The sequence below is a fragment of the Lacinutrix sp. genome (assembly GCF_029238095.1).
Taxonomy (GTDB): Bacteria; Bacteroidota; Bacteroidia; order Flavobacteriales; family Flavobacteriaceae; genus Lacinutrix.
The window spans coordinates 57536-115206 of sequence record NZ_JAQWGS010000024.1; the positions used below are offsets into that span (position 1 = coordinate 57536).

Here is a 57671-nt window from a genome sequence, read left to right on the forward strand (position 1 = left end):
TAATTTCTGGAATAGTAAATAGAGATAGACTTAAAACACCATTTAAATACTCTAAAGCTTGAGTAATGGTATCTGCTCTAAAAAACACCCAAGCTAAAGTTACTAAAGTAAATGTAAAAAGCGTTTTAACTATATTAAGACCTAAGGCTTTATATTTATTGTTTTTTATTGCTGTTTTTTTATTCGAAAAATAATATGGAATAAAAAATATAGCATGAACAATTCCCCAAATAATGAACGTCCAGTTTGCACCATGCCAGAAGCCACTAACTACAAATACAATAAATATATTTCTTAAGGTAATTAGCTTGCTTTTTCTGTTTCCTCCTAAAGGAATATAAAGGTAATCTCGAAACCAAGTAGTTAATGAAATATGCCATCGAGACCAAAAGACTTTTATGTTTTTTGAAAAATAAGGAAACGCGAAATTTTGTTTTAAATTAAAACCAAATAGTCTAGCTGTACCAATTACTATATCTGAATAGCCAGAAAAATCACCATAAATTTGGAAAGAAAATAAAATAGCTCCAAGAAACAAGGTGCTTCCAGAATAATCATCTGCATTATTAAATATAACATCTACATATTTTGCACATTGATCTGCGATCACTACTTTTTTAAATAATCCCAAAGTATTTGGCGTAAACCATCTCTTCCATTAGTAAAAGTAAATTGTTTTTTAGTAGAAAATTGAGGTAATAAATGTGCTGCTCTTTCTATAGGTCCAGCAACAAGTTGCGGAAAAAAAAGCTTACAAATGCAGCAAAGTTTATTAAGTTATTTGTTGGCTCTATTTTTTTTCTGTATACATCTATGGTATAACTTAATGTTTGAAAGGTGTAAAAACTAATACCAACTGGAAGTATTATATTTAATGAATTTACAGAAATAGTTTGTCCAAAAAAGCTAAACGCTGTGGTAAAGCTATCTATAAAAAAGTTGTAATATTTAAAAAAGCAAAGCAATCCTAAATTTAAGAGAATACTAGAGTAGAGTAGTTGTTTTCTGTGGTTTTGAGCATTAGTTTTAGATAACGCTTTTCCTATAAAATAATCGGCAAGTGTGCTTATTAAAATTAAACTTAAAAAGCGCCAATCCCAAAAACTATAAAATACATAACTAGATATGAGTAATACTATGTTTTGAGATTTAAGCTTGTTTTTAAAAACAAACCAATAGAGTATAAATACTATGGGTAAAAACAAAGCAAAATCTAATGAATTAAATTACATAGTAATTTAAGTTTGTTAAAGTTATGCTCAATAATTAATTGGTTTCATGCTTTTTTAGTTCTAAAGCAATAGTCTTTTTTATAGTTTCAATATTTGTGTTATAATCGAACCACAAGGTGTCTTTATTGCGTTTAAACCAGGTAAGTTGGCGCTTTGCAAACCTGCGTGAATTCTTTTTTATTTCTTCAATAGCAAAATCAAGAGTCCATTGTTTGTTTAAATAATTAAATAACTCTTTATAGCCAACAGTGTTTAAGGCATTAAGATGTTGTTGCTCTATAAGCGTTTTTACTTCTTCAAGTTGTCCTTTGGCCATCATTATATCTACACGCTTATTAATACGGTTATATATTATGTCTCTATCTGCAGTTAAGCCTATAGTTACAGTTTTAAAGTTGCGTTTGTTTTTGTTTTTATTTAAAAATGAAGAATAAGGTTTATTGCTTCCAATACAAATTTCTAAAGCACGTATTACACGCTGTGGATTATCGATTGCAATAGTGTTATAAGACGTGATATCTAGTGTTTTAAGCTGAAGCTGAAGCGCTTCTAGTCCGTTATCAACTAATTCTTTATTTAAGCGCTGTCTGATGCTTTTATCAACTTCAGGAAAATAATCTAATCCTTTTGTTACCGCATCTACATACAATCCAGATCCACCAACCATAATAACCACTTCATGATTTTTAAATAAAGTATTTAATGTTGCAATGGCCTCTTTTTCGAAAGCACCAACGTTATAGTTGTCTTTAATAGATTTATGATGAACAAAATGATGTTTAGCTTGAGATAGCTCATCTAGAGTAGGAGCAGCAGTGCCAATTTGCATTTCTTTGTAAAACTGTCTAGAATCTGCAGAGAGTATTTCGGTTTTAAAATGTTGAGCAAGTTTTATACTTAAACTTGTTTTTCCTATTGCTGTTGGTCCAACAATAGCGATAAGATATTTGTTTTTAAAACTCAAAGTATTGATTTAATCAATGTGTAAATTGTGCCCACAATTATAGCAATATTCGGCTTCATCTTTGTGTCTAGTAGCTAAACAGTTTCTACACGATTGTGAGTTAAGATGTATTTTTTCTGGCTCAGCATTATTGTTCTTTTCTTCGTTATTTACTTTTCTGGTAAATTCTGCCGAAACTATACCTGTTGGAACTGCAATTATACCATAACCCATAATCATGATAATAGTTGCAATAAACTGGCCTAATGGTGTTTCTGGCGCAATATCTCCAAAGCCAACTGTAGTTAATGTTACAATACACCAATACACGCTTTTTGGTATGTTTGTAAAACCATGTTCTTCACCTTCTACTAAATACATTAAGGTTCCAAAAATTATGGATGCAATAATTACAGCAAATAAGAACACAGATATTTTTGCACGACTTGCCTTTATTGCAGAAGCTAACTGGTTTGAAGCACCTAAATACCTAGCTAATTTTAAAACTCTAAAAATTCTTAGTAAACGTAATGCTCTTAAAGCAACAAGCGCGTGGCCACCAACAAAAAAGAATGACAAATACATTGGGATTGTAGACAGAAAATCTATAACACCATAGAAGCTAAAAATATATTTTGTTGGTTTTTTTACTGTTATTACTCTTGCAATGTATTCTATAGAAAAAAGGATGGTAACAGTCCATTCTCCAATATATAATGCATTGTGGTATTTAGAATCTATCCAACTTACACTTTCTAGCATTACTAACGCTATACTAGCGAGTATAAATATAAGTAACACAACATCAAAAATTTTTCCAGCAGGAGTATCTGCTTCATAGATAATCTCATAGAGTTTATCTTTCCAATTTTGTTTTTTTAAAGTGTTCATATTTCAAAAATACTAAATTATAACGACCTATTTTTTCTTTAAAATAATAAGTGAGTTTTTTTGTAAATCTATAATAGTACTAAAATACGCTTTTAAATAAGGATAATAATTTTGGTTATAAATTGCGTCTTTAAAATTAAATTTAAAATAGATAATAATTTCAGAATCGCTTTGGCTTACATTCATTAACAATGTTCCTGTGCCATTTGGTAATTGATGCTTTTTTATTTCTGGGAGTTCTGTTACTTCATAGATATTAGCATCGTAAGCTAACTTATAAATGTAAGTGTAAGAATCCTTATAACCAAAATCTATAGGATAAGTGCGTTCTTGAAGTTTTAATGGGTTGTCGTCGAAAAAAGTAGTAATAAACGGATTTACATAAATAGAGCTACCAATAACTTCAGAGTCGATTTCAAATTCTATTGTCTCCAAAAATTCGCTGCTATTTTTTTGTGTGGTATTTACATCATGATTTAAAACAGTAAATGTTGTGTTATTATTTTGGTAATCTGTAATGTAACCAGACTTGTTTTTAAAATAGACTTCTTTTAAATCGTTAGACTGGTAGCCTGTAGTTTTGTGCTCTAAATTACCTTTAACTATGTCATCTTCAATTTTAGTTTCTACAATGTAACTTGCAGCTGCATTTTCTTCAACTTTAATATCTACCCAATAACTGCCTTCCTTTAAATCGAGAAGTCTTCCGTATTGGTTTAAACATCGATATGGCAGTTGCCCAAAAGATAAATAGGGACTTGTGGCATCTAGAAAATATTCTTTTCCATCAATTGTTGATTGAAGTATAATGTAATTAAATTCTGAAATTACCGGAAATATTTTTGTGGGTAATCCATTACCTCTTGTAGACATTAATACAGGAAGGACTTGAATGTTATTTTCATTTAATAAATTAAATAATAGTAAGTTAATTTCTGAAGATCGTCCTACTTTATTTTTTACCAATTTTTTTAAATCTACCTCACCAAATATGTTGTTTTCACCATTCCACTTATAATTATTCTGCACATACTCTAAAATTACTTGTGCTTTTTTAAGTTGGTCTTTTTCTTTGGTTATTTCTGTAGAGAGTAAATCCTTAACTAAAGAGCCTTTATTTAATTGTCTACCTATACTTTTTTCGGTTTTAAACTCTTTATCAACTGTTTTCCAAGATTTAGTAATATTGTCTACTCCACCATCAAAACCTTTATACACTTTGAGCTCGTATTCTACTTTAGAAATGTAGTTTTCTCTTGTAGTCATATACCTTTCGTCTATAAATGCAGGAATGTCTTTCATAACGTAAACCGACTTAAAACAGTCTGATTTTGCACCTGTAGATGTACTTAAACAGTCATGCTCTATATCTGAAGTATTTACAGAAAGTGGTATTTCTCCAACAAGTTTAATGTTATACTCGTAATTAGCAGGAATACTTGCATGATATTCGCTGTAAAGTGTTGGTATATCTGATTGAAAATACCAAGACTTATAATTAAACATAAAAGGTGTGTCTAAAGTATAGCTGTATTTAATAACAGAACCTTCTTTTATGTCAGGCATTGTAAACTTAACTAAAGTATAGTTATTGTTATAATTTTCGGTAAAAACCTGGCTTTTATCTAGTTTCTGTATATCTACAGTACCATTAGCATTCATATTAGATGTTGTGCCTACTATATCTGTAATCTTTTCTTTTCTATCACTATTGTTATATAACAAAACAGAAATATCTGCTTTACTAAAACCATCTCTGTTTAAAATTTTGATTTTACGTTTTATTTCGGTTTTTAATCTAAAATCATCTGGGTCTACATAAGAGTTTCCATACTCGTAAATTACTAAAGCATTTGCTGTAGAGTCTTTACTATATGTATTAATGGTTAAATCATCGTTAGTTACGTTGTAACCAGAAGCATTAAATTTTGCCTGAGAAAAACTAATAAATGTAATTAGTAAAAAGGTTAGTGTGGTTGCGATTTTTTTCATTTAAAATTTAAGAATTTTAAGGCGTTTGTTTTTGCGTAAATAGCTTTGTATTATATGCTGTGTATGTCTATTATTTTCCATAGGAGTTATAATAGATTTTAATATTTTAATATTATTTAATTGGTAGTTTAAGTCGAAAAAGCCATAGCCAGCAAACACACCATTTTCTATTAAAATGGCACTACGTTCTTCAATTTCACGACCTCTATCTATTACAATCATGTTTTGGTTTTTATAGCTGTATTTTTCTATAAAATCGGTTACTCTTTTATTGTAAAGTGTTGTATTTTCTTCGTTAACACAGGCGCCTTCACATTCTTTTAATTCATATTTAAAACAACTGTTAAGGGTTTTTTCTAAACCTGAAAGTTTTAAACATAAAGTATACGTTTCTGCTGCGCGATGTAAAAAATCTTTAGCACTTTGTCTATTGGTAAAAGTAGTAATGGCTTTTTTACGACCATCTGAAATATCTATGGTTAAGTTTATATAACCGTTGGTGTCTGTAGTGCTATATAAAGCATGAGAAAATAATGTTTTTCTTAACGCACGATTAAAAATAGGTTTGTTTTGTTTTATCTCGTGGCTTTCTTTTAATAAAGCAATGAGTTCGCTTCCTGTGGCTTCAAAAGTTACTGTGGCTACGTGTAATTGAATTTTTTTAGATTTTCTATCTGTTCCAGTAAAATGCTGGTTAATTCGTTTTTTAATATTTTTACTTTTTCCTATGTAAATAATTTTACCTTCTTTATTGTGTATGTAATACACTCCAGTAACCGATGGCATATTTGCAATAATTTCAATTAGTTTTGGCTCTAATTGTAATTTTGGTTCTTTGCGTAAAAATTTTTGAATAATGGTTTTTTCTACATCTTTATTTAATAACAATTTAAAGAGTTTTACAGTTGCCAGTGCATCTCCAGAGGCACGATGTCTGTCTGTAACAGGAATACCTAAAGAGCGTACTAATTTCCCAAGACTGTAGGATGGTAAATCTGGAATCAACGTTTTTGCTAACTCCACGGTACATAATGTTTCCCGATCAAAATCGAAACCTAAGCGTTTAAATTCTGTCGTTAATATTCTATTATCAAATTTGGCATTGTGTGCTACAAGTATGCAGCCTTCAGTAATTTCTACTACACGTTTAGCAACCTCGAAGAATTTAGGAGCATTACGTAGCATTTTACTATTTATACCAGTTAGGTTTACAACAAATGGTTGGATATCTCTTTCCGGATTTACTAAGCTAATAAATTGGTCTACAACTTCATGACCATCAAATTTATAAATAGCAATCTCTGTTATGCCTTCTTCATTATACTTACCACCAGTGGTTTCTATGTCTAATATTGCGTAAATAAATATAAAGTTAAAAGTTAATAGTTAAAAACTAAAAGTTACTTACTCTAAGATTTCATTGTGTTAATTGTAGAAACTAACATTTTTATTAATTCCTTATTAGCAAAAATAAGTGTTTTACTAGTTTCTGAATCTAAATAATTTGAGTCTTTTAATAAAGATATCCAATATTCTGTTTCGTTAGCTTCTTTAAGAGCAATGCTCATTTTACTTATAAATTCTTTATTTGATTGAGCAAACTCTGCTTCTCTAATATTAGCACCAATAGAAGTGCCACTTCTTAGTAGTTGTCTTGATAAAGTATATTCTTTATGCTTAGAAGAAATAGATTTATACACTGAAATAATTTTTAAAGCAAAATCATAACTTTTAGTTTTTAAAATTGATTCTTTCATGAGTATAATTATTAACTTTTAGTTTTTAACTATTAGTTACGATAGCCAAAGATACTACTTCCTACACGAACCATTGTACTACCACAAGCAATTGCTAATTGGTAATCTCCACTCATTCCCATACTAATAGTTTGTAGTTTACAATTTTCTGTTTTTAGTGTTATTAAAGTATCGAAAGTAGCTTTTAAAAGTTTGAATTCTTTTTCAATTTGTTCAGTATTATCGGTAAACGTTGCCATTCCCATAACGCCAGTTACTTTTATGTTTTTTAATGCTGAAAAGTCCTGAGATAGTAATATGTTTTTAGCTTCTTCAGGACGCATTCCAAATTTAGACTCTTCTTCAGCAATTTTAATTTGAAGCAAACAGTCTATAACTCTGTTGTGTTTTAATGCTTGCTTATTTATTTCTTTAAGTAATTTAAAACTCTCCACACCATGAATTAAGCCTACAAAAGGTGCCATGTATTTTACCTTGTTGCGTTGTACATGTCCAATCATGTGCCACTCAATATCCTTTGGCATTTGCTCGTGCTTTCCTGCCATTTCTTGGATTTTATTTTCTCCAAAAATGCGTTGTCCAGCATTATAGGCTTCCATTAAATCGCTCACTGGTTTAGTTTTAGAAACTGCAACTAGTGTTACATGTTCTGGGAGTGTGTTTTTTATGTTGTTTAGGTTTTGTTTTATGCTCATTAATTAAATCTATTGTTATTTATTTTAAATAGTCCTCAATCATTTCTAAAAAAATGAAATGGATTAAATATTTTTTTCATGTTTCACATCTCTCTAAATTTAGACTCTTCTACTCCATCAATTTTTGGAATACAGAGAACGACTACTAATGACTAACTACTTAAAACGCCTGTTATTTAAAACTCATAAATAGTGACACCACTTCTTAATTTAGGCTCAATGTATGTGCTTTTAGGTGGCATTTTAAGTCCATCGTCTGCAATGTGTTTCATTTGTTCTATTGTAGCAGGAACCATACCAAAACCAACTGTAAACTCTCCATTATCTATTTTGCTTTTAAGATTTATGATGTCTTTTTTTCCACTTAGGTAATCTATGCGTTTATCGCTTCGTAAATCTGTAATTCCTAAAATAGGTTTTAAAATGGTTTGATAGAGTAGTTGTGCATCGAGTTCCTCTAAAGAGGTTTTAAACTTATAATTTGTTTTACGTAAATACATAGAATAAAATTCGCCATCTAAATACATACTAAAATGATGCACTTTCGATGGTTTGTATGGCATAATTCCTCTATTTTCTATGCGATATAAAGTATCTAATTGTATTAAAAATTCTTCTTTGGTTAAACCGTTTAAGTCTTTAACTAATCGGTTAAATTCATGTATGCGTAATTCAGACTCAGGGATTAGAAAACTCATAAAAAAATTATAAGTTTCATCTCCTTTATGCCTTTTATTTTCAGCTTTTAAATCTTTACAAAGTAAAAGTGAGGAAGATGATCTGTGATGACCATCTGCAATATAAAGCGTTTCCATTGCTTCAAAAGCCTCTGTAATAGTATTTATATGTGCTTCGCTATCTATTTGCCAAAGGTAATGCGTATCGCGATAGGTTGTTGTGAATTCGAATTCTGCACGTTGTTCTTGTATTTCTGCCATAATAGATGAAATGGCTTTACTATCAGGATAGGTGAGGAGCACAGGTTCTGCATTAAAACCTACCTTTTTTAAGTAGTCTTTAAAAACAATTTCTCTGCTGGCAATGGTATCTTCATGTTTTTTTATAACATCGTTTTGGTAATCTTCAACACTTGCAGCAGCTACAATGCCATTAAAAGTTTGTTGGTCGCGATCTACAATTTTATAAATGTAAAACGAAGGCTTTTTATCTTGAACAAATACACCATCTTCTTTAAATTCTGAATAGCGATTTTTAACCAACTGATAGCGTCCTGCTCCAGAAATTTCCTTGTCATATTTATAACCAGGATTGACAATGTGTAAAAATGAAAACGGATTGTAATCTAAACGTGCTTCGCGTTCTGCTTGCGTATAACTTTGGTAGGAACGTGAGGCTACAAGGCTAACTTTGTCTCGTGTTGGTTTTACTGCGCGAAAAGGTTTTATTACTGCCATGTATTTAGTTTTCAGTTTTAGTTTAGGAGTAGAACTATGTAAAACAGATTCTGCTACAGTAAACTACGACTAGGATTATTTACTTCAAAAACTGCTTCGCAACATGTTCTGCTTTTCTGCTTTCAGAATAATTATAAAATCCTTCACCAGATTTCACACCTAGTTTTCCTGCGCGAACCATGTTTACTAATAGAGGACAAGGTGCATACTTTGGGTTTTTAAAGCCGTCGTACATAACGTTTAAAATAGACAAACATACGTCAAGGCCAATAAAATCTGCTAATTGTAATGGACCCATTGGATGTGCCATACCAAGTTTCATAACGGTATCAATCTCTTCAACTCCTGCAACACCATTGTATAATGTTTCAATAGATTCGTTAAGCATTGGCATTAAAATTCTATTGGCTACAAATCCAGGATAATCGTTAACTTCTGTAGGTATTTTGCCTAAGGTTTTAGATAACTCCATAATGGTATTGGTCACTTCATCGCTAGTATTATAACCACGTATAATCTCTACCAGTTTCATAATTGGTACAGGATTCATAAAATGCATTCCAATTACCATTTCTGGACGAGAAGTAACAGCACCAATTTGTGTTATAGAAATAGAAGAGGTATTTGTTGCCAAAATAGTATCATCTGGACAAGCTTCGTCTAATTGTTTGAAAATTTTTAATTTTAAATCGATGTTTTCTGTTGCAGCTTCTACAACTAAACTTGCATATTCTACACCTTCTGTTATGCTTGTATATGTTGTTATGTTGCTTAAGGTTTCTGCTTTATCTGCTTCTGTAATTTTTTCTTTAGCGACCATTCTATCTAAATTCTTAGAAATAGTTGCTATTCCTTTTTTTAAAGAGGCTTCACTAATGTCTATTAATTGTACTTTAAAACCTGATTGTGCAAAGGTGTGAGCGATACCATTTCCCATAGTTCCTGCTCCAATTACTGCTACGTTTTTCATAAATTATTTATTTTTTTATTTCCGCAAAGGCGTTAATATATCTTATTTTATGGTCTTACAATGCTTTGAGATTTTCATTCGAGTAAGACTGAAAAGTGATGACTGCTTGCTTACCGCTTACTAAATTTTAAAACTGATCAATTATCATTGTTGCTACACGCAAGGCTTCTGTACCATCGTGTAAGGTTACTATTGGTTTTGTATTGGTATTAATAGCATCTGCAAAAGTTTCAAGCTCATCTAAAATAGCGTTATTGTTAGCTACTTCAGGATTATCAAAATAAATTTGCTTTTTTATACCTTCTGCGTTTTGAAGAATCATATCGAAATCTCCTGGTATTTCTGGAGCGTCTTTCATTTTTACAACTTCACATTTCTTTTCTAAAAAATCTACAGAAATGTAGGCGTCTTTTTGAAAAAACCTTGTTTTACGCATATTTTTTAATGAAATTCTACTTGCTGTTAAGTTTGCAACACAGCCGTTTACAAATTCTATTCTTGCGTTCGCAATGTCTGGTGTATCACTAATAACAGAGACTCCACTTGCAGACACACTTTTAACTTTAGATTGTACTACGCTTAAAATAACATCAATATCATGAATCATTAAATCTAAAACCACAGGAACGTCTGTTCCTCTTGGATTAAATTCTGCAAGACGATGTGCCTCAATAAACATTGGGTTGTTTAATTGGTGTTTTATGGCTTTAAAAGCAGGATTAAAACGTTCTACATGTCCAACTTGACCTTTAACACCATGTTCTGCTACCAAAGTTCTTAACGTTTCGGCTTCTTCAACTGTATTGGTTATAGGTTTTTCTATAAAAATGTGCTTGCCTTTTGCAATGGCTTGCCTGGCACAATCGTAGTGAGAGAGTGTTGGTGTAACAATATCTACCATATCTACTGCGTCTATTAAAGCTTCAATAGAATTAAAGTATTTGTAACCAAATTCTGCTTCTACTTTTTTACCATTTTCTTCACTAGAATCATAAAAACCTATAAGGTTATATTTTTCAGACTGATTTAGTAATCTTAAATGAATTTTTCCAAGGTGTCCAGCACCTAAAACTCCAGCGTTTAGCATTCTTTTTACGTTTTTTTCAAAAATAAGATTTTTAATTTTTTAATTTACGTTCTTATTCATCTTTTTACCAATTTCGTTTTTTTTGTTTATTTTAAAGTTATGCCAAGTTTTTCGGCGACTTTAAGTGTCAAATCATATAAAGGATCAATGTAGGCTAATTCGTTTCCATCTAGCGTAAAAATTTGAGTGTATTTTTCTTGTTTTGCAATTTCAGAAACTGCTTGGCCAACCTTACTAAAAAGTGGTCGCATGAGCTCTTCTTGTTTTAATTGAACTAGTTCAGCGGCATTTTGTCTAAATTTCTGAATATCAGTTTCTAAATTAAAAATGTCTTGCTGCTTTTTCTTTCTAGCTTCATCATCCATTGTAGCAAAAACTTTATTAGCTGCCTCAACTTCTTTTTCGTAGGCTTCTAATTTTAATTTTAAATCATTCTGTAATTGTTTTTCATAGTCTTCAATTCCAGTTTTTACTTTTCCAATTTCAGGTAATTTAGTAACTATAACGTTAATATTAACTGTACCTACCTTTGTTTGAGCTGTTACTGTATATGAGCTAAAAAGGATTACTAATGAGTAAAATAAGTATTTAATTTTCATAATTTTTATTGTTTTATTTTTTTAAAGTTGAAACTATTTTCAGTTTTAGTTAAAGCAATGTTTATGCCATTAACACAAAACTTAAAAAGGTGTTAATTGGTTTCTTAAACATTTTTTCAAAAATAGGTGTTTTGTACTAGAAATAATAATATAAATGGGAGGTTTCAATTAGAAGATTTTAGTATTTTTATGGCATTAAACTTTGCTTAATTTTGCACGATACATATAAACATAAAGGCTTAAGACAACAACTAGTTACTTTACTTAAAAACAAAGGTATTACAAACGATGCCGTTTTAAATGCCATAGGAAAAATACCAAGGCATTTGTTTATGGATTCTGGTTTTTTAGATCACGCGTATCAAGACAAAGCATTTCCTATTGCTGCAGACCAAACCATTTCTCAACCCTATACTGTTGCTTTTCAAACGGAATTAATGGAGGTTAATAGAGGCGATAAAGTTCTAGAAATTGGAACTGGAAGTGGTTACCAAACTGCAGTATTATGTGAATTAGGAGCAAAAATTTACACCATTGAAAGGCAGCAGGAATTGTTTAAAATAACTAGTAAGTTTTTGCCTAAATTAGGTTACAGAGCAAAGAAATTTATTTTTGGAGACGGTTATAAAGGCTGGGTTGAGCAAGCACCATATAAAAGTATTATTGTAACTGCTGGAGCACCTTTTGTTCCTAAGCCATTATTGGCACAATTAGAAATTGGTGGTCGTTTGGTAATTCCTGTTGGTGAAAACGTTCAAATAATGACGCTTTTTGTTAGAACAGGTTTGAAAGCATTTGAGAAAACCGAATTTGGTGAATTTAGATTTGTACCGCTTTTGGAGGATAAGAATTAAAATTATTATGAAATCTTTTTACTATTTGTTTCTGTTTTTTAGTTGTTATAGCTTTTCTCAAAGTTATATAGAATACCATACAGGAAATACAGCAGATTTAACTGTAACACCAAGTTCTGGAGTTTGTTTAATGGGTGGAGCCAGCGAAAGCGATGAAGCTATGGTTTGGTTTTTAAATAAAGCAAATGGAGGAGATGTTGTGGTTTTAAGAGCTTCTGGAAGCGATGGTTATAACAATTATTTTTATACAGATTTAGGAGTCACAATAAATTCTGTGCGCACTTTTGTAATTAATACAGAAGCTGGTGCTACAAACGCTTATGTTTTAGATAAAATAGAAAAGGCCGAAGCCATTTGGTTTGCTGGTGGAGACCAATACGATTACGTTAGCTTTTTTAAAGACAATGCAGTAGAAGCTGCATTAAATAATTTTATTAATGTAAAACAAGGCGTTATTGGTGGGACAAGTGCTGGTATGGCTATTTTGGGTAGCTCATATTTTGATGCAGAGAATGGTACAGTTACTAACGCACAAGCATTAAGTAATCCTTATCATAATAGAGTGTCTTTAGGTTATAACGATTTTTTAAATGTTCCTTTTCTAGAAAATGTAATTACAGATACGCATTACGATGATCCAGATAGACGATCCAGACATACTGTTTTTTTAGCACGTTTTGCAACAGATAACAACGCACGTTCTTTTGGGATTGCGTGTAACGAATATACAGCTGTTTGTATAGGTAATGATGGTAAATCCTATGTGTATGGTGATTACCCAAATTACGAAGAGCATGCTTTTTTTCTACAAACCAATTGCAATTTAGCAGACTATTTACCTGAGAATTGTACAACTGGTAACCCTTTACATTGGAATAAAAGCGGTGAAGCTGTTAAAGTGTATAAAGTACCAGGAATGACCACTGGCGAAAACTATTTTGATTTAAGCGATTGGACTTCAGGAAGTGGAGGAAGTTGGCAAAATTGGTATGTAAATAATGGAAGTTTTACAACGAGCGCTTCTGTTAATCTAGATTGTAGCGCTCTTTCTGTTTTTGAAAACGAACTAGAAACCATAAAACTATTTCCAAATCCTTTTAATAATACAATTACTATTGCACAAAACAAACCAATTATAAAAATTGAATGTTTTGATACTTTAGGAAGAATTATACCATTAAACTCTAATGAAGAAACTATAAATACCAATGCATTAGCATCAGGTATTTATTTCTTTAAAGTTTCTAAAGAAAAGTCTTTTAGGATTTTTAAAATGGTAAAAGAGTAGTGCGTTTTTATACGTTTCGTTTATAGGTTTTGCATAAGATTAGTTGCGTGGTTAATTAACGAAGTTAGCAAATAATCACAGATAGAAAGTCCGTGAGGACTTTGGTAATTATACTGTTACTAGCAATTAATTTTATATTGGTATAGTTTTTATGGTTTTTTTAGTTTTTAAAAAAAGAATAAAAATATATTGTTTATCAATAAATATTTATTAATATTGCGTAATAATATTTAATTAAACAACATCTCATGGAATTTAAAATCATAACTAATCAAATTTTGAAAGTGTTACAATTTCTTTCTTGGATTATTTTTATTGGTCTTTGTATTGAAGCTGGTGCAATTGCTATAAATACTTTTATTTCGCTCTTTATTAGTCCTAATGGCATAAATTACTTTTGGGAAGGTTCGGATTATCTATCAAGTCTTTATGATTATGATTATGGACATTTCTTAGCTATAACCTTGACGATGACTATTGTCGCTGTATTAAAGGCGGTTATGTTTTATTTTATTCTAAAGCTCTTCTGGGATAAGAAACTAAATATATTCAAACCTTTCAGTTTGGATTTAAGACGTTTCATATTAAACTTATCCTATTTTGCTTTAGTCATTGGTTTATTTTCCTATTCTGGTTTTAAATATTCTTTATGGCTAACTAAACAAGGTTTTGAAAAAGCCGATATACAAATATTGCATATAGCAGGTGCGGATGTTTGGCTTTTTATGGCTGTTATTCTTTTTGTAATTGTTCAGATTGTAAAAAGAGGTATAGAAATACAGAACGAAAACGAATTAACCATTTAGATTATGTCAATTATAGTAAATTTAGATGTTATGATGGCTAAAAGAAAAATGTCATTGAATGCACTTTCAGATAAGGTAGGTCTTACTCTATCAAATCTTTCCATCTTGAAGACAGGTAAGGCGAAAGCTATAAGATTTACAACTTTGGAGGCTATTTGTGAAGTTCTTGAATGCCAACCTGGTGACATATTGGAATATTCGAAAGATAAATAGTAATAAAAATGTTTAATGTTTAGTTCCGATTTTTTTTCAGCTTGTACATAATTCAATAATGAAACGCGTTTCATTATTTTATCAGACGTTAATCGAAGTTAGTTTTTTTTCAAAAAAGTCAAGTTTATAATTTTTGCTTTACTGAAGCAAGTTTAGTACAAACGAAAGAATAAGTTAAAAGCTAATACCAAATAGTACAACATCGTTTATAAAGCCACTTTGGTAAGAACGCACATAATCTACACGTAAAAAACGAAACTTACCAAAACCAATATTGTCTACACCAATAGAATATTCGCTATACGGTTTGTTGTCCTGTGTAATAGCTGCGTTGGCACCTAAAATAAGATTAAAATTTAGCTTATTTAATACAGGTATTTTATTTAATATATAACCATTAAATCTATGCTCTGCATGAAACTCAGCATAATTATTATTAGTACTTAGAGCATAATAAGGCAAGTTTTTAAAAGCATTTAAATACGAGCCATCTAGTTTTACATTGGTTTGGTTGCCATTAAAATGGTGGTAATCCATAAAAGCAATATCGTCTGCTCCAGAAAAAAGACCTCCAAGCATATTATATTCAAATTCACCTTTATTTCCAATAGCTACACGTTGTCTTAAACGTGCTTCGAACTGGTCGAAATTATAATTAGAGTTAGTTGCTGCAAAGCCTTTTTCGTAACCAACAGAAAGCGTTGGATATTTTCTGCTAGGAATATTATACTTGCCATCTGGATAGCTTAAATAATCTTGAGCGAAATTAATAGTTGTACTAACGTTTAACTTGGCAATATTGTGCGTTATAAATGGAGTAGATGTAAAATTGGTTTCGTTTAAAGGATTGTTACTTGTGTATTGGTCTCCATTTTCGTTAACCATAACATAATCGGTATTATTAAACAAGGCTTTTCTGCGTTCAAATCCTATATTTGAATTTAGTCTAAAACCATTAAATAACTCTTGAAAGTAACGTGCTTGTATGTAGCTTTTTTCGTAGAGTTTCATATAATTATCTTCAAAAAACAAAGTACTTACTAAATTCTCTGTACTAGAAATAGGGTTAGAACTGTTAAACTGTTCGGCTTTTACTCCTCCAGAAAGCGAAATAAAACGATTGTTAATATTATTAAATTTATAGTTTACAGCTACTGTACCTCTTAATCGATCGTCTGCTTCACCATAGTTTAGGTTTCCAGAAATGTTAAAAAACCTGTTATAGTCGTCAATTTCTTTTGTGTAACGCATACCTAAACTACCATTCCAGCCTTGTACAGTATTAAATGTAATTTTCTCTAAAGGAGAGTCTATACTAAAACGATAATTTTTATGCGAATTCTGGTAGCTGTAGCCACCTAAAATGTCGCCTAATTTAAAGGTGTTGTTTTTTTTGTCTATTGAATCTAAATAGGGTTTAGATTCTTTAACCAATTGAATACTGTCTTTTCTAACATAATCTGTAGATTCTTCGACAGTAAGAGGAACAGGACGTTTTTGATTCCAGAAAATAGAATCTTTTTTATTCGAATTTTCTTCGAAAGAGAGAATTTCTCGTGTAAAGTTTTTAGCAGTAAATTCTGGTGTAAAGTCGTAATCACTATACACAGCTGTAAATCTACCTTCTCCTTTGATTCCAAAAACACCATATTTAAAATCGATAGTTTGAGAGATTAAAGCCCAAATATTATCTGTTTCAGAAAATGAAAAGGTTTGTTTTAATGCAAGTAAGTCTACAGGAGCAATTCCTGTACGCTTACCACTAATAGTAACATCTGTTGCATAAATTAGCCATTGGTCTTCAACAATATAAATGTATCCAGAAAAGGCAGCATCATTATCTCGTTTTGGTGTGATTAGTATTTTATTGATGAGGTTATTATTGTCGTCGTAAAAAATGCCTTCTAATTTATATTTGTAGTAGTTAAAAGCATAGTCTGCAATAGGAGAAATTACAGTATTTCCAAGGTCGAAAGTGTTGTTGTAAAAGTTGTAATTTACATCTGTAGCATTGTTAAAGCTAAAACCAGTAGCATCACCACTTACTTTTGACGCTAAAATTTTCTCTTTTAAACGTCTTTGTTTTTTGTATTCAATTTTTGAGATCGTTTCAGATAAGTAAATAATACCAGTTCGAGTAGAATCTAAACCACCACCAAGATCACCAACCTCTTGACCAAATACTTTTTTTGGAGCGTCTTTAATTTTTATTAGTCCACGAGAATAGAAATTAGCTTTGTATTCGCTTAATTTCTCTAGTACTTGTTTTCGTTTTGCAATAGTATTTCTAATAATTTGGTTTGCAGGATTTTCTTCAGAATTAATAACCACTTCACTTAAAGAAATATTTTCTTCAACAAGTTTAGCATCTAGTACATATGGAAAAGCTGTTATTGAAACCTTTTTTTTAAGTGTTTTAAACCCTAAATATTGAAACACTATCGTGTAATCTCCTGTTTTCTCCAGGTCTAAAGTATAATTGCCTTCTTCGTTTGTTGTGGTGCCAACATAAGTATTGTTAAGATAGACACTAACAAAAGGAAGCGTTTCTCCATTATCTGAAGTAACATTACCAGTAATTTGTGCAAATGTAAAGTTTACAATAAAAGATGAAAAGCAGAGTAGTAGAAATTTATTCATTGGATAGTGTTAGTTGCTTATTCTATAGACGTTATTTTTTATAAAAAGGTTGCCTGTAGAATACTCAAACATAAAAAAATAAATTGTTATTTTTTTAGTTTTAACGCAACTTTAATTAATAATTAGCTTTTTTGTAGTTGCTGTCTTTTCTGTTTTAATGGTAACAAGATAGAGGCCTTTGGCAATATTGTTTAAAGCTATTTTGTTGTTACTGCTTTTTAAATTGCGCTCTAAAATTTTTTGTCCCATAATGTTGTGGATTTCTAAATCAGCAGCAATGGTGTTTTTTAAATTTATATTTAAAATACCATGAGTAGGATTAGGATACATAATAAAGTTTGAAAAACTATGATGCGCTGTACTAAGTGTATTGTTTAATTCTAGTATTGCGGCTTGCATATTGGGTAAAGGACCTATGGAAACTCCAGCACCTTGAGCAATTCCTGTATTTACCATTAACATTCTTAACTCTTGAGCAGATAGATGGTTTCCAGTTTGTTCAAAATAATAGGACTGCAAAACAGCAGTAAAACCTCCAACAAGAGCTGTTGCTGAGCTTGTTCCTCCAAAACAAGAGTTATAAGTTTGGTTAAAATCGTTACCAAAAACAATATCACAACCATTTACTCCTGTTGTGTATACATTTTGTCCCCAAGAATGAACATTTACTCGAGATCCATATGTTGTATACCATAATGGTAAATGCATAGTGTTTGCACTTCCAGCTCCAACAATAATGGCACTACTGTCTCCTCTTGCATTGTAATTATTAAAGGATGTTGCATCTAAATTTACACCACCATTTCCAGCAGCAGCTACAACTATTATTCCAGCGTCTGTTGCGGCTTTTGTTAAGTCCCAAATAGCTTGTTCGTATTCTGCTAAAACAAAATTACCGTTTGGTCCATAGGTTTGCATTTCAAAGATTATAATATCACCACTGGCAGAATTATCTATAGCATTAGAAGTTGCTAAAACGCGATTATAACCATATTCTTCTGTCCATTCTGGATATAGAATATACTCATTTGCGCCATGTGCTAAACCGCTTATTCCATAAGCGCCTTTGTTTGCAAAAACAATACCTGCAACACTAGTGCCATGCTCTGTATAAGCTAAAGTGGCTCCAGAATTTATTGTTGTATTTAAAGCAAAAGCAGCGTTGGTATGGTCTAAATCTTCATGATTAGTATTCATTCCATATTCAACAGCTCTAATGTTAATTCCTGTTCCATTTATCCCATTATCCAAAGCATATCTTACATGCATTCAAGGATTAGATTCAATATAGCCTTGATTGTTTTCTAAATCTGTTGTTATAGGTGCAATATCATGAGGAGGTTTTATAGGCGTAAGATTGGCTTGATAAGCATAAACTAAATTTGGTAGTTTTTGCAAGCCTTCTAAAAGCTTTTTTGCAGTTTCATGATCTAAAACAGCTTCAATTCTAAACGTGTTTTTTAATGTATGATTGCTTTGAGATTGTTTTGCAAGTTTTTCTATTTTTTGATTAGAAATACTGTAAGCATTATAAATTTTAAAAGGATAGCGATTATTTAGATTATTGATGGCTTCAATGTCTAATATGTTTTTTGGTGTCTCAAAATGTAATGCAGGACTTAATTTTATATAAAATCTATTTAAAACAGTATTTGTTTGAGAAAAAGAACAATGAGTTATTACAAGCAGGAGTAATACTAGTATGTTTTTTTGCAGAATAGCATATTATGTTTAATTAAAGTCTTTCTTAATGCGTGCTAAGTTACGTTTATTGTCTCTATCTTTTATGGTTTCACGTTTATCGTAGAGTTTTTTCCCTTTTGCTAATGCAATAATTAGCTTTGCATAGCCATTTTCATTAATAAATAGACGTAATGGTATTATTGTTAAACCAGAATTATTAACTTCTTTTTCAAGTTTTTTTAATTCTTTTCGGTTTAATAGTAATTTTCGTTCTGCTTTTGGCGCATGATTGTAAATGTTACCAAAGCGATATTCTTGAATAGTCATGTTAATAACAAACAATTCATTTTGCTCATTAAATTCGCAAAAACTTTCTGTAATAGATGCTTTGCTATCTCGAATAGATTTAATTTCTGTGCCTGTTAAAACTATTCCAGCAGTGTATTTATCTAATATTTCGTATTGAAATTTAGCTTTTTTATTGAGTATGTTTATGGTTTTTTGCATCTATTCGCAAAGCTAAAAAAATAGAATCAATCTAGCATTTTTAGTTCATGTTTTATTTTACTATCTGTAATGGTTACAACATACATACGATTGTAGATGCTTTCATCTATTTCTTCATATGCATTTGCGTTAATAATGCTATTTACAAAACCAGGAATGGTATTACTATGGCCAACAACAAATACGTTTTTACCTTTGGTTTCTTTTAAAAAGGTTTTGTAATTTATAGTTGTAGGATTGTAAATTATAGTTTCAAGATTTTGAGCTTTAGCTGTTGGATATGCAGTATTAATTGTGCGTGTGTAGTCTGTTGAATACACAGCGTCTAGTGTTTTGTTATTAAAAAAAGCAGCCAAGTTTTGAGCACGTTTTTCTCCAGATGCTAATAATTTAGGATTATCTACTGGAATAGTGTCTTTTTCTGCATGTCTTACTAAGTAGTAAGTAGTTGTTTCTTTTATTGTTTTGTTTTCGTTTTTTGATTGGCCACATGAGACAGTAAAAACGACAAGAACGTAAAGTATTATTTTTTTCATTTAAAATAAATTTAAGCAAGCTCTAAGGCAATTTCTATCATGTCTTTAAATGTTGTTTCTCTTTCTTCGCTAGTTGTTGTTTCACCTGTAACAAGAGAATCTGAAATGGTAAGAATCGTTAATGCTTTAGCATTGTGTTTTGCTGAAACTGTATATAAACCAGCAGTTTCCATTTCAACACAAAGGACACCAAATTTACTCCATTTTTTATAAGATTCGAAATCATCTGCATAAAACTCATCGCTAGTAAACACATTTCCAGCTTTTATAGCAATGCTTTTTGCTTTTGCTGCTTCAACTGCTTTTATAAATAATTCAAAGTCTGCAGTAGGAGCGTAGTCTGCTCCTCCAAAACGAAGCTCATTAACTCCAGAATTAGACGAAGCTGCCATAGCAAGTACTACATCTCTTATTTTTATGTTTTTTTGGTAAGAACCAGAACTACCAACACGAATTAAATTTTTTACACCAAATAGTGTAATTAATTCGTGCGCATAAATTGAAATACTTGGAACTCCCATTCCTGTTCCCATTACAGAAACTCGTTTGCCTTGGTAGATTCCTGTATAACCTAGCATACCTCTAACTTTATTAAAGCAAACTGGGTTTTCAAAAAAAGTTTCGGCAATCCATTTTGCACGTAAAGGATCTCCTGGTAATAAAATAGTTTCTGCTATATCGCCTTTTTTGGCTCCAATATGTATGCTCATTTGTTAAGTTTAAAGTTTATAAGTTATACTCTAAATATTAATAATTATTTCCTTCGGAAGAATCTCCAGTTACAATAGCAATTCCGTTAGATGTTCCTATTCTTTCTACACCAATATTAATATAGTCTAAAGCTGTTTTTGTATTTCGTATTCCACCTGATGCTTTTATTTTGGTTTTTCCACTTGCAATCACACTTTTCATAAGTTTCACATGATTAATCGTTGCTCCACCAGAACCAAAGCCTGTAGATGTTTTTATAAAGTCTGCTCCAGAATTTATAGCCAACTCACTCGCTTTAATAATTTCAAGATCATCTAAATAGCAGGTTTCTAAAATAACTTTAAGTGTTTGGTTAGGCATAGTTTTTTTTACGGCCTCAATATCCTTACAAACAGCTACAAAATCTTTAGTTTTAAGTAAACCAATATTTAAAACCATATCTATTTCATCTGCACCATCTTTAAGTGCTTGTTTTGTTTCTTCTACTTTTGCTTTAGTACTCATGGCACCAAGTGGAAATCCAATAACACTACAAACTTTAATATCTGTATTCTTTAATTGTTCTTTTGCTAAAGAAACAAAGCACGAATTTACACAAACAGAAAAGAAATGATGTGCTTTAGCTTCTTCACAAAGTTGTATAATATCGTTTTTTGTAGCTGTAGCTTTTAATAATGTATGGTCTATATATTTGTTTAGTTTCATAAATACAAAGTTACAGTTTTCATGATAGTTTTAATAGTATTTTTCTACCAGATATTTGTAGTCTACTACATAGAAAAAGTAATAGATTATTTTTCTGCATAAACTATAAAAAAAAAGCGACATTCAACTTTACGTTTTATGTCGCTTTTTCAAACTAACTAACTAACTAACCATTATTTTAAACCGAGGTGATTTCTCATTTAGTATACAGTAACATTATTTTGTGATTTTTAAAACTCTTCGGTTACTAAATCACCTTGGTTTCTAAATACTAATTGTTTATTGAAAGCATCTAATAATATAATGCTATCTGTTGTTACATTTCCAGAAAGAATTTCTTTACTCAAAGCATTTAAAACTTCTTTTTGTATCACGCGTTTAACAGGTCTTGCGCCATATTCAGGATTGTACCCTTTATCGCCTAAATACGCTACTGCTTCTGGTGTTGCATCAAATGTTATACCTTGCTTCGCAATCATTTTAGTAACATTTTTTAGTTGTAGACTTACAATTTCTATAATGTTTTCTTTAGTTAAAGGTGTAAATAAAACAGTATCATCAATTCGGTTTAAAAACTCTGGTCTTACCGTTTGTTTAAGTAAGCCTAATACATCTATTTTAGCCGCTTCCATTGCGGTTTCAATATCTTTGGTTGCTACAAAACGTTCCTGAATTAAGTGACTTCCTATGTTAGAGGTCATGATAATTATAGTGTTTTTAAAATCTGCAGTTCTCCCTTTATTATCTGTTAAATGACCTTCGTCTAATACTTGCAATAAAATATTAAAAGTATCTGGATGTGCTTTTTCAATTTCGTCTAATAATACAACAGAATATGGTTTACGTCTAACAGCTTCAGTTAATTGTCCTCCTTCATCGTAACCTACATATCCTGGAGGAGCACCAATTAGTCTGCTTACAGCATGACGTTCTTGATATTCACTCATGTCTATTCTTGTCATAGCACTTTCGTCGTCAAAAAGATACTCAGCTAGAGCTTTTGCTAATTCGGTTTTACCAACACCTGTGGTTCCTAAAAACAAGAAGGTTCCTATAGGTTTATGAGGATTTTGCAATCCGGCTCTAGAACGACGTACAGCATCACTAACTGCAACAATAGCTTCTTCTTGTCCAACAACACGCTTGTGTAATTGGGCTTCTAGTTTTAACAATTTTTCACGTTCGCTTTGCAACATTTTAGTAACTGGAATACCTGTCCATTTTGCAACAACTTCTGCAATATCATCATAAGTTACTTCCTCTTTAATTAATGAAGTTTCCGACTGTGCTTTTAGATCTGATTGTAGCTTCTCTAAAGCCTCTTGTGCTTCTTTAATTTTACCGTAACGCAACTCTGCCACTTTTCCGTAATCGCCATCGCGTTCGGCTTTTTCAGCTTCTAGTTTAAAGTTTTCAATAGCTTGTTTAGTGTTTTGTATGTTATCTACAACCTCTTTTTCGCTTTTCCACTTCGCATTAATCTCGTTTCGTTCTTCTTTTAAATTGGCTAAATCGCTACGTAGAGACTTTAGTTTTACTTCATCTTTTTCCCTTTTTATAGCTTCAATTTCAATTTCTAGCTGCATGACCTTTCTGTCTAAAACATCTAACTCTTCTGGTTTAGAATTGATTTCCATACGTAATTTTGATGCCGCTTCATCCATTAAATCAATGGCTTTATCTGGTAAAAAACGATTGGTAATATAACGTTGTGATAATTCTACAGCACCAATAATAGCTTCGTCTTTAATACGTACTTTATGGTGTGTTTCGTATTTTTCTTTAATACCTCTAAGAATAGATATCGCGCTTTCTGTGTCTGGTTCGTTAACCATAACTTTTTGGAAACGACGTTCTAAGGCTTTGTCTTTTTCAAAGTATTTTTGGTATTCGTCTAGAGTTGTGGCACCAAAAGCACGTAACTCTCCACGCGCTAAAGCAGGTTTTAATATATTTGCTGCATCCATAGCGCCTTGTCCACCACCTGCACCAACAAGCGTATGGATTTCGTCTATAAACAAAACAATATCTCCTTCGCTATTGGTCACCTCTTTTATGACTGCTTTTAAACGTTCTTCAAACTCACCTTTAAATTTTGCTCCAGCAATAAGCGCTCCCATGTCTAGTGCAAATATTTGCTTATCTACTAAATTTTCTGGGATGTCTCCATCTACAATTCTATGCGCTAAGCCTTCTGCAATTGCAGTTTTACCTGTTCCAGGTTCTCCAACTAATATTGGATTGTTTTTTGTTCTTCGTGATAAAATTTGAAGAATTCTACGTATTTCTTCATCTCGCCCAATTACTGGATCTAATTTTCCGTCTTTTGCTAATTGGTTTAAGTTTTTAGCATATTTATTAAGCGCATTATAGGTTTCTTCTTGACTCTGAGAAGTAATACGATCTCCTTGTCTTAATTCGTCTATTGAAGCTTTTAATCCTTTTTCTGTAACGCCTTGGTCTTTTAATACCTGAGCTATTTTGCTTTTAGATTTAAAAATGGCTAAAATTAAATGTTCGATAGAAACATATTCATCGTTCATCTCTTTAGCAATAATTGAAGCTTCGTTTAATGTTTTTGATGCGTCTCGAGAAATGCCTAATTCGCCTCCAGAAACCTTTGAAAAACTTTCTATTTGTTTGTCTAAAATTTGTTTTAGTATTGGGAGATTTACATTCATTTTTTTTAAAATGAAAGGCAACACATTTTCATCAACCTCAAAAATAGCTTTAAAAATATGTTCGTTTTCTATTTGAACGTTTCCTAAGCCTTGTGCTAGCTGCTGAGCTTGCTGTATGGCTTCTTGTGATTTTATTGTATAATTATTTGGGTTCATATAGTATTTTTTGTTTTCCAATAAAGCGGAATAATTGTTTTTTATTTTCAATTTCAGTGTGTATAAATCAATTATCTTACCATTAACAAATACGAGACAAAATGTCTGTTAGGTATTGATTTTAAATGACTTTTAGTCAGTTTAGTCCTTAGGTGTTATAAATATTTACCTCAATTGTATTGTTTGGTTTTTGTATAGGTATTAATTTAGAATAAAATCCTTTGATAGGATATCTTTGTTATTTAAAAAAAATACTATGAAAAATTATTACTTTCTTATTTCCATTGTTTTTTTGCTTGTTTTAAATCCTTCCTTTTCTCAGGAGATGCCAATAGATTTTTCTGATTCTTCAGATAATTTTACTGCCTTCTCTGGAAGTGGTTTTGCTTTTAATATAGATCCAAACGATAATACCAATCCAGTTGGTCAATTTTTTAACGATGGCGTAAATGCTTGGCAAGGCTTTACAATTGATTTGTTAAGCCCAGTTGATTTAGATTTTCAGAATACAATTTCTTTATCATTTTATGGATTTGATCCTAATACTCATACTATACTTTTAAAATTAGAAAATGGAGCTAATGCAGATGTACAAGTGACACAAAATGTACCCTCTGGAGGCGGTTGGACAAATAATATAACTTTTAATTTTGCTAATGCAGTATTAAGTTCTGATGGTACAACGCCTATTAATGCTACAGGCACTTATAATAGGTTAACCATTTTTATTGATGGAGGTGTGACCACACCAGGAACTTATTTAATTGATAATGTTGATGATGGTTCTATAGTAACTAATACTGATCCTGTTTATGATAATCTTGTTTGGTCAGACGAGTTTGACGGAACTGGACCAATTGATAGCAGTAAATGGTACCAACAAACACAATTAATTGCAGGCGATAGTTGGGCAAATGGAGAACAACAGCATTATACAAACCGTATCGATAACTCGTTTAGAGATAATGGAAGCCTAAAAATTATTGCAAAAGGAGAAACATTTACTGACCAAGGTGTTACAAAACAATATACATCTGCTAGATTAAACTCTAAGTTTTCTTTTCAATATGGACGTGTAGAGGTAAGAGCTAAACTACCATCTATAGCTGGAACTTGGCCAGCTATTTGGTTATTGGGTAAAAATATTAATGAAAATGGTGGTTATTGGGATAATGAAGGTTTTGGAACCACCACTTGGCCAGCTTGCGGCGAAATAGATATTATGGAACCTAATATTGCTAAGACTCAAATTTTAGCAACCTGGCATTGGGATAATGGAAGTGGTTATATGTATGATAGTAGTAGTATTGCAACTTCTAATACAGACACGTCTCAAAACTTTCATATTTACGAATTAATCTGGAGTCCGCAGAATATGAAAATTTACATGGATGGTATTTTAATAAATCAATTAGATTCTATAGATCCGTTTAATCAAGAATTTTATATTTTATTGAATGTTGCAATGGGTGGGAATTTAGGTGGTGCAATTCAACCTGGTTTTAACCAAGATACTATGGAAATTGACTATGTAAGAGTGTATCAAGAAACTCCATTATCAACAGAAGAATTTACTAAAAATCCTATGATAAGTTTTTATCCTAATCCAGTAAGTACTGATTTAAATATCTCAATTAACGATTCAAACGACCAAAAAGGACAATTGCAAATAATGGATGTTAGTGGTCGTATTATTAATAAAGCGTCATTTAAAGTCAGTGCTAATAAGTTTATTCATAACACCAATGGATTGCAATCTGGTTTGTATTTTATGAAACTTTTGCTTGATAACGGAAAAGAACATACTTTTAAGTTTATAAAGAATTAATTTTGTAAGATTTAATGTATTATTCGACAATTATAACATGGGATTTTTAAAAAATATATTAGGTGGTTCTTCTGAGCCAAAAGCTAAAAAATCACTTCCTTGGAAGCCTCTAACGGATTTAAGTCAGTTAAATGAAATAGAAGCATTGTCTAAAGGCAAAACACAAGTTGTCTTTAAACATTCTACAAGATGTGGAATAAGCAGTATGGTACTTAACCAATTTACTGATGCTTTTGATGTTAATGCAAATTTAGATTTGTATTACTTAGATTTATTGAATTTTAGAGACGTTTCTAACGAGGCTGGTTACAAGTTTCAAGTATTGCACCAATCTCCTCAGCTTTTAGTTATTAAAAATGGAGTAGCAGTTGCTCATGCAAGTCATGGTGCTATTAATGAAATGGATTTGGCTCGGTTTGTGTAGCAATAGAGTATAAACAAATAATAATTGTAAAAAAAAAGCGACCATAAGGTCGCTTTTTTTAACTTTTAAAACTATAGCTTACAATAATGTTTTTTAGTTTCAGTTTTAAGTCTTCTGCTGTATCGAATACCATTTGCTCATTGCTTGGAAAATGTAACCTTTGGTTTTTTAGAATCTGTATATCTTCATTAGTTAAAGCTCTTCTATCTCCTCTTACAGTTGCATATAGGTTGTCGAATATAAATTCGCTATCTATTGGGAAGCTTTCTAAAACGTGATTTTGTTTTAAATCGGTATAAACAACCCTTGCAATAACTTGGGTTGATTTAAACTGGTTAAACTCATAAAACCTTGCTTTAGCTGTTATAATTTTATCTTGTTTTATATCGTTTCCAAGACTATCTTTTACTACATTCCCTTGTGCGTCTAATACATATTCCCAGCCATCAACTATATTCTTTTTTCTAATAATTTGCCTTTCGGTAATATGCTCAGGAGAAACGATTATTCGTGTTAATTGTAATGCCATTGCATAATCATATTCAATCTCTTGATTTGCATCTGCATGGTAAACTGTCCAAAAATCGTTTAATCCATAAGTATCAAAATTTAATAATTCGTTATGCAAACGTATTGGTATAATTTGATGCGTTTGATTTTCAATGTCAACAATTACGTAATCTGTTCCTTGATGATGAGCTATATCTATTAACTGTCTTACATCTTTAAAATTTGGGTTTATATTTTCAATATAATTTAATATTTTAAAAGCATTTCTATTATCTATTTTATTTTCACTTTGCATTAAGGTAATTGCAGAGTCGTATTTATAGTTGGAAACCTTTGCTCTATATTCTACAATTTCATTTGTATAATCTTTAAAATTTAAAGTTAAAAGCTTTCCATTTACATGTAATGGCATTACTGCTTTTATTGCACGTTGTCTATCTTCTAGATCTAGATAGGTATTAAATATATTTTGATACAATTCTGGGTTTCCCTCTTTTTTTAGATGATTAATAGTGTTGTGGTTTTCTTCAACTATTTTATAATAGGCATCTTGGAGCATTACAATGTAATCTTGCTTACGCTTTTTGTCTTTATTATGCTCTAATTTTTTAAGTGCATTACTAATAGCCTGATCATAGTTGCCAGAGTGTAGTTGTTTCTCAATTTGTTTTCTTCCAACACAAGATGTTAGTATTAGAAGAAGGACTGTAAATAGTGTAAAGTTTTTCATCTTCTTCTGTTTTAATGGTTTATACTGTAAGTATAAAAACAATTAACATGCCAAAAAAGAAAAAGCCTTTAAACTGTATGTGTTTAAAGGCTTTTTAGATTTTATTTTTTCTGGATTAATTACTAGATAGTTTTATTATTTGTTCCTTGTAAATAGGTTTTCCATCTTCTGTAATACCATTTATAATAAGCTTAACATTATCATAATCTCTTCGATTTATCTTTAAAAAATTATCTGCATTAGGTTCTATATTAAAATTAGGAACCCAATCTATAGTGCTAAAATTATCTATGGTTCTTTGGCTTGAAAATACAAGATCCGGAATTTCGTATTTTTCTTTAGGTTTAATAAAACCAAAAGTTGTATCAAACGCTTTTACATTTTTGTTTTTTGCAACTATTTTTTCTCCGTTATTTCCATTTTTAGACACAACGTGCAATACTCCATTTGGAAAATTTGAACCATAGCCAGCACCATTAATGTTGAGCACTACATAATCAATCTCATCTGCATAAATAAAACCGAGTATCGATAAGTCTTGTAATATGGCTCCATCCCAAACAATAGCTAATGGAGGATTTATTTGATCATTTATACTTCTTGGACCTCTAGTGTTTACAAGTTGTGGAGTACCATCTGACGTGTATACGACATTAGTACTAGGTAAAGTTTGCAAAAATGTTAAAAATAATGTGTTATTAAACCCTGTGTCTTCTGGTTTAACAACTCTTGAAGCTGAAAGTCCTAAAATACCACTATTTTTTAATTGTTGTTTTAATGCTAATTCTTTTTTCTCTTTGTAAACCTCAAGGCTAACTTCTTCTAATTGCTGTGCGCCATAAAATTCCGGAAGTCTAAGATTATCATTGCTTTTAGATATTTTGTTTAAGCTATCTGTTTTTTTTAAATCTTCTTTTAAATTAATATCTATATTTAGAGTAGGATTAGCTCTGTAATCTATATATGTATTATATACATAGAAGCTTGCTTTTTCAATTTTTCCTTTCTCATTAATAAGTGATAGGCTATATTTTGTAGGATGATTTAATAGTAATTTATCGAACTGAAATTTTCTATCGCTATCAATTTCGGTTAAAGCTGTAATTTTATTATCAGGAGAAGATAGCATGATTTTATATTTCGATAAATCTTTCTCATTTGTTGTCACTTTTCCATTTAAAGTAATGCCTCCTTCGCTAGCGTATGGTATACTTTTATCTGTTAATGTATTATAAACAAAGAGATTGTTTTTTGCTTCTAATTGAGTGATAGCATCTAAATCTTTTTCATTATAATTGATAATGCGCATTGCAGTATTATACTTATCGCTTTTTATGTAAGGCTTAATAAGGTAATCTGAAACAATATTAGATTGGTTTTTGTAAACGATTGTTTCCTCTGGTAATACCGAAACACTAATGTTAGCCATTTTAGTGTTTCCGTATAAATTAAAATTTAAGGTTAACGAATCTTCAGAAACTTCATCTTTAATAATATTTAAAGAGATATTATTTTTATCGTATATGTAGAAATTTTTACTGTAAAGTACCTCTTTATTATCATTAAAAATAGAAATAGTATTTAAGCCATCTAAAGCATCGTTTTTGGCAAAGTTAATTTTGTAAATCTCTTTATCTTTGTTAAATTTTATTGGTGCCATTGCTCGCAATGAACCTTCACGATGCAAAACTGCAAAGCCATACGTGTTGTCTAATTTGTTTATTATAGCTGTTTTGGGCGAAATTTCGAATGCAATTGCATTATCGTTATTGACAGCTGATCTAAATATTTCAAAACCTTCTTTACCTTCGTTAAACTTTGTTAAGTTTATAGTTTCAGATAATACTTCTTGATTAATATTTACTGTGTTAGCATCAGATAGATCAACAATCTGAATTGGAAATATAGCTTTACGATTAAAGTTTTTATTCCATTGCGTATCTAATTGTAAATAGTAATTTCCGTTTTCTAATGTTTCAGGAAGTTCTAATTCTCCATAGGTTTTGCCATTTTCGGCATAAAACAAATTGCTAAGTACTAGTTTAAAGTTAGCATCGTATAGGTTTAAGTAAATATTTGCAGATTCTGTAAAGGCTGTATTAGAATCGTCTTCAGCAATATAGGCTTTAAACCATATTTTTTCACCTGCAAAATAAATAGTTTTATTGGTGTGAAGAGAAAATTTTTCAATTTTGTAGGTGTGAAAGTAGTCACTATTAACTAGTGACATTGCTTTGTCATTTACAGATTCTTGTGCAAAAATTATTTGAAATATTAGGCTTAGTATAAAGCTTAATAGAAGAGGTTTTTTCATTTTTTTTAATAAAATTTATAAGATGAATTATTTAAATAAGACATCAAAAAAAGAAAAAGGTTTAAACTGTAATTTTATTATTTATACTGGTTTATTTGTTTTTTTAGGTTTAAACACTGGTAGAAGTTGCGTTTTAACTTCACCAAAACCAATTCGAGTACCATCTTTTTCGCAATAGCCTCTCATTATTACGGTGTCGAAGTCTTGTATAAATTTACGTTCCGTTCCATTATTTAATTTAACAGGTTTTTCTCCTCTCCAACTTAACTCTAGCATAGATCCATAAGAATCTGGTGTTGGTCCAGAAATTGTACCACTTCCCATCATATCTCCAGAGTTTATTGGGCAGCCATTAATGGTATGATGCGTTAATTGTTGCGCCATACTCCAATACATATGTTTAAAGTTTGAACGGCTTACAATTGTTTCTTTAGCTTTTTCTGGCTGTATTGAAACTTCCAAATTAATATCAAAACTCTTTTTACCTTTTTGTTGTAAATAGCTTAGTTGTTTTTTTATAGGTTTAGGACTTTCAACTCTGTAAGGTTCTAAAGCGTCTAAAGTTACAATCCATGGAGAAATAGAAGAAGCAAAACTTTTTGCTAAAAATGGACCTAATGGTACATATTCCCATTTTTGAATGTCTCTTGCGCTCCAATCGTTAAACAACACTAAACCAAAAATGTACTCTTCTGCTTCTTCAAGAGGAATTGGTTCTCCTAAATCGTTTGCATCTGTAGTAATAAACGCCATTTCTAATTCAAAATCTACTAATTTACTTGGTCCAAATACTGGCTCTGTTGCTCCAGCAGGCAAGGTTTGACCTTGTGGTCTATGTACAGGAATACCAGAAGGAATAATAGAACTACTTCTACCATGATAGCCAACAGGAATATGTAGCCAGTTTGGTAATAATGCATTGTCAGGATCTCTAAACATGGTTCCAACATTTGTTGCATGCTCAATACTAGAATAGAAATCTGTGTAATCACCAATTTGTACTGGTAATTGCATTTCTATTTCATCTAAACGAAACAATACCGTTTCTTTATGTTTAAGGTTTCCTTTCAGGCTTTCATTTTCTTCATCAAAAATCTGTGCAATTCTATTACGTACCAAGCGCCATGTTTTACGACCATCTGCAATAAAATCGTTTAAAGTATCTTGTAAGAAAATATCATCAGTTAATGGTATACCTTCAAAATAACCTAATTGATGTAAAGCGCCTAAATCTATAGCTGTATCTCCAATTCTAGTTCCAATGGTAATAATATCGTCTCTAGTTAAAAAAACACCAAAAGGAATATTTTGAATAGGAAAGTCTGAATTTTTATCGACGTGCAACCACGATTTTCGGTCTGGATTATTTGCTGATAATGGCATATTTAAAATTGTTGATTTGTTGTTTATAAATTCTAAGTAAATATATGTTTTTTGAACTATTTACAAGGCTTATTTCTTATTTTTGATAAATTTTTAACTATTAATAGATTTTTACTTTTGTAAAAATTAATAAACAATATATTTATGCAACGCGACGAACAAATATTTGAATTAATTCAAGCCGAAAAAGAAAGACAATTAAATGGTCTTGAGTTAATAGCATCAGAAAACTTTGTTAGTGACCAAGTTATGGAAGCTGCAGGTTCTGTTTTAACTAATAAATATGCTGAAGGTTATCCTGGAAAGCGCTACTATGGAGGTTGTGAAGTAGTAGATGAAGTTGAGCAAATTGCTATTGATAGAGCTAAAACTTTATTTGGTGCTGCTTATGTAAATGTACAACCGCATTCTGGAAGTCAAGCAAATACAGCAGTGTATCATGCTTGTTTAAAACCAGGAGATAAAATTTTAGGTTTTGATTTGTCTCATGGTGGACATTTAACTCATGGTTCTCCTGTAAATTTCTCAGGTATAATCTATAATCCAGTATTTTATGGAGTAGAAGAAGCAACAGGTGTTTTAAATTACGATAAAATTCAAGACATAGCAACAAAAGAAAAACCACAATTAATAATTGCTGGTGCTTCTGCTTATTCTAGAGATATCGATTTTAAACGTTTTCGTGTAATTGCAGATAGTGTAGGAGCACTTTTACTAGCAGATATTTCTCATCCATCTGGTTTAATTGCCAAAGGGATATTAAACGATCCGCTTCCACATTGTCACATTGTAACAACAACAACTCACAAGACTTTACGAGGGCCAAGAGGAGGTATGATATTAATGGGAAAAGACTTCGATAACCCATTTGGATTAAAACTTAAAAACGGAAATTTACGTAAAATGTCATCCTTGTTAGATTCTGGAGTATTTCCTGGAAATCAGGGAGGGCCTTTGGAGCATATTATTGCCGCAAAAGCAATCGCTTTTGGTGAAGCTTTAACAGATGAGTTTATGCATTATATGTTACAAGTTAAAAAGAATGCAGAGGCAATGGCAAAAGCTTTTGTGTCTAGAGATTATAAAATTATTTCTGGAGGTACAGATAACCATATGATGCTTATTGATTTAAGAAACAAAAACATTACTGGAAAAGAAGCAGAGCAAGCGTTAGTTAAAGCAGATATTACTGTTAATAAAAACATGGTTCCTTTTGATGATAAGTCACCTTTTGTAACTTCTGGAATTAGAGTTGGTACAGCTGCAATTACAACACGTGGTTTAAAAGAAAATGAAATGGAAACTATTGTAGATTTAATAGATCAAGTTATTAATAACTACGATAATGAATCTGTTCTAGAAGAAGTAGCCACAAAAGTAAATACTATGATGAGTGGTTTGCCTCTTTTTAAGATGTAACTCTTAAACTCATATTTTATAAATTATTATATATTTGTAAAAAAGGTATTATGTTGAGAATCTTTACTTTAATGGTTTTATTTTCTATAACTTTTAGTCATGCACAATTGTCTTTTCAAGACAGTGCAACAGCTAAAGGTGTTGGTTATTCTTATGGTGCTTCTATCTATGGTGGAGGTGTTTCGTTTTGCGATTTTAATGACGATGGTTGGGATGATTTAACATATTCTACAACAGATGGTCAGCAACTCAAGTTTTTTCAAAATAATAATGGCACTTTTATAGAAGTTGATTTAGGGATTTCTAATGTTGAAAGAGTAAAACAAGTCCTTTGGGTAGATTACGATAATGATGGTGATAAAGATTTTATGGCCACGAGTATTTCTGGCTTTAATAAATACTACAGAAATGATGGTAATTTAACATTTACAGACGTTACAGCAACTATTGGTTTTTTTACTAATAATTTATATACTTACGGCATTTCTTTTGGAGATATAGATAATGATGGTGATTTAGATGCTTTAATAGCAAATAGAGATAATGTAAATGCTAACAACTACAGCTATTTATATAGAAACCAAGGCAATGGAACTTTTATTGAAATTACGGAGTCTGCTGGATTAAACCTAAATAATGAACTATCTTTTTGCTCAGCGTTCTTTGATTATGATAATGATGGTGATCAAGATATTTATATCGCAAACGATAAATCTCCTAATCCAAACAGATTGTACCAAAACGATGGTTCTGGAATGTTTACAGATGTTTCAGCTATTAGTGGTTCTGGTATTATTATAGATGCCATGTCCACAACTATTGGAGACTACAACAACGATGGATGGTTTGACATTTATGTTACAAACACCACAGCTGGAAATGTTTTGCTTCAAAACAATGGAGATGGTTCTTTTTTAAATGTATCACCAACTGTAGGAACAGAGATGAATACCATTTCTTGGGGATCTGTATTTTTAGATGCAGATAACGATGCCGATTTAGACTTGTATGTAAGTAGTAGTATGACAGGTGTAATACCTACTTTAATGTCTTCTGCATTTTTTGAAAACGATGGTGTTAATAATTATAGCATTCCAGCTGGAGCTGGTTTTGCTAACGATACAAGAAAAAGTTTTGCAAATGCTATAGGAGATTTTAATAATGATGGTTTACCAGACATTGTCGTTATGAATGATACAGATAATTATTTTCTCTGGGAAAACACAACAACAAATTCTAATAATTATTTAAAGGTAAAACTTGAGGGAACCACAAGTAATAAAGGAGGAATAGGTTCTAAAATAGAAGTTGCAATTAATGGCAATAGTCAATTTCGTTACACACTTTGCGGAGAAGGTTATATATCACAAAATTCAGGTACAGAAATTATAGGCTTTGGCTCTGCAACAGTTGCAGATTATGTAAAAGTAACATGGCCAAGCGGTATTGTAGATATTATTGATAACGTAACAGCAAATCAAGTATTAACTGTAGTTGAAGGAAGCTCTCTATCTACCGAAACCTATAATATTGCCAATGGATTAAGTATACACCCAAATCCAACACAAGGTATAGTAACAGTTAATAATTTAAAATCTAATGTAGAGCTTTCAATTTATAATATACTTGGAAAGCAATTAGCCACAAAAACATTAACTATGGTTAAAAATAAAGTAGATATTAGTAATTATTCTAAAGGTGTGTATTTATTTAGTTTAAAAGATCACGCTGGAAACTTAACCACTAAAAAAGTGGTGTTGCAATAACAATATTTATATAAAATATAAAAATCCCATTCGAAAGCATGGGATTTTTTTAGTTTGTAGGAACTGTAATAATTAAAGGGCAAGGTTTTACTAAATTGAGTTTAACTGCTACTTGTTTGATTTTTTTTAATTTGTGGTGATTGGTAATTTTATCGTTATGATTGTAAAAAAAATATTCTTTATAAATTCCATTGGGAATATTATTTTCTTTTTTCCATTCGTTATAGGTTAAAGGATGTGTTAGGATAGGCAAGTGGTATTCTGTGTTGTTTTTAATAATGTAGTGATTTGTGCCTATTTTATTTTTCTTTTTTTTTCTTTTACTTTTAAGGTATTTAAGTGTGTAACTTTTATATGTTTTAGAACTTATTATAGTATCGGATTGAATTGTAAAAGCATAGTTTCTAATTTTAGATTTGTATCTATTTGTCATTTTATGAACATTCTTACAATTATCGATGCTAATTAAATTAAAATTAAACAATTGGCTTCTTAAAACTTTTACAACAGAATGATAGTTGTCTATATCCGCAAATTCTAAAGAATAGTTTAATTTATCATGTCCTCTTACAGTTATATAATAACTATTGTCTTTAGAATTAGTATAAATGTATTGTGTAACTAACGTATCAGATTTAGAAGTATTAAATCTACACTCATACTCTAAAAGTGTATCAAATTCGTATGATTTTTGTCCGAATGAGAATGAGAAACTCATAAATAAAACAAAGGCTGTTATTCTCATAAAAAATTAAAATATGATTTAATCAAAAGTAATATGCTGATAAGCTCCTAAGTCTGGAGATGCAGTTCTACTAACGCCTAAAATGTCTTGAGGTACTTGAGAGGCAAATGTTGAATTACCAGCTCCATTGGCAAAAGAATCGTCACCAATTAATAAATCGTTTTCAAAAGGTGCTCTAAAATTAGGATCTTGATTACGGAAAAAACTTTCGTAATGTGTTACATCGTTAAAATCGTAATTTACACCATCTGGATTACCTGAAGAATCAGAAAAACGCGCTAAACAATTTGTGAATTTAAAATTAAAAACGACTCCACTGTCAACCACTTCATCAATTATAAACTCAGGATTATCGTTTCCGTAGATTATAGAATTATTAAAATTACATTCGGTTAAGTCTGCTAAAAAGGTTGTTCCTTCTCCATCTTGAACAAAATTATTAATTAAAAGCGCTGGAAACTGTCTAAAACTATTATTCCAATAATTTACAATAGTACTGTGCGTAAAGTTATATTTTCCGCCTAGAGTTAAAGCAACAGAAGATTGTCCAGCATTATTAACCACTAAATTTTCTGCTTTTATAGATGAGTTTCTTGCTAAAATACCATAATTGCCAAAATTGTATAATTGCGAATTTGTAATGGTTAATTTATTAAGAGGCGCATCAGTATTGCCATCGCTTAAAATACCTACTGTTCCGTTTTTTATTGTGGCATGATTAATAACATTGTTAACACTATTCTCGAAAAGCCATATGGTTCCCCATTGTCCAGGAACATCTGCAAAAGCAGGTTCTAGTCTGTCGCTTTCAAAAATAACTTCGTTTTCTAAGAGTTCTTCATCTGCACTTAAGCTTCCATTAACTTGTAAGCTAGCGTTTTCTGAAACTAAAAGACCAGAATTGGCATGAAAATGTACTCTTGCTCCAGCATCTATGGTTAGTGTTTCTCCATTTGGTACAGCAGCATAGCCATAAATAACGTATGGTCTTTGGTTGGTAAAATTTAATTCGGAAGGTAATAACTCACGACCTTGTATTTCGGTTTCAACAGTTTCTCCATCAATATTTAGGGTGAGTGTTTCTATAACACCAGTCGTATTATCTCGATCTGGATAAATAAATACTGCATCTTTAACTAAGGTAACTAGCTCTACGGTTTGTAGGTTGCTTCCAGCATCAAAATTTATTCTATCTGTATATAAAAACTCATTATCTAACAGTGTTTGGTCTTCAATATCTATTGTTGTTTCTACAAAAATAAATAAGCTGTCTTTGGCTTGTATTTCTACATTATTAAAGGTTTGTCCTGGATTTCCGTCTACATTTAACCTGTAGTTTGAAGTTTGACCTCGTTCTAGACCAATAGTAGGAATAGAGATGTCGTTATCACTTCTATTATAGACTTTTAGGTTATACGTACTCGAACCAATGTTTGTAAAAACAGTATCTAAATAGACGGTGTCTTTAGAAAACTCGAGACTTCCAGTACTAGGAGCGAAGTCAAAATCTTGACGACAAGAACTCCAAAATAATAAAAATCCGAAAATGGTAAGAAAGTAAACTATGCGTTTCATATTATGTTTTTGCTTTAACAGGACTAAAATATAACTTTTGCATTTATGTTTTAGTATTTATAGCCTTTAATTATTAAAATCTTTAATCTGTTTTATTTTTTTTAAAGTTCGCTATAATGGTAGTAAATTCATTACCTATAGTAATAATGTTTTCTAAAAGTTCCAATTCATTTTTGTCTTCTAGTAGTTTGCTATTTATGCTTTTAGCTTCACAAAGTTCGAAAAATAGAAACTTATTTTCCAGGTCTATATTAAGGGTTTCTATTAAAAGGGCATCATTAAAAAGTTTATTAGTACCATTAAATAAGGAAACTAGATCTTGGTAAACTATAGGTTTAAATGGTTCTGCTTTATTCTTGTTTTTAAATAGCTTGCCAATTAATCCTATTATTTTAATAAAATCTATATTGCCACTTGGTGCTTTGCCATAAAGGTGAGGGTTCCTTTTTATGTCTTCAAGAATTTGATTTCGCATAGACACGTTAATCGTTTTAATATCTGCTATTTTCTCCTTCTGGTTTCCATTAATGCTAACTTCTTCTAAAGTGTTATTTGCTTTTTTAAGTTGAATAACAAAAGGCTCTTTTTCGTAAATATGTTTCACAACAATTAGTTGAGTAATATAAAATATAGCGCTTACTTTTAAAGTGTCTTTAGCTTTTGCAGAAATGGTAAATGCTCCATTTTTATTGGAGAAAGTTGATTGTTTTGTGGTAAGATTTTCTATTTTAATATCTTCAACCTTAGACGTTGCATTGTAAACGACACCACTAATTTTTTGTGCTGTAACTGTAATACAACTAAATAAAGTAAAAAGGATGAAGAATTGTTTCAAAGACCAAAGACAATGGATTAAAAACCAAAAATAGAATTATCAACTAATATCTTGAAACATTTAAGATAGTTTTATAACTTGAATTAAATTACTATGGATTATTCTTCAATAATTTTAACTTCAAATAATTTATCCCAACGTTTTCCGGTAACAAAAATAGTTTGTGTTTCTGGATTATAAGCAATACCATTTAAAACGTCTAAGCCTTTGTGTTTTGTAACACGTTCTTTTAAAGGCGAGAAGTCAATAACTGCTTCTGTTGCTCCATTTTCTGGATTAATAATAACAACACCATTTTTTTGGTAGATGTTAGCATAAATTTTTCCGTTAATCCATTCTAACTCGTTAAGCTTTCCTATTTTACCTTTATTGGTATAGACTTGTATGTAATCGTCTTCAACTAAAGTTTCAGGATTTAAAAGCCATATTTTTTCTGTGCCATCACTTTTATAAAGCATGTTGCCATCGTTGCAAATTCCCCAACCTTCTTGGCTTTTACCAAATTTAAAAGTGCTTTTACGTTCGAAACTTTTAGGATTATAAACAAAACCTTTACCACTTAACCATGTTAACAGATAGAGGTTATCATTTAGCACTGTTAAACCTTCGCCAAAATAATTATCGGCTAAGTTTACGTTTTTAAGTACTTCGCCAGTTTTATAGTTTACTTTACGTAATTTACTTTCCCCTTTTTGTCCTGTACTTTCATACAATTCACCATTATAAAACTCTAAACCTTGAGTGTAAGACGTGATGTCGTGTGGATAGGTGTTTATAATTTGGTAACCAAAAACTTTAGGTGTTTCTGCATTTACTATTGAAATGGATTGTGTTACAATTTCTGTTTCTCTATCGTACTTAATGGTAGCAATAATATCATGACTTCCTAATTTAAAATTAGAAAGCGGTGTTTTTTCTTCAATATTTTTACCATCCAATGTATAGCTAATAGAATCTACTTCAAGATTATTAGGGTTTTTAATATTGAGTTCTAATACTTGGTTTAAAGCTATGGTGTTATTTTTAGCATTTGTAGAAATACCAAAATTTTTTTTATCTGAATTGTCTCCACAATTAGAAAGCGAAAATGCTAAAATTATGATAATAAGGTGTTTAAATCCGTTCATTTTAAAATTGTAATTTTAAGCAAGATATTTATTAAAATTCAGTTTAAAAAATATTGTGATAAATTTAAAAGATTGTATCTTTGCAACGGCAAGTCCTACACAACCAGCTCCTGTTGAATCCTCCAGGTCGGGAACGAAGCAAAGGTAAATGGTTGTAGCGGTGTGATGTAGGTAGCTTGCCTTTTTTTGTGCCCAAAAGTCTCGTAATATTCTTCACTTTAATTATGTATTTTTGGTGTTTATAAAGCAAAACATTTATGTCTAAAGTTATACTAATTACAGGAGGATCATCAGGAATAGGAAAATCTATAGGTATCTTTTTAAAACAACATGGTTTTATAGTCTATGGTACAAGCCGAAGTCCTCAAAACTATACTAATCATCCTTTTAAAATTTTAGGTTTAGATGTAAAAGATGTGACTTCAATAGACAAAGCAGTTGCAGAGGTTATTACTGCTGAAGGGCAACTAGATGTACTTATAAATAATGCAGGTGTTGGTATTACTGGACCTATTGAGGAAATACCAGAAACAGAAATACTTAACAATTTTAACACCAATCTATTTGGACCCATAAACGTTATTAAAGCTGTTTTACCTCAAATGCGTAAACAACATAGTGGTTTAATAATTAATATCACTTCTATTGCAGGATATATGGGATTGCCATATAGAGGTGTTTATAGTGCTAGTAAAGGCGCACTAGAATTGTTAACCGAAGCTTTTAGAATTGAGATTAAAGATTTTGATATAAACATGGCTAATATTGCGCCTGGTGATTTTGCTACAAATATTGCTGCTGGTCGCTATCATGCACCTCTAAAAGAAGAGTCTCCTTATAAAAAATATGGAAGTGTTTTAAACGATATAGACGAGCACGTTAATAAAAGTAGCGATCCTATAGCTGTTGCTAAAATGGTATTAAAAGTTATTAATACTAAAAAGCCCAAAACACATTATAAAGTTGGTGCTTTTATGCAAAAATTCTCGATTGTTTTAAGGTTTCTATTACCAGATAAGGTTTATGAGAAGATGTTAATCAATCATTATAAGTTGTAAAAACAAGCCCCAAATTTCAAAAACTAAATTCCAAAGCAGAATTGCTATTTATTGATGTAGTTTGGAATTTATAGAAATCTAATATTTTTGTTTTGTTAATATCATTTCATATCATTTTTTAATGAAAGTAAAGAGAAGTTGTAACTTCGCAATTGTAAAACAAACACAATACTTATGAAATTTTTTATAGACACAGCTAATCTTGCTCAAATTAAAGAAGCCGAAGATTTAGGAATCTTAGATGGAGTAACTACAAATCCATCTTTAATGGCTAAAGAAGGTATAACTGGAACAGATAATATTTTAAAGCATTATGTAGCTATTTGTAATCTTGTTTCAGGAGATGTCAGTGCAGAAGTTATTGCTACAGATTTTGAGGGTATGGTTAGAGAAGGAGAGGCTCTTGCTGAACTTCACGAACAAATTGTAGTAAAATTACCTATGATTAAAGATGGTATAAAAGCTTGTAAATATTTTAGCGATAGAGGTATAAAAACAAATGTAACCTTAGTGTTTTCTCCAGGACAAGCATTATTGGCTGCAAAAGCAGGAGCAACTTACGTGTCTCCTTTTATTGGTCGTTTAGATGACATATCTACAGATGGTTTAAATCTTATAGCAGAAATAAGACACATATACGATAATTACGCTTTCGATACCCAAATATTAGCAGCTTCTGTGCGTCATACAATGCATGTAATTGACTGTGCTAAATTAGGAGCAGATGTAATGACAGGTCCTTTGAGTTCTATTGAAGGTTTATTAAAACATCCACTTACAGATATAGGCTTAGCAAAGTTTTTAGAAGATTATAAAAAAGGAAACTAAAGACTTTAAGCTAGTGTAGAAGTAAAAAAAACGCCTGAAAATTAAATTTTCAGGCGTTTTTTTTAAAATATTTTAAATTATTGGTTAAGTAAACCTAGTAACTCTTGTTCAAAGGTTATGTTGAACATGTTTGCTTTTGCATTTACTATTTCTCCTTTTTTGTTAAGTATAAACACTTTTAAAATAGGTTTTACAGATAGTGTCTCTCTGGATTGTTTTGGTGTTTTAAAACGGTATTCGTTTTCTATTCTAACATCATAATGTTTCAAAATATTAACTTGTTCTTCGTAAGAAATAGAGTCAACATTTATAGCTACAATATGAAATTCAGGATATTTTACATTAAGCTCCTTAGTTCGTTTATGAGAAGATATTAATTGGTTCTTATTGTTTTTGGTCCAAAAATAAATTATCGTAGGTTTTTTAATTAGCTCATAAATGCTAATTTCTTTTTCATTCTTATTGAGTAATTTTACGTTAGGAATTTTATTTCCTGGCTTTAACATTTTGTAAGAAATAACAAAATTTGTTGCTATTTCTTTATCCTTAGTATTTGTGCTTTTAGATTTAAAAGACTGCAGCATCTCGTCATAATCCTCTGTGTTTTTTGAGATGTTTACAAATTGACCCAAAACATATTTTAATAAGTCATTTTTAATTTCCTCATTAGTAACCGTTTCATCAATAAGTTTAAGTTTGTCTAGGTTGTAATGTAAATCTAACCTGTCATAAACACTATCTTTAGAATGCTTGAAATGATTTTGTAATGCAAGATTATTAAAATGAAATCTTAAAAATGAAAGATATGGACTATATTCTTTTAAGGCTTCATTGTTGTAGTCTATACTCTCTCGATAGCTGTAAAAGTCTTCCGGAAGACTGTTAAATGCATCTAATTCTGATATTTTATAGTTAGCTAATGGATACAATTCTTTATGTGCATAGTATTCGTAATTAATACTAGCTTCAGCGATTTCATCGAATAAAGCAGAAGTCTCATTTTTTAATCTAAAACGTTTTAACTTTTCAAGCTTTAGATCTCTAGATATCTTATAAATACTATCAAACTCTTCTGCTGTTTTTTGCCCTAATCCTAGAATTTTGTCATCTTCTAGCTCATTTAGCAAATACATTTCCATTAAAAAATTATTTTCTTTTGCACCTTTGCCTGTAAAGACTAAAGACTCATCAAAGTCTAATGTATTTAGACGAAGCATCAAGCTATCATTATGTTCAATTAAAAAATTTTGATATTCTCTACCATCAAAAAACCCATATAGTCCAGGCACAAAATCTGTAAACTTGTAAGAAAATCTATTGTTGTTATTAAGGTAGATGGTATCTATTGTAGCGCCAGATTTTATAATATAAATAGCGTTACTGTTTGGGTTTATAATTTCTCCTCCAAAGTATGCTTGGTTAGATGCAATATCTGCTTGGTCTTTTTTACAAGACGTAAAGAAACTTGTTAATATTATTAAAGAAAATAAAAAATTAAACTTCATAGTAAAAAATGCATCAATTTAATAAACAAATTTATGTTTTGTAAATGAACAGTGGTGTTAATGCGTTGTTAAATTGAAAATAAAAAAGTTAGTTATATAGTTTTAAGACTATTGGTAAACTTTATATAAGAGTGGTTTTGTTTTTTCAAACCGAAGATATTATTTACTTTTGCAAAACTTAAACGCGCTTTTATGTCGAGGAATAGCAGTGCTAAGTTTCAAGTTTAAAAAACTTTATAGTAAAAGAGTAAAAACCATCTGAGATAAAAATATATAGAATATATGTTATCAGTTTCAAATCTTTCTGTACAATTTGGTAAACGCGTCCTTTTCGACGAAGTCAATACGACTTTTAATAATGGAAATTGTTATGGAATTATTGGTGCCAATGGAGCAGGAAAATCAACGTTTTTAAAAATAATTTCAGGTCAGCAGGAAGCTAATTCTGGAAGTGTGCATTTAGAGTCAGGTAAGCGTATGTCTGTTTTAACACAAGACCACAATAAGCATGACGAAGATACTGTTTTAGAAACCGTTTTAAAAGGAAACAAACCCTTATATAAATTAAAATCTGAAATAGATGCTCTTTATGCAGATTACACAGATGCAAACGCAGAAAAAATAGGCGAGCTTCAAGTGCAATTTGAAGAAATGAATGGTTGGAATGCAGACAGTGATGCAGCTGCAATGTTATCTAACCTTGGCATTAAAGACGATGTGCATTATACATTAATGGCAGACCTTGACGGAAAACAAAAGGTGCGTGTTTTATTAGCACAAGCTCTTTTTGGAAATCCAGATGTGCTAATCATGGATGAGCCTACCAACGATTTGGATTACGAAACTATTTCTTGGTTAGAAAACTTTTTAGCTAATTACGATAATTGTGTAATAGTGGTTTCTCACGATAGGCATTTTCTAGATGCAGTATGTACACACATTAGTGATATCGATTTTGGGAAAATTACACACTTCTCTGGAAACTATACGTTTTGGTATGAGTCCTCTCAATTAGCAGCAAGACAACATGCACAACAAAACAAAAAAGCCGAAGAAAAGAAAAAAGAATTAGAAGAGTTTATTCGTCGTTTTTCAGCTAACGTAGCTAAAAGTAAGCAAGCTACAAGTAGAAAAAAGATGATTGACAAGCTAAATATTGAAGATATAAGAAGAACCAGTCGTCGTTATCCAGCAATTATCTTTGAACGCGATAGAGAAGCAGGAGATCAAATATTAAACGTCGAAGGACTTACAGCTTCTTTAGATGGCGAAATATTATTTAAAGACATAGACTTAAATCTAAATAAAGGTGATAAAGTGGTTTTGTTTTCTAGAGATTCTAGAGCAACTACAGCATTCTATCAAATATTAAATGATAATTTAAAAGCAGATTCTGGTAAATTTTCTTGGGGAGTTACAACTACTCAATCGTATCTTCCTTTAGATAATAGTAGTTTTTTTGAAAACGATTTAACCTTGATAGATTGGTTACGTCAATGGGCACAAACAGAAGAAGAAAGAGAAGAGGTAAATATTCGAGGCTTTTTAGGTAAAATGATTTTTAGTGGTGAAGAAGCCTTTAAAAAATCATCGGTTTTATCTGGAGGTGAAAAAGTACGTTGTATGCTTTCACGAATGATGATGACTAGAGCTAATGTTTTACAATTAGATGAGCCAACAAACCATTTAGATTTAGAAAGTATTACAGCTTTTAATAATTCTTTGAAGAATTTTAAAGGCACAGTATTGTTTACAACTCATGACCACGAGTTTGCACAAACTGTTGGTAATAGAGTAGTAGAGCTAACACCAAATGGCGTAATAGACAGATATACTACATTCGATGAGTATATGCAAAACCCAACAATTAAAGAGCTAAGAGAGAAAATGTATACTGTCTAGTAGGCAGATAACACTATAAAAAAACGCTCAAAAATCTCAGCTTTTTGAGCGTTTTAATTATTATTTACTTGAGTAAGTGACTGCCAACTGAAGACTACTTTACTGCTTACTAACCAGCTTCCATTTCACTTCTTACAGTTTCAACAATCCTAACAGCAACAGCTGTTTCGCTTTCATGGACGAAAACTTCTGGTTGCCCAATTAATGTTGCTCCAAATCCAGCTAACCTGCCAGATTCCGTTTCATCTTTAATTATTGGGTTTATACCTTCAGCTTCCAAACGTTGTTTGATTATTTGAACTATTATAGTTCCACCTGTATAAATTTTTATGTATTCAGAATCTGTCATAGCTTTGTGTATTAAAGGTTATACTTAAATATACGAAATAAATAGCATAACATAACAAATACAGGCTACTATAGTTTATGTTTTGTAAGAATTAAAAATTACTCTGCACTAAAGTAATTATAAAGTCTATACGCTCCATAACCAACCATAGCAATAGCAAGTACAAGTCTCATAGTTGAAACTGTTTCGTCTTCGAAAAAGTGTCTGTAAACAATATAACTTCCTAGTCCAGAAAATATCATTCCTGAGACTAAAATAAAAATACTTTTTTTAGGTGTTTGATTTTCCATGGTTCTCTTTTTTATCTTAATTCTGCTCCTAATTTACTTTCAAAATTATGTTGAAGCTTATTCATTATCTTGTCTACTATTTTGTCTGTTAGTGTTTTGTGCTCATCTTGAAACATAAAACTAACAGCATAACTCTTTTTGCCATTTGGTAAGTTTTTACCTTGGTAGACATCAAATAAACTCACGTTTTTAAGCAGTTGTTTTTCTGTTTGTTTTGCAATTGTGCTAATGTCTTCAAACTTAACTTTTTCATCTAATAACAAGGCGAAATCACGTCTAACTTCAGGGTATTTAGGAATTGCTGTAAACTTAATGTTATTGCGCTTTGCAACTTCAATAATATTATCCCAATTAAAATCTGCATATAAAACCACTTGGTTAATACCAAAATGCTTAGTAATTTTTGTTTTTACTATTCCAAAATCTACTAAAACTGTTTTACCTTGTCTGTATTGCATACCTTCAGAGAATACATCGTTTTTTGTAGCTGTGGATTTAAAACGCGAAACACCTAAGCGTTCTAAGGCAGCTTCAATAGTGCCTTTTAGATAAAAGAAATCACCTTTTTCTTGAACAGCTGTCCAGCTTTCTTGTGTTTTATTTCCAGTTACAAATAAGGTAAGGTGTTTATATTCTTCTCTTTCGCTGTTGTAATCGTGATAGGTTTTTCCAAATTCAAAAAACTTTAAATCATTTCGTCTTCTATTAATATTATAAGACACAGCTTCTAAGCCAGAAAATAATAACGATTGTCTCATTACAGATAAATCGTTACTTAAAGGATTTAACATGGTAATGTTATGTTCTTCCTTTAATTGTTCGCTTAGTGAAATATAATTTGGATTGGTTAATGAATTAGCCATAATCTCGTAGAATCCTCGAGAGGCTAATTGGTTACCAACTACATTTTGTAATTTGTGGTCATCAAATTTTGAAGCATTAGAAATAGAGGCATTAAGCTTTGTTGTGGTTTTTATATTATTGTAACCATATACACGAAGTATTTCTTCTATTACATCGGCTTCACGTTGTACATCGTTTCTGTAAGCAGGAATGGTTAAACCTAAACCAGTTTCTGTAACGTTTTTAACTTTGATTTCTAATGAAGATAAAATATCTTTTATGGTTTCCTTTGGGATTTCTTGACCAATTAGTTTTGTTACTTTATCGAAAGTAATATGAACTTGAAAATCTTCAATTTTTGTAGGATAAGCATCAGAAACATCACTTGTAATTTCTCCTCCTGCAACTTCTTTGATTAAAAGCGCAGCACGTTTTAAGGCATACTCAGTGATATTTGGGTCAATACCACGTTCAAATCTAAATGAAGCATCTGTGTTTAACGCATGACGTTTAGCTGTTTTTCTAACACTAACAGGATTAAAGTAAGCACTTTCTAAAAATATGTTTGTGGTGTTTTCTGAAACTCCAGAGTCTAATCCGCCAAAAACACCAGCGATACAGAGTGGTTTTTTTGTGTCACAAATCATTAAATCGTCTTCATGTAATTCACGTTCAACACCATCTAAAGTTGTAAACTTTGTACCTTTTGCAACTGTTTTAACTTCAATTTTATTACCTGTAATCTTATTAGCATCAAAGGCGTGTAATGGTTGTCCTAATTCGTGCAATACGTAGTTAGTTGCATCTACAATATTGTTTATTGGTGTTAAACCAATAGCTTTTAACCTATGCTGCATCCAAGCTGGAGATTCTGCAACCTTAACGCCAGATATGGTTACACCACAATAACGAGGTGCTAATTCTTTATCTATTACTTCAACATCAACCTTAAGCGAACGACTATCTACATGAAAGGCGCTAACAGAAGGTGTAATTAACTCTATATTAATATCCTTATGTTGTAAACCAGCTTTTAAATCTCGAGCAGTCCCAAAATGACTCATAGCATCTGCTCTGTTTGGAGTGAGGCCAATTTCGAAAACTTGATCGTTTTCAATGTTAAAAAGGTCTGCACAAGCGCTTCCAACAACAGTGTCTTCTGGTAAAACCATAATGCCATCGTGAGATTTACCAAGACCTAATTCGTCTTCGGCACAAATCATTCCAAAGCTTTCTTCACCTCGTATTTTACCTTTTTTAATGGTCCAAGCTTCGCCTTCTTCAGTATATAAAGTGGTTCCAATAGTGGCAACAGGTACTTTTTGACCAACAGCTACATTTGGTGCGCCACAAACTATTTGTACAGGTATATTAGCACCAATATTTACAGTTGTAACTTTTAATTTATCTGCGTTACTATGTTGTTCGCAAGTTAAAACCTCGCCAACAACAACGCCTTGTAATCCGCCTTTTATGCTTTGGTATGTTTCTAAACCTTCTACTTCAAGACCTAAATCTGTAAGCAATTCGCTAGTTTGTTCTGGTGTCCAATCAGTTTTTATAAACTGTTTTATCCAGTTGTAAGAAATCTTCATGTATTATACTTTAAGTGCGCAAATATAACAATAGTTATGGCTTAATTAAATTGAATATATGCTTTTTATTGTGAGGATTATGTTGTTATTTCGACTACTAAATTAAAAAAATAGAAAAATGCGTTATATTTTTATCTTATTAATATTATCAATAGTGTTTTCTTGTGAACAGAAACAGCCTCAAGAATTTCTTACTTTTGGTGACTACAGAGCAGAATTACAAGTTAGTGATACCGACCTATTGCCATTTACCTTTAAAGTAAAAGACGCTAATAGGCTTATTGTTTTTAATGCCGAAGAACAAATTGAAGTCAACGAAATAGAATACCGTAACGATTCTGTATTTATACAAATGCCAGTTTTTGAAGCGCTTTTAGCTGCAAAAATTGAAAACAAAACACTAAACGGAAATTTTATTATTGAGGGTAAAGATAGAGTAGTGCCTTTTAAAGCTGAAAAAAATAACACACGTTTTAATGTTACTACTAATGCTAAAGCTAATATCTCTGGAAGTTGGGAAACCGTTTTTAGTCCAAATTCTGAAAACGATAAATATAATGCTAAAGGCGTTTTTAAACAAAACGGAAACCAAGTTACAGGCACTTTTTTAACAGAAACTGGAGATTATCGTTTTCTAGAAGGTGTGGTTGATGGAGACCAATTAAAGCTTTCAACTTTTGATGGTTCTCATGCTTTTTTGTTTACAGCCAAAGTAACCGATTCTACTATTAACGGAACTTTTTATTCAGGTAACCACTGGAAAGAACCTTTCACGGCAAAACGAAATGATAATTATAATTTGCCAAGTGCAGATGCATTAACGTATTTAAAAGAAGGTTTTGATAGCTTAGACTTTACTTTTCCAGATGCAAATGGAAATTTGCTATCTCTACAAGATGAACGTTTTAAAAACAAAGTTGTTCTCGTGCAAATTATGGGAACTTGGTGTCCTAATTGTTTAGATGAAAGCAAGTACTATGCTGAGGTTTACAAACAATACAACGAAAAGGGTCTCGAAATTGTAGCTTTAGCTTTCGAATACGCTAAAACTAAAGAGAAAGCCTTTGCAGGTATTAAGCGCCTACAAGATAGAATAGATATAAACTATCCAATTTTATTAGCGCAAACAGGAACAACAAGTAAAACTAAAGCACAAGAAAAATTACCAATGCTAAATCATGTGTTAAGTTACCCAACTACAGTATTTGTAGATAAAAAGGGTAAAGTACGTAAAATACACACTGGCTTTAATGGACCTGCCACAGGAGAAAAGTTTGAAGAGTTTAAAGCTGAGTTTACAGAGTTTGTTGGTGTGTTATTGGAAGAGTAATAAACGGTCACAACGATGTTATTTCTTATTTATTAATCGCTAAAAACGACTCTCCGTTAGATCCGTTATTTTCGATTAAACATGGAGCAAGTGCACCAGGTAAAACAGCTTCTACAGCATGTTCTGCAAATTCACCACCTAAATCTGTTCGTAACCAACCTGGATCTAAAGTGTTTATTCTCACGTTTGTATTTTTTAGCTTAATCGCAAGATCATCTGTTAGTTTTATTAAAGCCCATTTAGAAGCGCCATAAGGTGCTAACTCAGGTTCGTGTTTTATACCAGATATAACATTTATTATACGTCCAAAGTTATTTTCTAACATTAAAGGTATAAATGCGGTACATAAGCTATATACAGCAAAAACGTTAACTTTCATACTTAACATCCAGTCTTCCCAACTGTGATTAAAATAATCTGCTTTATAAGGTGTCATGAGACCAGCATTATTATATAATATGTCAATCTCTATATTTAAATTTTTTACTTGTTTTATAATGTTTACCACATCTTCTTCAATAGATAATTCGCCATAAACACAAAAGGTTTTAATATTAAATTGTTTTAAAATATTTTGAGTGTTAATACAACTTTGTTTGGTTCTCCCATGAATAACAATGTTACATCCTAAATTAGCTAGACCAATAGCAATTTGTTGCCCAATTCCTCTGCTAGAACCAGTTATAAATGCATTTTTACCACTTATATCAATCATATATTAATTCTTTTATTTTTCTAAAGTGATACTATCTATAAGTAGTTTAAAATCTTCTGCTTTTTTGTTTCCAATCAAAAAGGCTAATTCTTCAATAGTTGTTTTATCAAAGTTTGGGTAGTTTAAAGTTCTGCCTCTAAAAGCTGGATATAGCTCTTTTAAATTGATTGTAATGGTTTCCCATTCGCCAGAAGTTTTAAATGTAGTAATGTAAGAGTAACGCTGGTTTCTATCTGCTTTAATTCTAAATTGGTAGTTTTTACCATCGCCTTTTAATTTAATGCATACTTTGGTATTTCTAGCAATATCTATAGTTTCTGTAATGTAGCGTAAAGAAGAAAATCCACCATTGTTTTCTAGAGATACTTTACCGCTAAAAACACCATGACCATCTTTGTTTAATTCAAAATTTCCGTTAGAGCGTCCTCCCATTACAACGTCGTCTACAATGCGCCAATTAGAAATGTTTGCCTCTTTTGTAAAGTTAAAAATAGGAGTAGAAGTCATAGTTATAGAGAATAATAAAATGAAGGCTAATGGTTTCATAGCTTGTTTTTCTTCAAATTTACAACTTAAGCTTTAGTGATTTTCAAAACAAAACGTTAAAAACAATTGTAAAAAGTATTTAGAAAAATAGTAAATATTATTGAAGAGATTGCCATTTCGTTTTCTGTCACTTAAGGCTATGACATTTGAATTATAATAAACAGTTATTTACTTTTACTTCTAACGATTCACTATAATTAACCATGAATAGTTTCGCTCTTGCCATAACTCTTTATCAATTCGCCTTCAAAAGCAACGAGTTCTTGCCAGCGCTTATCGACGTCGATGTCTTTTCCGTATTGTCTTGCAAAGGTGATAAATGTGGTGTAATGTCCAGCTTCGCTAATCATTAAATCGTGATAAAATTTAGAGAGTTCATCATCATTTATGCGTTGAGATAATAATTTAAAACGTTCGCAGCTTCTGGCTTCTATCATAGCAGAAAACAGCAATCTATCTACAAAGCTTTGTTGTCTGCTTCCACCTTTATTCATAAACTTATAGAGTTGGTTTACATAATGGTCTTTACGTTCTCTGCCTAATGTATAACCACGTTTTTTAATAATGTCGTGTACCATTTCAAAATGCTCCAACTCTTCTTTGGCAAGTTTTAAAAGCTCGGTTACTAGTTCTGGATATTCGCTATTATGCGTAATTATGGTAATAGCATTTGTTGCGGCTTTTTGCTCACACCAAGCGTGGTCTGTTAATATTTCTTCAATATTACTTTCTACAATGGTTACCCAACGTGGATCGGTTTCTAGTTTAAGGTGGAGTATGCTCATAGTTTACTATTTTTTGTAAAGATAATTATTATAGAAATTAAAATGCAGTGTCACTTCGAGTGAATTTTTTTTTTTAGAATTTTGTATCGAGAAGTTACAAGCTATAAGGCTTCTCGATACAATTTTTCGTGCCTCAAAATTACTCGAACTGACAAAACCAGTTACTTATCATAAATGGTCTTTAGTTTCTTGAAAACAAATTGTGCACTTGTAATTGCGCCTTCCATTTTACCAGAAAATACTGGGCTTGTTTCTGCTCCAGCAATAAATAACCTATTGTTTAAATATGTGTTTTGATACAATGGATGACCATTATTAGTTTGAGGCATTAAAAACGTGTCGTTACCAACTAAAGTCTGCTTTTCATCTTTCCAAACACATTCTTCATAGCTGTCGTATTCAAGTGCTTGATCACCATAAAAAGTTTGTAATTGTTTAATTATTAGTGCTTTTCTCTGGTCTCTAGTGTAGTCACTAGATTTACTATTTATAAAACCACTTAAAGCGAATAAGCTGTTATTTGCATTAGAATGATCGTAAAACTCTTGAATTGGTTCTGCGCTGCTGTAAATTGTGCCACTAGTATTTTTATTTTGCCAAAATGCATTTTTATAAGTGATGCCAACTCGAATAGAGTCTTGCATCCAAGTATGTGTGTTCAGAATTAGTTGCTTTATGTCTTTTGATAATGTAGGTTCAGTAGTTATAGTTTTTGAGAATAATGAAGGTGGAAGTGTTGCTATAACGTGTTTGCAATGGTATTTATAAGTTGTTGCCTCTATTTCTAAACCACCATTATGTGTTTTAATAGATTGAACACTTTGATTACAGTCAATTGAATTCTCTGGAAGCTTTTCAACTAAAGCCTTGATTACAGAATAGGTGCCGTCTTCAATACGATAACTCACTGCATTGTTTTTGGTAACTTAACTAACTGTGCAGCTTGCATCTGGTTAGGTTGGTATATAGCTGTTTTACCATAGTATTGCTTAAAAACACGAATGTTGAGCTCTTTTAATAGTTTTATAGCTGCGACTTGTTGTTCTATAAGCCATGTTGCACCTAGCTCAATAGGAGCTTGGTTAGTATTGTATTTCGTTTTTATTCTACCACCAATAGTAGGTCGAGCTTCTGTAATTTTAAAAGATATATTTAGGTTTTTTAGGTAGTAAGCTAGTGTTAAACCCGTTAATCCTGCACCAATTATTAGTATATCTGTTTTAATTGTATTCATTGGCTACGAAATATAGTTCCAAATATTCTTGTATCTGCTCATTTGTCTATAGGTTTCTAGAATCTCTGCGTTTTCTTCATGAATAAGAGATGGATCTTTTTCTAAAATGGTTTTAGCGTAATAGCGAGCATGTTTTAATATGTCGTTATCTTTTACAATATCTGCTATTCTAAGATTTAAAATACCACTCTGTTGTGTTCCCATAATATCTCCAGGACCACGCAATCTTAAATCGACTTCTGCAATCTCAAAACCATCATTGGTTCGAACCATAGTTTCTATGCGTTTTTTACTGTTTTCAGACTGTTTGTGGCTCGTCATTAAAATACAATAGCTTTGTTCTGCACCTCTACCAACACGTCCTCGTAATTGGTGTAATTGCGATAAGCCAAAACGTTCTGCGCTTTCAATAATCATGACTGAAGCATTGGGTACATTTACGCCAACTTCTATTACAGTTGTTGCCACCATTATTTGCGTTTGGCCTTTAATAAAACGTTGCATTTCGAACTCCTTATCTGGTGGTTTCATTTTGCCATGTACAATAGAAATTTGATACTCTGGAGCAGGAAAATCTCGAGCGATACTTTCGTAGCCATCCATTAAATCTTTATAGTCCATTTGTGCACTTTCTTGTATTAATGGATACACAATATACACCTGTCTTTTTTTCTTGATTTCTTCTCTTATAAATCTAAAAACTTTTAGTCTATTTGAGTCGTATCTGTGTACTGTTTTTATGGCCTTTCTTCCTGGTGGTAATTCGTCTATAATTGAGATGTCTAAATCACCATAAACAGACATGGCTAAAGTTCGTGGAATTGGTGTTGCAGTCATAACCAAAACGTGAGGAGGAAAGGTGTTTTTTTTCCATAATTTAGAACGTTGCTTTACTCCAAATCTGTGTTGCTCGTCTATAATTGCTAAGCCTAAATTTTTAAATTTTACCTTATCTTCAAGTAATGCATGTGTACCAATTAAGATGTCTAACTTGCCATTTTCGAGCATTTCGTGAATTTCTCGTCTTTCTGAAGTTTTACTTGAACCTGTGATTATTTTTATGCTGATTTCTAGATTTTTACATAATTCATTTAATCCGTTATAGTGTTGTACTGACAAAATTTCAGTAGGTGCCATTAAGCAGGCTTGAAAACCGTTGTCAAGCGCTATTAGCATTGACATTAGAGCTACTATTGTTTTTCCAGAGCCAACATCGCCTTGTAATAAGCGATTCATTTGTGCGTTACTGCCCAAATCTGCTCTAATTTCTTTTAGCACTCTTTTTTGTGCACCAGTTAATTCGAATGGTAAATGATTATTAAAAAATGAATTAAAGTGCGCTCCAACGGTTTGAAAAGGAAAGCCTTTTATTTTCGATTTATGGATTAAATTTTTTAAAATTAATTGTAATTGTATATAAAATAACTCTTCAAATTTTAGTCTAAATTCTGCCTTAGAAAGTGCTTCAGAATCTTTAGGAAAATGAATGTTTAAAAGCGCTTCAGATTTAGAGATTAATTTAAGATTTTCAAGTAGGTTTTTTGATAGCGTTTCAACAAATTTTCCGTTAGTTTCAAGGAATAAATTTTGCATGATTTTTATCATCAAACGATTGGTAATTCCTCTGTTGGATAACTTCTCTGTTGAAGGATAAATAGGTTGTAAAGTTGAGCGTAAATTTTGCTCGTGTTCGGTAAGTAATTCTATGTCTGGATGTGCCATATTATACTTCCCTCCAAAATTGTTTACTTTACCAAAAACAACATAAGGTACATTTATTTTTAAGCTTTCTCTAATCCATTTTTGTCCTCTAAACCAAACTAATTCCATAACACTAGTATCGTCTTGAAAAGTAGCAACTAAACGCTTTCCTTTTTTTTGAGCGATTTCTTTAAAACCAGTTATTTTTCCAATTATTTGAACTTCGGCAGTGTTAGGATATAATGTGTTTACTTTATAATACTTTGTACGGTCCAGATAGCGATTAGGAAATAAGTTAATGAGGTCTTGATAGGTATGAATACCAAGTTCTTTTCGGAGCAAATCGGCACGATTTGGTCCAACACCTTTTAAATAATCAATAGGAGTTTGTAAATTGGTAGCCATAATACAACGAATTTAATGTATTTCTCTTTAAAGTTAAAGTGGTTTATAACAAAAAAGACCACCATTTCTGGTAGTCTTTTTTAATATTATGAATTCTAATATGTTTATTGCTCTCCCTTAAGGACTAATAAAGGTTTTCTGCTTTCAAAATCAGATTTTCTAACACTATTATCGTTTAATGTTTCGCTCCATAATTTCTCGAAGAATCCACGTTTACGTCTAAAAACACAAATAAGGTCTGGTTCTACAACATGAATATACTCTAGAAGACCTTGAAACAATGTTGCGTTTTCAGATGAATAATATTTAGAAGTTAAAATAGCTAAATCTTTATCGAACATTAAATCTTCTGGGAGGTAATCTGGAGTTTTAACTTGTAAAAGCGTCATTTGAGCTTTAAGTTGTAAAAGTATTGTTTCTATAGGCTTTGTAGCACCTTCTTCTTTAACAATACCAGATTTTATAGCAGTTAATACGGTATTTATGGTTTTAAATTTATAATCCTCAGGAACTAATAAAACAGGCATGTCTGTTTTTCTAACGATGCTTCCAGATAAATCATCTAAAAATAATTTTTCGTTTGTTTTAGGTGTTCTTGCAGAGGCAACAATTAAATCTACATTAAAATCTGTACAAAACTCTTTTATGTATTCTAAAGTTTCACCTTCAAAATAACGGAAGTTTATATCAATACCTTGATTTTTAGCATGTGCTATAATTTCTTCTAAATGGTCTTTCTCATCAATTTCTGTTAATTGAATACCATAAATCATATCTGCTCCAACGGCTTTAGCAAAGTCTATGGCGTAAATTAGTGTCGCTTTTTTCTCCTTTAAAGAGCTAATTGGTACTAAGAATGTTTTCATATTATACTCTAAATTTTTTGCAAAAGTAGTTTTTTTAATAGAATTATTAGCATAGTTGCTAATATTTCGTTGAAATGCAGATATTTAGTGTAATCAGATTTTAATTACTAAGGTATAGTTAATTGTAAATTGTTTAAAAATTGTATTTTGGTCTAATACTTGTTTTACAATTTTTATGAAACACATTTTATTTATTTTCCTCTTGTTTATTTGTTTTACTATTCAGGCACAACAGACTGAATATGTTGATTTTAAAACTGTAAAAGCATCATTGTATATTGATTTAATCAAAGCAGAGGTTACCGGTTCTGTTGAATATAGTTTTGACATTTTAAAGGCAACAGATTCTATATTTTTAGATAGTCCAAACATAATCTATGACAGTATTGAAATAAATGGTTTAAATAATTTTAATCTAAATAGTGAAGCGATAGTATTAAATGGAATAGTAAAGAGAAATTTTGTTCAATCTAAAGATAATGTCATGGTAGTTAAGTATCATGTTAAACCCAAAAAAGCGCTGTATTTTATTAATAAAGATGAAGGAATTCAGGCCTGGACACAAGGTCAAGGTAAATATACTAGCAACTGGTTGCCAAGTCTAGATGATACTAATGATAAGATGGAATTTGATTTAAGCATTAAAGCTGATTCAGATTATCAAGTAATTTCTAATGGACAGCTATTAAATATAGAAAAATCAGAAGGTTACAATACCTGGCATTACGATATGCAAAAGCCAATGTCAAGTTACTTAGTTGCATTAACTATAGGCAAATACAATAAACAAGAACTTACTTCTAAAAGTGGCATACCAATAGAATTGTACTATTATCCAGAAGACTCTGCTAGAGTAGAACCAACGTATCGCTATACCAAAAAGATGTTCGATTTTCTAGAAGAAGAAATAGGTGTGCCTTATCCTTGGCAAAACTATAAACAAGTGCCAGTAAAAGATTTTTTGTATTCTGGAATGGAGAATACAAGTCTCACAATTTTTAGTGATGATTTTATGATAGACGAGACTTCATTTGTAGATAAGAACTACGTAAATGTTAACGCTCATGAATTAGCACACCAGTGGTTTGGAGATTTTGTTACAGCTACAGAAGGTAAGCACCATTGGCTGCAAGAAGGTTTTGCGACCTATTATGCTTTGCTAGCAGAACACGAAGTTTTTGGAGACGATTATTATTATAATAGATTGTACGAATATGCAAAAGAGCTTATAGTTCAAGAGCAAGAAGATCAAGCAACAGCTTTATTAGACGCAAAGGCGAGTAGTACAACGTTTTATAAAAAAGGAGCATGGGCTTTACACATGTTAAAGGAAATAGTTGGCGAGCAAGTGTTTAAACAAGCCGTTAAAAATTATTTAAACGCTTATGCTTATAAAAATGTAGAGACTCAAGATTTTATTACTGAAGTCGAAAAACTTTATGGACAGAATTTAAATAGTTTTGAGAACGAATGGTTACTAAGTAAAACGCTGCCATTAGCTAAAATGAGAGCAACATTAAAGCAAAATGAAAGTATTGCTTTTTTAGAAACCATAGAGCACTCTGCCTATTTAAGCTATAGAACAGACAATAATGGTTATGTGCCTTCAAGTTTGGTTACAGAGTTGCCAAAAGGCTTTTATACTGAAAGACTTGCCGTTTTACGTGAGGCTTTAAAGAAGCCAGATTACCCAACATATAAAGATTTAATAGATGAAGCCTTTAATTCTAATGAAATTAAAACACGACAGTTACTAGCACAACGCATACCTGAAGGTTTTAAAGCACAAAACGAGTCCTTATTAAAAGATGCTTCTTATTTAACTGTAGAATATGCATTAATGAATTTATGGTCTAAATTCCCAAAAGACAGAGCTAAATATCTTGAAACTACCAAAGAAATTATTGGTTTTAACGATAAAAATGTAAGGTGTTTATGGTTAACTTTAGCCTTAATAACACCAGAATATAATCCAGCATTTAACGATGTTTACTTAAGAGAATTAAAAGACTACACATCGTCTCAATATGGTTTTAAAACACGTCAAAATGCTTTTTCTTATATTAACAACATTCAAATTTTTGATTTCGAAACTTTAGCTAATCTTATTGATGCCACAAATCATCATAATTGGAGATTTAAGAGTTTTGCAAGCGATTTATTACAATCTTTGAGTGAAGACCAAAAATATAAGTCTATAATTAGTGATTTGCAGGAACAATTAAAAAACAAATAAATTAGATTTTCATCTTTGCTAAAATTAATTTAGCTTAAACTAGAAAACATAAAACGATACTTTTGAAAGCATTAGTAATATCTGGAGGAGGAAGTAAAGGCGCATTTGCTGGAGGCGTTGCTCAATACCTTATTGAACAAAAAGGAAGAGCGTACGATATGTTTTTAGGCACCTCAACAGGTATCTTATTAGTACCACATTTAGCATCTAACGATATTGGTAAGTTGTATGATGTGTTTACTAATGTAAATCAAAATTCTATATTTAGTATTAATCCATTTGTTGTAAAAAAGAAAAATGGTAGAGAATATGTTTATATAAACTACTTAAGTACTATACTTCAGTTTATAAAGAGAAAACGTACGTTTGGTGAAAGTAAATCATTAAGAAAATCTATTAAAAAAAACTTTACTCAAGAAGAATTTAATCGTATTCGTGAAACTAAAGAAGATGTAGTTGTAACCGT

At 31.1% G+C, this 57671-nt stretch carries 52 protein-coding genes and 1 other RNA gene (2 of these 53 running past the window's edge); 15 read left to right on the plus strand and 38 right to left on the minus strand.

Translation table 11 applies throughout. The features are described from left to right. The 12 genes from P8H50_RS11070 to P8H50_RS06875 all read right to left on the minus strand — a co-directional run. Positions 1 to 631, minus strand: the 5' portion of a protein-coding gene (locus tag P8H50_RS11070) for an MBOAT family O-acyltransferase (RefSeq protein WP_366900966.1). The gene continues 188 nt to the left of window position 1, outside the view; 631 of the gene's 819 nt are visible here — the first part of the coding sequence; the start codon lies at positions 629 to 631; the stop codon falls past the left edge of the window. A gap of 85 nt (positions 632 to 716) precedes the next feature. Further along, the gene (locus tag P8H50_RS11075) at positions 717 to 1205 is read right to left on the minus strand and encodes a hypothetical protein (RefSeq protein ID WP_366900967.1); all 489 of its coding nucleotides are present in this window, start codon (positions 1203 to 1205) and stop codon (positions 717 to 719) included. A 61-nt stretch (positions 1206 to 1266) separates the two neighbouring features. Next, positions 1267 to 2196 carry a tRNA (adenosine(37)-N6)-dimethylallyltransferase MiaA gene (miaA, locus tag P8H50_RS06830; protein WP_300206982.1) on the minus strand — a complete coding sequence of 310 codons (930 nt, stop codon included), beginning with the start codon at positions 2194 to 2196 and terminating at the stop codon, positions 1267 to 1269. Between the two features lie 9 nt (positions 2197 to 2205). Then, a complete protein-coding gene (locus P8H50_RS06835; RefSeq protein WP_300206984.1) occupies positions 2206 to 3066 on the minus strand; it encodes an ion transporter in 861 nt (286 codons plus the stop codon). Positions 3067 to 3093: 27 nt separating this feature from the next. Next, positions 3094 to 5058, minus strand: a complete 1965-nt coding sequence (locus P8H50_RS06840) for a DUF3857 domain-containing protein (RefSeq protein WP_300206987.1) — start codon at positions 5056 to 5058, stop codon at positions 3094 to 3096. Continuing rightward, complete coding sequence (locus P8H50_RS06845) at positions 5059 to 6420, minus strand: exonuclease domain-containing protein (RefSeq protein WP_300207175.1); 1362 nt, start codon at positions 6418 to 6420, stop codon at positions 5059 to 5061. A gap of 47 nt (positions 6421 to 6467) precedes the next feature. Beyond that, a complete protein-coding gene (locus P8H50_RS06850; RefSeq protein ID WP_300206989.1) occupies positions 6468 to 6815 on the minus strand; it encodes a four helix bundle protein in 348 nt (115 codons plus the stop codon). 32 nt (positions 6816 to 6847) lie between these two features. Further along, positions 6848 to 7510 (minus strand): YggS family pyridoxal phosphate-dependent enzyme, encoded by a 663-nt coding sequence (locus tag P8H50_RS06855; protein WP_300206991.1) that lies wholly within the window; start codon positions 7508 to 7510, stop codon positions 6848 to 6850. Positions 7511 to 7686: 176 nt separating this feature from the next. Next, a complete protein-coding gene (locus tag P8H50_RS06860) occupies positions 7687 to 8925 on the minus strand; it encodes a DUF1015 domain-containing protein (protein WP_300206993.1) in 1239 nt (412 codons plus the stop codon). A 79-nt stretch (positions 8926 to 9004) separates the two neighbouring features. Beyond that, positions 9005 to 9895, minus strand: a complete 891-nt coding sequence (locus P8H50_RS06865) for a 3-hydroxybutyryl-CoA dehydrogenase (protein WP_300206996.1) — start codon at positions 9893 to 9895, stop codon at positions 9005 to 9007. Between the two features lie 127 nt (positions 9896 to 10022). Further along, on the minus strand, positions 10023 to 10982 hold the full coding sequence (locus tag P8H50_RS06870; RefSeq protein WP_300206998.1) for a Gfo/Idh/MocA family oxidoreductase: 960 nt from the start codon (positions 10980 to 10982) through the stop codon (positions 10023 to 10025). Positions 10983 to 11068: 86 nt separating this feature from the next. Next, positions 11069 to 11581 (minus strand): OmpH family outer membrane protein, encoded by a 513-nt coding sequence (locus P8H50_RS06875; RefSeq protein WP_300207000.1) that lies wholly within the window; start codon positions 11579 to 11581, stop codon positions 11069 to 11071. A 212-nt stretch (positions 11582 to 11793) separates the two neighbouring features. Here P8H50_RS06875 and P8H50_RS06880 point away from each other — a divergent pair, with 212 nt between their 5' ends. The 4 genes from P8H50_RS06880 (at position 11794) to P8H50_RS06895 (ending at position 14742) form a co-directional block, all read left to right on the plus strand. Further along, positions 11794 to 12435, plus strand: coding sequence for a protein-L-isoaspartate(D-aspartate) O-methyltransferase (locus P8H50_RS06880; protein WP_300207002.1), 642 nt, complete (start codon positions 11794 to 11796; stop codon positions 12433 to 12435). A gap of 7 nt (positions 12436 to 12442) precedes the next feature. Further along, positions 12443 to 13723, plus strand: coding sequence for a T9SS type A sorting domain-containing protein (locus tag P8H50_RS06885; protein WP_300207004.1), 1281 nt, complete (start codon positions 12443 to 12445; stop codon positions 13721 to 13723). A gap of 248 nt (positions 13724 to 13971) precedes the next feature. Next, a complete protein-coding gene (locus P8H50_RS06890; RefSeq protein WP_300207007.1) occupies positions 13972 to 14529 on the plus strand; it encodes a DUF2975 domain-containing protein in 558 nt (185 codons plus the stop codon). 3 nt (positions 14530 to 14532) lie between these two features. Beyond that, positions 14533 to 14742: a helix-turn-helix transcriptional regulator gene (locus tag P8H50_RS06895; protein WP_300207010.1), complete on the plus strand. Its 210-nt coding sequence runs from the start codon at positions 14533 to 14535 to the stop codon at positions 14740 to 14742. Positions 14743 to 14916: 174 nt separating this feature from the next. Here the strand turns inward: P8H50_RS06895 and P8H50_RS06900 are convergent, their stop codons facing one another. The 8 genes from P8H50_RS06900 to clpB form a co-directional block, all read right to left on the minus strand. Next, on the minus strand, positions 14917 to 17382 hold the full coding sequence (locus P8H50_RS06900; RefSeq protein ID WP_300207013.1) for a DUF5686 and carboxypeptidase regulatory-like domain-containing protein: 2466 nt from the start codon (positions 17380 to 17382) through the stop codon (positions 14917 to 14919). 111 nt (positions 17383 to 17493) lie between these two features. Continuing rightward, complete coding sequence (locus tag P8H50_RS06905; protein ID WP_300207016.1) at positions 17494 to 18651, minus strand: S8 family serine peptidase; 1158 nt, start codon at positions 18649 to 18651, stop codon at positions 17494 to 17496. Further along, positions 18652 to 18780, minus strand: coding sequence for a hypothetical protein (locus P8H50_RS06910; protein ID WP_300207019.1), 129 nt, complete (start codon positions 18778 to 18780; stop codon positions 18652 to 18654). 333 nt (positions 18781 to 19113) lie between these two features. After that, complete coding sequence (gene smpB / locus P8H50_RS06915; RefSeq protein WP_300207021.1) at positions 19114 to 19572, minus strand: SsrA-binding protein SmpB; 459 nt, start codon at positions 19570 to 19572, stop codon at positions 19114 to 19116. A gap of 26 nt (positions 19573 to 19598) precedes the next feature. After that, positions 19599 to 20108, minus strand: a complete 510-nt coding sequence (locus tag P8H50_RS06920) for a phosphoglycerate mutase family protein (protein ID WP_300207023.1) — start codon at positions 20106 to 20108, stop codon at positions 19599 to 19601. A gap of 11 nt (positions 20109 to 20119) precedes the next feature. Continuing rightward, positions 20120 to 20818, minus strand: a complete 699-nt coding sequence (gene deoD / locus P8H50_RS06925; protein ID WP_300207026.1) for a purine-nucleoside phosphorylase — start codon at positions 20816 to 20818, stop codon at positions 20120 to 20122. Positions 20819 to 20855: 37 nt separating this feature from the next. After that, complete coding sequence (gene deoC / locus P8H50_RS06930; RefSeq protein WP_300207029.1) at positions 20856 to 21524, minus strand: deoxyribose-phosphate aldolase; 669 nt, start codon at positions 21522 to 21524, stop codon at positions 20856 to 20858. A 230-nt stretch (positions 21525 to 21754) separates the two neighbouring features. Further along, complete coding sequence (gene clpB, locus P8H50_RS06935) at positions 21755 to 24361, minus strand: ATP-dependent chaperone ClpB (RefSeq protein ID WP_300207032.1); 2607 nt, start codon at positions 24359 to 24361, stop codon at positions 21755 to 21757. Between the two features lie 256 nt (positions 24362 to 24617). On the opposite strand from clpB, the gene P8H50_RS06940 reads away from it, so the two are divergent. Next, positions 24618 to 26189 (plus strand): family 16 glycosylhydrolase, encoded by a 1572-nt coding sequence (locus P8H50_RS06940; RefSeq protein ID WP_300207034.1) that lies wholly within the window; start codon positions 24618 to 24620, stop codon positions 26187 to 26189. 37 nt (positions 26190 to 26226) lie between these two features. Then, positions 26227 to 26613, plus strand: a complete 387-nt coding sequence (gene ytxJ, locus P8H50_RS06945; protein ID WP_300207037.1) for a bacillithiol system redox-active protein YtxJ — start codon at positions 26227 to 26229, stop codon at positions 26611 to 26613. Between the two features lie 58 nt (positions 26614 to 26671). Here the strand turns inward: ytxJ and P8H50_RS06950 are convergent, their stop codons facing one another. The 3 genes from P8H50_RS06950 to fahA form a co-directional block, all read right to left on the minus strand. Next, entirely contained in the window at positions 26672 to 27853 is a 1182-nt protein-coding gene (locus P8H50_RS06950) for a hypothetical protein (RefSeq protein WP_300207038.1), read from the minus strand. A 115-nt stretch (positions 27854 to 27968) separates the two neighbouring features. Next, positions 27969 to 30167, minus strand: a complete 2199-nt coding sequence (locus P8H50_RS06955) for a hypothetical protein (protein WP_300207039.1) — start codon at positions 30165 to 30167, stop codon at positions 27969 to 27971. Between the two features lie 81 nt (positions 30168 to 30248). Further along, entirely contained in the window at positions 30249 to 31550 is a 1302-nt protein-coding gene (fahA, locus tag P8H50_RS06960) for a fumarylacetoacetase (protein ID WP_300207069.1), read from the minus strand. Between the two features lie 144 nt (positions 31551 to 31694). Between fahA and glyA the strand changes: the two genes are divergently transcribed. Continuing rightward, positions 31695 to 32969, plus strand: a complete 1275-nt coding sequence (gene glyA / locus P8H50_RS06965; RefSeq protein WP_300207071.1) for a serine hydroxymethyltransferase — start codon at positions 31695 to 31697, stop codon at positions 32967 to 32969. Between the two features lie 50 nt (positions 32970 to 33019). Then, positions 33020 to 34735: an FG-GAP-like repeat-containing protein gene (locus tag P8H50_RS06970; RefSeq protein WP_300207074.1), complete on the plus strand. Its 1716-nt coding sequence runs from the start codon at positions 33020 to 33022 to the stop codon at positions 34733 to 34735. A gap of 49 nt (positions 34736 to 34784) precedes the next feature. Here P8H50_RS06970 and P8H50_RS06975 read toward each other — a convergent pair whose 3' ends face one another. The 4 genes from P8H50_RS06975 to P8H50_RS06990 form a co-directional block, all read right to left on the minus strand. Next, positions 34785 to 35453 (minus strand): hypothetical protein, encoded by a 669-nt coding sequence (locus P8H50_RS06975; protein WP_300207077.1) that lies wholly within the window; start codon positions 35451 to 35453, stop codon positions 34785 to 34787. 45 nt (positions 35454 to 35498) lie between these two features. Continuing rightward, positions 35499 to 37055: a hypothetical protein gene (locus P8H50_RS06980; protein ID WP_300207079.1), complete on the minus strand. Its 1557-nt coding sequence runs from the start codon at positions 37053 to 37055 to the stop codon at positions 35499 to 35501. 82 nt (positions 37056 to 37137) lie between these two features. Continuing rightward, the gene (locus P8H50_RS06985; RefSeq protein ID WP_300207081.1) at positions 37138 to 37890 is read right to left on the minus strand and encodes a hypothetical protein; all 753 of its coding nucleotides are present in this window, start codon (positions 37888 to 37890) and stop codon (positions 37138 to 37140) included. 98 nt (positions 37891 to 37988) lie between these two features. After that, positions 37989 to 39017, minus strand: a complete 1029-nt coding sequence (locus P8H50_RS06990; RefSeq protein ID WP_300207084.1) for a glutaminyl-peptide cyclotransferase — start codon at positions 39015 to 39017, stop codon at positions 37989 to 37991. An 86-nt stretch (positions 39018 to 39103) separates the two neighbouring features. Here P8H50_RS06990 and ffs point away from each other — a divergent pair. The 3 genes from ffs (at position 39104) to fsa (ending at position 40903) form a co-directional block, all read left to right on the plus strand. Continuing rightward, positions 39104 to 39202: signal recognition particle sRNA small type (gene ffs, locus P8H50_RS06995), an RNA gene on the plus strand. Positions 39203 to 39274: 72 nt separating this feature from the next. Then, positions 39275 to 40075 (plus strand): SDR family oxidoreductase, encoded by an 801-nt coding sequence (locus tag P8H50_RS07000; protein ID WP_300207087.1) that lies wholly within the window; start codon positions 39275 to 39277, stop codon positions 40073 to 40075. 174 nt (positions 40076 to 40249) lie between these two features. Continuing rightward, positions 40250 to 40903, plus strand: a complete 654-nt coding sequence (gene fsa / locus P8H50_RS07005; protein ID WP_300207089.1) for a fructose-6-phosphate aldolase — start codon at positions 40250 to 40252, stop codon at positions 40901 to 40903. 77 nt (positions 40904 to 40980) lie between these two features. Here the strand turns inward: fsa and P8H50_RS07010 are convergent, their stop codons facing one another. Then, positions 40981 to 42408 carry a hypothetical protein gene (locus P8H50_RS07010; RefSeq protein WP_300207092.1) on the minus strand — a complete coding sequence of 476 codons (1428 nt, stop codon included), beginning with the start codon at positions 42406 to 42408 and terminating at the stop codon, positions 40981 to 40983. A gap of 282 nt (positions 42409 to 42690) precedes the next feature. Between P8H50_RS07010 and P8H50_RS07015 the strand changes: the two genes are divergently transcribed. Beyond that, positions 42691 to 44310, plus strand: coding sequence for an ABC-F family ATP-binding cassette domain-containing protein (locus P8H50_RS07015; protein ID WP_300207095.1), 1620 nt, complete (start codon positions 42691 to 42693; stop codon positions 44308 to 44310). A 109-nt stretch (positions 44311 to 44419) separates the two neighbouring features. Here the strand turns inward: P8H50_RS07015 and P8H50_RS07020 are convergent, their stop codons facing one another. The 3 genes from P8H50_RS07020 to pheT all read right to left on the minus strand — a co-directional run bounded on the left by P8H50_RS07020 (position 44420) and on the right by pheT (position 47387). Next, positions 44420 to 44659 carry a DUF2007 domain-containing protein gene (locus tag P8H50_RS07020; protein WP_300207097.1) on the minus strand — a complete coding sequence of 80 codons (240 nt, stop codon included), beginning with the start codon at positions 44657 to 44659 and terminating at the stop codon, positions 44420 to 44422. Positions 44660 to 44757: 98 nt separating this feature from the next. Next, positions 44758 to 44949: a hypothetical protein gene (locus P8H50_RS07025; RefSeq protein ID WP_300207100.1), complete on the minus strand. Its 192-nt coding sequence runs from the start codon at positions 44947 to 44949 to the stop codon at positions 44758 to 44760. A gap of 11 nt (positions 44950 to 44960) precedes the next feature. Then, positions 44961 to 47387 carry a phenylalanine--tRNA ligase subunit beta gene (pheT, locus tag P8H50_RS07030; protein ID WP_300207103.1) on the minus strand — a complete coding sequence of 809 codons (2427 nt, stop codon included), beginning with the start codon at positions 47385 to 47387 and terminating at the stop codon, positions 44961 to 44963. A 118-nt stretch (positions 47388 to 47505) separates the two neighbouring features. On the opposite strand from pheT, the gene P8H50_RS07035 reads away from it, so the two are divergent. Then, positions 47506 to 48717: a TlpA disulfide reductase family protein gene (locus P8H50_RS07035; protein ID WP_300207105.1), complete on the plus strand. Its 1212-nt coding sequence runs from the start codon at positions 47506 to 47508 to the stop codon at positions 48715 to 48717. Positions 48718 to 48742: 25 nt separating this feature from the next. Here the strand turns inward: P8H50_RS07035 and P8H50_RS07040 are convergent, their stop codons facing one another. The 7 genes from P8H50_RS07040 to P8H50_RS07070 all read right to left on the minus strand — a co-directional run bounded on the left by P8H50_RS07040 (position 48743) and on the right by P8H50_RS07070 (position 54969). Then, positions 48743 to 49432: an SDR family oxidoreductase gene (locus tag P8H50_RS07040; RefSeq protein ID WP_300207108.1), complete on the minus strand. Its 690-nt coding sequence runs from the start codon at positions 49430 to 49432 to the stop codon at positions 48743 to 48745. Positions 49433 to 49444: 12 nt separating this feature from the next. Then, positions 49445 to 49978, minus strand: coding sequence for a CIA30 family protein (locus tag P8H50_RS07045; RefSeq protein WP_300207110.1), 534 nt, complete (start codon positions 49976 to 49978; stop codon positions 49445 to 49447). Between the two features lie 197 nt (positions 49979 to 50175). Continuing rightward, a complete protein-coding gene (locus P8H50_RS07050) occupies positions 50176 to 50757 on the minus strand; it encodes a tRNA-(ms[2]io[6]A)-hydroxylase (RefSeq protein WP_300207179.1) in 582 nt (193 codons plus the stop codon). A 167-nt stretch (positions 50758 to 50924) separates the two neighbouring features. After that, positions 50925 to 51671, minus strand: a complete 747-nt coding sequence (locus tag P8H50_RS07055) for an FAD-dependent oxidoreductase (RefSeq protein WP_300207112.1) — start codon at positions 51669 to 51671, stop codon at positions 50925 to 50927. After that, positions 51668 to 51997, minus strand: a complete 330-nt coding sequence (locus P8H50_RS07060) for an FAD-dependent oxidoreductase (protein ID WP_300207115.1) — start codon at positions 51995 to 51997, stop codon at positions 51668 to 51670. The genes P8H50_RS07055 and P8H50_RS07060 overlap by 4 nt, the downstream gene beginning before the upstream one ends. A 3-nt stretch (positions 51998 to 52000) precedes the next feature. Next, positions 52001 to 54103 (minus strand): ATP-dependent DNA helicase RecG, encoded by a 2103-nt coding sequence (gene recG, locus P8H50_RS07065; RefSeq protein WP_300207117.1) that lies wholly within the window; start codon positions 54101 to 54103, stop codon positions 52001 to 52003. A 104-nt stretch (positions 54104 to 54207) separates the two neighbouring features. Then, entirely contained in the window at positions 54208 to 54969 is a 762-nt protein-coding gene (locus tag P8H50_RS07070) for a universal stress protein (RefSeq protein ID WP_300207119.1), read from the minus strand. Positions 54970 to 55144: 175 nt separating this feature from the next. Here P8H50_RS07070 and P8H50_RS07075 point away from each other — a divergent pair, with 175 nt between their 5' ends. Both P8H50_RS07075 and P8H50_RS07080 read left to right on the plus strand, forming a co-directional pair. After that, positions 55145 to 57205 (plus strand): M1 family metallopeptidase, encoded by a 2061-nt coding sequence (locus P8H50_RS07075; RefSeq protein WP_300207120.1) that lies wholly within the window; start codon positions 55145 to 55147, stop codon positions 57203 to 57205. Positions 57206 to 57267: 62 nt separating this feature from the next. Beyond that, a protein-coding gene (locus tag P8H50_RS07080) for a patatin-like phospholipase family protein (RefSeq protein WP_300207122.1) crosses the window boundary here: on the plus strand, positions 57268 to 57671 show its start. Its footprint extends 523 nt past the window's final position; only the first 404 of its 927 coding nucleotides appear in the window; the start codon lies at positions 57268 to 57270; its stop codon lies beyond the right edge, outside the window.

Bases quoted from the DNA above. Each gene is read 5' to 3' on its own strand.
- P8H50_RS06835 (WP_300206984.1), bottom strand. From the start codon at position 3,066: ATGAACACTTTAAAAAAACAAAATTGGAAAGATAAACTCTATGAGATT.
- P8H50_RS06840 (WP_300206987.1), bottom strand. From the start codon at position 5,058: ATGAAAAAAATCGCAACCACACTAACCTTTTTACTAATTACATTTATT.
- P8H50_RS06850 (WP_300206989.1), bottom strand. From the start codon at position 6,815: ATGAAAGAATCAATTTTAAAAACTAAAAGTTATGATTTTGCTTTAAAA.
- P8H50_RS06855 (WP_300206991.1), bottom strand. From the start codon at position 7,510: ATGAGCATAAAACAAAACCTAAACAACATAAAAAACACACTCCCAGAA.
- P8H50_RS06860 (WP_300206993.1), bottom strand. From the start codon at position 8,925: ATGGCAGTAATAAAACCTTTTCGCGCAGTAAAACCAACACGAGACAAA.
- P8H50_RS06865 (WP_300206996.1), bottom strand. From the start codon at position 9,895: ATGAAAAACGTAGCAGTAATTGGAGCAGGAACTATGGGAAATGGTATC.
- P8H50_RS06870 (WP_300206998.1), bottom strand. From the start codon at position 10,982: ATGCTAAACGCTGGAGTTTTAGGTGCTGGACACCTTGGAAAAATTCAT.
- P8H50_RS06875 (WP_300207000.1), bottom strand. From the start codon at position 11,581: ATGAAAATTAAATACTTATTTTACTCATTAGTAATCCTTTTTAGCTCA.
- P8H50_RS06885 (WP_300207004.1), top strand. From the start codon at position 12,443: ATGAAATCTTTTTACTATTTGTTTCTGTTTTTTAGTTGTTATAGCTTT.
- P8H50_RS06890 (WP_300207007.1), top strand. From the start codon at position 13,972: ATGGAATTTAAAATCATAACTAATCAAATTTTGAAAGTGTTACAATTT.
- P8H50_RS06895 (WP_300207010.1), top strand. From the start codon at position 14,533: ATGTCAATTATAGTAAATTTAGATGTTATGATGGCTAAAAGAAAAATG.
- P8H50_RS06900 (WP_300207013.1), bottom strand. From the start codon at position 17,382: ATGAATAAATTTCTACTACTCTGCTTTTCATCTTTTATTGTAAACTTT.
- P8H50_RS06905 (WP_300207016.1), bottom strand. From the start codon at position 18,651: ATGCATGTAAGATATGCTTTGGATAATGGGATAAATGGAACAGGAATT.
- smpB (WP_300207021.1), bottom strand. From the start codon at position 19,572: ATGCAAAAAACCATAAACATACTCAATAAAAAAGCTAAATTTCAATAC.
- P8H50_RS06920 (WP_300207023.1), bottom strand. From the start codon at position 20,108: ATGAAAAAAATAATACTTTACGTTCTTGTCGTTTTTACTGTCTCATGT.
- deoD (WP_300207026.1), bottom strand. From the start codon at position 20,818: ATGAGCATACATATTGGAGCCAAAAAAGGCGATATAGCAGAAACTATT.
- deoC (WP_300207029.1), bottom strand. From the start codon at position 21,524: ATGAAACTAAACAAATATATAGACCATACATTATTAAAAGCTACAGCT.
- clpB (WP_300207032.1), bottom strand. From the start codon at position 24,361: ATGAACCCAAATAATTATACAATAAAATCACAAGAAGCCATACAGCAA.
- P8H50_RS06940 (WP_300207034.1), top strand. From the start codon at position 24,618: ATGAAAAATTATTACTTTCTTATTTCCATTGTTTTTTTGCTTGTTTTA.
- ytxJ (WP_300207037.1), top strand. From the start codon at position 26,227: ATGGGATTTTTAAAAAATATATTAGGTGGTTCTTCTGAGCCAAAAGCT.
- P8H50_RS06950 (WP_300207038.1), bottom strand. From the start codon at position 27,853: ATGAAAAACTTTACACTATTTACAGTCCTTCTTCTAATACTAACATCT.
- P8H50_RS06955 (WP_300207039.1), bottom strand. From the start codon at position 30,167: ATGAAAAAACCTCTTCTATTAAGCTTTATACTAAGCCTAATATTTCAA.
- fahA (WP_300207069.1), bottom strand. From the start codon at position 31,550: ATGCCATTATCAGCAAATAATCCAGACCGAAAATCGTGGTTGCACGTC.
- glyA (WP_300207071.1), top strand. From the start codon at position 31,695: ATGCAACGCGACGAACAAATATTTGAATTAATTCAAGCCGAAAAAGAA.
- P8H50_RS06970 (WP_300207074.1), top strand. From the start codon at position 33,020: ATGTTGAGAATCTTTACTTTAATGGTTTTATTTTCTATAACTTTTAGT.
- P8H50_RS06975 (WP_300207077.1), bottom strand. From the start codon at position 35,453: ATGAGTTTCTCATTCTCATTCGGACAAAAATCATACGAATTTGATACA.
- P8H50_RS06980 (WP_300207079.1), bottom strand. From the start codon at position 37,055: ATGAAACGCATAGTTTACTTTCTTACCATTTTCGGATTTTTATTATTT.
- P8H50_RS06990 (WP_300207084.1), bottom strand. From the start codon at position 39,017: ATGAACGGATTTAAACACCTTATTATCATAATTTTAGCATTTTCGCTT.
- P8H50_RS07000 (WP_300207087.1), top strand. From the start codon at position 39,275: ATGTCTAAAGTTATACTAATTACAGGAGGATCATCAGGAATAGGAAAA.
- fsa (WP_300207089.1), top strand. From the start codon at position 40,250: ATGAAATTTTTTATAGACACAGCTAATCTTGCTCAAATTAAAGAAGCC.
- P8H50_RS07010 (WP_300207092.1), bottom strand. From the start codon at position 42,408: ATGAAGTTTAATTTTTTATTTTCTTTAATAATATTAACAAGTTTCTTT.
- P8H50_RS07015 (WP_300207095.1), top strand. From the start codon at position 42,691: ATGTTATCAGTTTCAAATCTTTCTGTACAATTTGGTAAACGCGTCCTT.
- P8H50_RS07020 (WP_300207097.1), bottom strand. From the start codon at position 44,659: ATGACAGATTCTGAATACATAAAAATTTATACAGGTGGAACTATAATA.
- P8H50_RS07025 (WP_300207100.1), bottom strand. From the start codon at position 44,949: ATGGAAAATCAAACACCTAAAAAAAGTATTTTTATTTTAGTCTCAGGA.
- pheT (WP_300207103.1), bottom strand. From the start codon at position 47,387: ATGAAGATTTCTTACAACTGGATAAAACAGTTTATAAAAACTGATTGG.
- P8H50_RS07035 (WP_300207105.1), top strand. From the start codon at position 47,506: ATGCGTTATATTTTTATCTTATTAATATTATCAATAGTGTTTTCTTGT.
- P8H50_RS07040 (WP_300207108.1), bottom strand. From the start codon at position 49,432: ATGATTGATATAAGTGGTAAAAATGCATTTATAACTGGTTCTAGCAGA.
- P8H50_RS07045 (WP_300207110.1), bottom strand. From the start codon at position 49,978: ATGAAACCATTAGCCTTCATTTTATTATTCTCTATAACTATGACTTCT.
- P8H50_RS07060 (WP_300207115.1), bottom strand. From the start codon at position 51,997: ATGAATACAATTAAAACAGATATACTAATAATTGGTGCAGGATTAACG.
- recG (WP_300207117.1), bottom strand. From the start codon at position 54,103: ATGGCTACCAATTTACAAACTCCTATTGATTATTTAAAAGGTGTTGGA.
- P8H50_RS07070 (WP_300207119.1), bottom strand. From the start codon at position 54,969: ATGAAAACATTCTTAGTACCAATTAGCTCTTTAAAGGAGAAAAAAGCG.
- P8H50_RS07075 (WP_300207120.1), top strand. From the start codon at position 55,145: ATGAAACACATTTTATTTATTTTCCTCTTGTTTATTTGTTTTACTATT.